Annotated in this window: 44 protein-coding genes, 1 tRNA gene and 2 pseudogenes (1 of these 47 running past the window's edge); 28 read left to right on the forward strand and 19 right to left on the reverse strand. The window is 46.8% G+C overall.

What is annotated here, in order from left to right; translation table 11 throughout:
* Positions 1-324, forward strand: partial view of a 3-oxoacyl-ACP reductase gene (locus tag QMA35_RS02665; RefSeq protein WP_281645586.1) — the end only. 1098 nt of this gene lie to the left of the window's left edge; 324 of the gene's 1422 nt are visible here — the last part of the coding sequence; the start codon falls outside the window, past its left edge; the stop codon is at positions 322-324.
* A 70-nt stretch (positions 325-394) separates the two neighbouring features.
* On the opposite strand, the gene QMA35_RS02670 is transcribed toward QMA35_RS02665, so the two are convergent.
* Positions 395-1429, reverse strand: a complete 1035-nt coding sequence (locus tag QMA35_RS02670; RefSeq protein ID WP_281645587.1) for an AraC family transcriptional regulator — start codon at positions 1427-1429, stop codon at positions 395-397.
* A 231-nt stretch (positions 1430-1660) separates the two neighbouring features.
* Here QMA35_RS02670 and QMA35_RS02675 point away from each other — a divergent pair, with 231 nt between their 5' ends.
* Both QMA35_RS02675 and tadA read left to right on the forward strand, forming a co-directional pair.
* Entirely contained in the window at positions 1661-2503 is an 843-nt protein-coding gene (locus QMA35_RS02675; protein WP_281645588.1) for a MaoC/PaaZ C-terminal domain-containing protein, read from the forward strand.
* Between the two features lie 57 nt (positions 2504-2560).
* Positions 2561-3055: a tRNA adenosine(34) deaminase TadA gene (gene tadA / locus QMA35_RS02680; RefSeq protein ID WP_281645589.1), complete on the forward strand. Its 495-nt coding sequence runs from the start codon at positions 2561-2563 to the stop codon at positions 3053-3055.
* Here the strand turns inward: tadA and QMA35_RS02685 are convergent.
* Entirely contained in the window at positions 3052-3984 is a 933-nt protein-coding gene (locus QMA35_RS02685; protein ID WP_281645590.1) for a transglycosylase SLT domain-containing protein, read from the reverse strand. The two genes, tadA and QMA35_RS02685, sit on opposite strands and share 4 nt — an antisense overlap.
* A 192-nt stretch (positions 3985-4176) precedes the next feature.
* On the opposite strand from QMA35_RS02685, the gene purL reads away from it, so the two are divergent.
* The 6 genes from purL (at position 4177) to QMA35_RS02715 (ending at position 12086) form a co-directional block, all read left to right on the forward strand.
* Positions 4177-8097, forward strand: a complete 3921-nt coding sequence (gene purL / locus QMA35_RS02690; RefSeq protein WP_281645591.1) for a phosphoribosylformylglycinamidine synthase — start codon at positions 4177-4179, stop codon at positions 8095-8097.
* 366 nt (positions 8098-8463) lie between these two features.
* Complete coding sequence (locus tag QMA35_RS02695; protein WP_281645592.1) at positions 8464-8937, forward strand: glycine zipper 2TM domain-containing protein; 474 nt, start codon at positions 8464-8466, stop codon at positions 8935-8937.
* Between the two features lie 253 nt (positions 8938-9190).
* A complete protein-coding gene (locus QMA35_RS02700) occupies positions 9191-9511 on the forward strand; it encodes a hypothetical protein (RefSeq protein WP_281645593.1) in 321 nt (106 codons plus the stop codon).
* Between the two features lie 20 nt (positions 9512-9531).
* Positions 9532-10365, forward strand: coding sequence for a sulfurtransferase (locus QMA35_RS02705; protein ID WP_281645594.1), 834 nt, complete (start codon positions 9532-9534; stop codon positions 10363-10365).
* Positions 10366-10436: 71 nt separating this feature from the next.
* Positions 10437-11474, forward strand: a complete 1038-nt coding sequence (locus tag QMA35_RS02710) for a hypothetical protein (RefSeq protein WP_281645595.1) — start codon at positions 10437-10439, stop codon at positions 11472-11474.
* A gap of 123 nt (positions 11475-11597) precedes the next feature.
* Positions 11598-12086: a YbjN domain-containing protein gene (locus tag QMA35_RS02715; RefSeq protein ID WP_281645596.1), complete on the forward strand. Its 489-nt coding sequence runs from the start codon at positions 11598-11600 to the stop codon at positions 12084-12086.
* On the opposite strand, the gene QMA35_RS02720 is transcribed toward QMA35_RS02715, so the two are convergent.
* Positions 12075-12338 (reverse strand): ACT domain-containing protein, encoded by a 264-nt coding sequence (locus QMA35_RS02720; RefSeq protein WP_281645597.1) that lies wholly within the window; start codon positions 12336-12338, stop codon positions 12075-12077. The genes QMA35_RS02715 and QMA35_RS02720 overlap by 12 nt on opposite strands.
* A gap of 442 nt (positions 12339-12780) precedes the next feature.
* Here QMA35_RS02720 and QMA35_RS02725 point away from each other — a divergent pair, with 442 nt between their 5' ends.
* Together QMA35_RS02725 and QMA35_RS02730 are read left to right on the forward strand one after the other, a co-directional pair.
* Positions 12781-14142: a 3-deoxy-7-phosphoheptulonate synthase class II gene (locus QMA35_RS02725; RefSeq protein ID WP_281645598.1), complete on the forward strand. Its 1362-nt coding sequence runs from the start codon at positions 12781-12783 to the stop codon at positions 14140-14142.
* Between the two features lie 140 nt (positions 14143-14282).
* Positions 14283-14359: transfer RNA gene (locus tag QMA35_RS02730), tRNA-Pro, on the forward strand.
* 35 nt (positions 14360-14394) lie between these two features.
* Here the strand turns inward: QMA35_RS02730 and QMA35_RS02735 are convergent.
* Positions 14395-15267: a hypothetical protein gene (locus QMA35_RS02735; protein ID WP_281645599.1), complete on the reverse strand. Its 873-nt coding sequence runs from the start codon at positions 15265-15267 to the stop codon at positions 14395-14397.
* A 257-nt stretch (positions 15268-15524) separates the two neighbouring features.
* On the opposite strand from QMA35_RS02735, the gene QMA35_RS02740 reads away from it, so the two are divergent.
* Together QMA35_RS02740 and QMA35_RS02745 are read left to right on the forward strand one after the other, a co-directional pair.
* A complete protein-coding gene (locus tag QMA35_RS02740; RefSeq protein WP_281645600.1) occupies positions 15525-16025 on the forward strand; it encodes an NYN domain-containing protein in 501 nt (166 codons plus the stop codon).
* Between the two features lie 101 nt (positions 16026-16126).
* Positions 16127-16744, forward strand: a complete 618-nt coding sequence (locus tag QMA35_RS02745) for a hypothetical protein (protein WP_281645601.1) — start codon at positions 16127-16129, stop codon at positions 16742-16744.
* Between the two features lie 71 nt (positions 16745-16815).
* On the opposite strand, the gene QMA35_RS02750 is transcribed toward QMA35_RS02745, so the two are convergent.
* From QMA35_RS02750 to QMA35_RS02765, 4 genes and pseudogenes are all read right to left on the reverse strand, one after another.
* A complete protein-coding gene (locus QMA35_RS02750; RefSeq protein ID WP_348650923.1) occupies positions 16816-16938 on the reverse strand; it encodes a hypothetical protein in 123 nt (40 codons plus the stop codon).
* The gene (locus QMA35_RS02755; RefSeq protein ID WP_281645602.1) at positions 16935-17075 is read right to left on the reverse strand and encodes a hypothetical protein; all 141 of its coding nucleotides are present in this window, start codon (positions 17073-17075) and stop codon (positions 16935-16937) included. Before QMA35_RS02755 ends, QMA35_RS02750 begins: the two co-directional genes overlap by 4 nt.
* A gap of 48 nt (positions 17076-17123) precedes the next feature.
* A pseudogene (locus tag QMA35_RS02760) lies at positions 17124-17234 on the reverse strand (hypothetical protein); the annotation flags it as partial.
* Positions 17235-17268: 34 nt separating this feature from the next.
* A complete protein-coding gene (locus QMA35_RS02765; RefSeq protein WP_281645603.1) occupies positions 17269-17430 on the reverse strand; it encodes a hypothetical protein in 162 nt (53 codons plus the stop codon).
* On the opposite strand from QMA35_RS02765, the gene QMA35_RS02770 reads away from it, so the two are divergent.
* A complete protein-coding gene (locus tag QMA35_RS02770; RefSeq protein ID WP_281645604.1) occupies positions 17429-17590 on the forward strand; it encodes a hypothetical protein in 162 nt (53 codons plus the stop codon). The two genes, QMA35_RS02765 and QMA35_RS02770, sit on opposite strands and share 2 nt — an antisense overlap.
* A gap of 94 nt (positions 17591-17684) precedes the next feature.
* Here QMA35_RS02770 and QMA35_RS02775 read toward each other — a convergent pair whose 3' ends face one another.
* The 5 genes from QMA35_RS02775 to QMA35_RS02795 form a co-directional block, all read right to left on the reverse strand.
* Positions 17685-18632 (reverse strand): biotin-dependent carboxyltransferase family protein, encoded by a 948-nt coding sequence (locus QMA35_RS02775; protein WP_281645605.1) that lies wholly within the window; start codon positions 18630-18632, stop codon positions 17685-17687.
* A complete protein-coding gene (gene pxpB, locus QMA35_RS02780) occupies positions 18633-19331 on the reverse strand; it encodes a 5-oxoprolinase subunit PxpB (RefSeq protein WP_281645606.1) in 699 nt (232 codons plus the stop codon).
* Positions 19328-20080 (reverse strand): 5-oxoprolinase subunit PxpA, encoded by a 753-nt coding sequence (locus QMA35_RS02785; RefSeq protein WP_281645607.1) that lies wholly within the window; start codon positions 20078-20080, stop codon positions 19328-19330. Before QMA35_RS02785 ends, pxpB begins: the two co-directional genes overlap by 4 nt.
* Before the next feature lie 112 nt (positions 20081-20192).
* Complete coding sequence (locus tag QMA35_RS02790) at positions 20193-21110, reverse strand: tetratricopeptide repeat protein (RefSeq protein WP_281645608.1); 918 nt, start codon at positions 21108-21110, stop codon at positions 20193-20195.
* Between the two features lie 241 nt (positions 21111-21351).
* The gene (locus tag QMA35_RS02795) at positions 21352-21555 is read right to left on the reverse strand and encodes a hypothetical protein (RefSeq protein ID WP_281645609.1); all 204 of its coding nucleotides are present in this window, start codon (positions 21553-21555) and stop codon (positions 21352-21354) included.
* A 448-nt stretch (positions 21556-22003) separates the two neighbouring features.
* On the opposite strand from QMA35_RS02795, the gene QMA35_RS02800 reads away from it, so the two are divergent.
* Together QMA35_RS02800 and QMA35_RS02805 are read left to right on the forward strand one after the other, a co-directional pair.
* The gene (locus QMA35_RS02800) at positions 22004-23170 is read left to right on the forward strand and encodes a DsbA family protein (RefSeq protein ID WP_281645610.1); all 1167 of its coding nucleotides are present in this window, start codon (positions 22004-22006) and stop codon (positions 23168-23170) included.
* An 86-nt stretch (positions 23171-23256) separates the two neighbouring features.
* Entirely contained in the window at positions 23257-23838 is a 582-nt protein-coding gene (locus QMA35_RS02805) for a lysophospholipid acyltransferase family protein (protein WP_281645611.1), read from the forward strand.
* Between the two features lie 49 nt (positions 23839-23887).
* On the opposite strand, the gene QMA35_RS02810 is transcribed toward QMA35_RS02805, so the two are convergent.
* The gene (locus QMA35_RS02810) at positions 23888-24451 is read right to left on the reverse strand and encodes a peptidylprolyl isomerase (RefSeq protein ID WP_348650924.1); all 564 of its coding nucleotides are present in this window, start codon (positions 24449-24451) and stop codon (positions 23888-23890) included.
* Between the two features lie 71 nt (positions 24452-24522).
* The gene (locus tag QMA35_RS02815) at positions 24523-25419 is read right to left on the reverse strand and encodes a S1-like domain-containing RNA-binding protein (protein ID WP_281645612.1); all 897 of its coding nucleotides are present in this window, start codon (positions 25417-25419) and stop codon (positions 24523-24525) included.
* A 57-nt stretch (positions 25420-25476) separates the two neighbouring features.
* Between QMA35_RS02815 and QMA35_RS02820 the strand changes: the two genes are divergently transcribed.
* The 8 genes from QMA35_RS02820 (at position 25477) to QMA35_RS02860 (ending at position 32710) form a co-directional block, all read left to right on the forward strand.
* The gene (locus QMA35_RS02820; protein ID WP_281645613.1) at positions 25477-25821 is read left to right on the forward strand and encodes a hypothetical protein; all 345 of its coding nucleotides are present in this window, start codon (positions 25477-25479) and stop codon (positions 25819-25821) included.
* Positions 25822-26033: 212 nt separating this feature from the next.
* Positions 26034-26330, forward strand: coding sequence for a hypothetical protein (locus QMA35_RS02825; RefSeq protein ID WP_281645614.1), 297 nt, complete (start codon positions 26034-26036; stop codon positions 26328-26330).
* 107 nt (positions 26331-26437) lie between these two features.
* On the forward strand, positions 26438-26905 hold the full coding sequence (locus tag QMA35_RS02830; RefSeq protein WP_281645615.1) for a GspH/FimT family pseudopilin: 468 nt from the start codon (positions 26438-26440) through the stop codon (positions 26903-26905).
* Positions 26906-26907: 2 nt separating this feature from the next.
* Entirely contained in the window at positions 26908-27303 is a 396-nt protein-coding gene (pilV, locus tag QMA35_RS02835; RefSeq protein ID WP_281645616.1) for a type IV pilus modification protein PilV, read from the forward strand.
* Complete coding sequence (locus QMA35_RS02840) at positions 27300-28148, forward strand: prepilin-type N-terminal cleavage/methylation domain-containing protein (protein ID WP_281645617.1); 849 nt, start codon at positions 27300-27302, stop codon at positions 28146-28148. The genes pilV and QMA35_RS02840 overlap by 4 nt, the downstream gene beginning before the upstream one ends.
* Positions 28087-28623, forward strand: a complete 537-nt coding sequence (locus tag QMA35_RS02845) for a PilX N-terminal domain-containing pilus assembly protein (protein ID WP_281645618.1) — start codon at positions 28087-28089, stop codon at positions 28621-28623. Before QMA35_RS02840 ends, QMA35_RS02845 begins: the two co-directional genes overlap by 62 nt.
* Positions 28624-28637: 14 nt before the next feature.
* Positions 28638-32285 carry a PilC/PilY family type IV pilus protein gene (locus QMA35_RS02850; RefSeq protein WP_281645619.1) on the forward strand — a complete coding sequence of 1216 codons (3648 nt, stop codon included), beginning with the start codon at positions 28638-28640 and terminating at the stop codon, positions 32283-32285.
* Positions 32285-32710, forward strand: coding sequence for a type IV pilin protein (locus QMA35_RS02860; RefSeq protein WP_348650925.1), 426 nt, complete (start codon positions 32285-32287; stop codon positions 32708-32710). The genes QMA35_RS02850 and QMA35_RS02860 overlap by 1 nt, the downstream gene beginning before the upstream one ends.
* A 19-nt stretch (positions 32711-32729) precedes the next feature.
* On the opposite strand, the gene nhaC is transcribed toward QMA35_RS02860, so the two are convergent.
* Positions 32730-34178 carry a Na+/H+ antiporter NhaC gene (gene nhaC / locus QMA35_RS02865; protein WP_281645620.1) on the reverse strand — a complete coding sequence of 483 codons (1449 nt, stop codon included), beginning with the start codon at positions 34176-34178 and terminating at the stop codon, positions 32730-32732.
* Positions 34179-34388: 210 nt separating this feature from the next.
* The gene (locus QMA35_RS02870; protein WP_281645621.1) at positions 34389-35306 is read right to left on the reverse strand and encodes a glutaminase; all 918 of its coding nucleotides are present in this window, start codon (positions 35304-35306) and stop codon (positions 34389-34391) included.
* Positions 35307-36621: 1315 nt separating this feature from the next.
* Here QMA35_RS02870 and QMA35_RS02875 point away from each other — a divergent pair.
* Together QMA35_RS02875 and QMA35_RS02880 are read left to right on the forward strand one after the other, a co-directional pair.
* On the forward strand, positions 36622-38820 hold the full coding sequence (locus tag QMA35_RS02875; protein WP_281645622.1) for a hypothetical protein: 2199 nt from the start codon (positions 36622-36624) through the stop codon (positions 38818-38820).
* Positions 38817-41726 carry a hypothetical protein gene (locus QMA35_RS02880; RefSeq protein ID WP_281645623.1) on the forward strand — a complete coding sequence of 970 codons (2910 nt, stop codon included), beginning with the start codon at positions 38817-38819 and terminating at the stop codon, positions 41724-41726. The genes QMA35_RS02875 and QMA35_RS02880 overlap by 4 nt, the downstream gene beginning before the upstream one ends.
* A gap of 359 nt (positions 41727-42085) precedes the next feature.
* Here QMA35_RS02880 and QMA35_RS02885 read toward each other — a convergent pair whose 3' ends face one another.
* Positions 42086-42433: a hypothetical protein gene (locus tag QMA35_RS02885; RefSeq protein WP_281645624.1), complete on the reverse strand. Its 348-nt coding sequence runs from the start codon at positions 42431-42433 to the stop codon at positions 42086-42088.
* Between the two features lie 118 nt (positions 42434-42551).
* On the opposite strand from QMA35_RS02885, the pseudogene QMA35_RS02890 reads away from it, so the two are divergent.
* Positions 42552-42680: pseudogene (locus QMA35_RS02890) on the forward strand (IS1 family transposase); the annotation flags it as partial.
* Between the two features lie 140 nt (positions 42681-42820).
* Positions 42821-43972 carry a hypothetical protein gene (locus tag QMA35_RS02895; RefSeq protein ID WP_281645625.1) on the forward strand — a complete coding sequence of 384 codons (1152 nt, stop codon included), beginning with the start codon at positions 42821-42823 and terminating at the stop codon, positions 43970-43972.
* Here QMA35_RS02895 and QMA35_RS02900 read toward each other — a convergent pair.
* A partial coding sequence (locus QMA35_RS02900) for a transposase (RefSeq protein WP_281645626.1) occupies positions 43901-44371 on the reverse strand: 471 nt, incomplete at its 5' end. The two genes, QMA35_RS02895 and QMA35_RS02900, sit on opposite strands and share 72 nt — an antisense overlap.

Consider the following 44371-nt stretch of genomic DNA (forward strand, 5'->3'; position numbering starts at 1 on the left):
ATGAGCGGTATTGCCGGTAACTTTGGCCAGACCAACTATGCCGTTTCCAAAGCTGGTGTGATTGGTTATGTGCAGGCTATGGCTGCACCTCTGGCTGAAAAGAAAATCACTATTAATGCGGTTGCTCCTGGGTTTATTGAAACTCAGATGACAGCTGCGATTCCTCTGATGACCCGTGAAGTTGGCCGTCGGATGAACTCTTTGTCTCAGGGGGGGCAGCCTCAGGATGTGGCAGAAGCTATTGCTTTCTTTGCTAGTCCAGCTTCCACGGGTGTGAATGGCAATGTGATTCGTGTTTGTGGACAGTCTCTGCTCGGCGCTTAATTACCGGGGTGGTGACGTTCAAAAATAAACCCGGCAATTGCCGGGTTTATTTTTTATAGGGAATGAATTATCAAACTGTACTGAGCTGACGGCCCGTATGTTTTTTACTTTTCCGATATTCGATAGGGGTCATATCTGTCCAGCGTTTAAACGCTCGGTAGAACGTGCTGGGCTCGGAAAAGCCTGTTAGATAAACAATCTCATCAATGGATTCTTCTGTTCTGGATAGCAGTTGTTTTGCCAAATTGCAGCGGTAGTTTGCCAGTAAATGGTTAAAGCTGGTGCCGGCATCGGCCAAGCGGCTACGCAAAGAGCGTGCAGTCATATCCAGGCGTTCCGATACGTTTTCCAGACTGACTTCCCCGGAGTCCAGTAATTCGCCAATAATACGGTTAACGTCAACAATAATATCCTGCTTTTCCAGACGGGCAATCTGTTCCAATGCAACCTGTTCGTGCGCTTTCATCAGCTCAGGTTCAGCGTGCTGGGATGGGAAGTGCAGAATATTAATACTGAATTCAATAGTGTTTTGTTCGCCGTTAAAAATAACCGGGCAGCCAAAAACTTCTGAGTATTCGTTGTTGTCACCTTCTGCACCAGCATGGGTTACAGTCACCGATAGAGGCTTAAAGCTGTCCTGAGTCAGATGACTGAAGAAGCGTATAGCACCCAGTAAAATAGCATCGGTCAGATGGCGCATATCCTGACGATTTTCGCTAGTGGAGCCAATGCTGAAAATACAACTGCCTCCTTCGCGTTCAACTTTGGCGGTGACAGCATCGCTTAACAGACGTTGATAGTTCAGAGCCCGGTTTAAACCTTCTTCAAAGGTAGGGCTGCTGAGAAATAAATACTCGATAACCTGTCCCCGGAAAACAGGAATGTTTTGTCCGAGGTGGAGGCCAATATGCTTGTCGCCGGTTACATCTTCACAGGCTTGCCAGAAGATGGTCTGGGCATCGTGTGGAGTACGTACCTGTGGATCTTCAATATGACGGCGGGTGATACCGCAGCGCTCGTAAATAGCACTGGCATCGATTCCGGCATTAATAAAGCCCTGATGAGCCATTTTTACCAGAATGCCTGCATCTCTCAGCTCGCTCATAAATCACAGCCCTACTGGAGTTGTTCTTTTTGATGGGAATATCTGCAGAAGCAGTAGTGCCCGTTATTATTTTCTCCCGAGGGGCTATCTTAGAGGTGATTGACTCTGGTGACAATGTAATAAATGTTTTCTGTCACTGACGATTGGTCGCTCTGTCGGTTGTCCTTTCTGCCAATGGTTGCCAGAAAGCGCGGAGTAACATGCTGCGGATGAAATAAAAGGATGCCCGAAATGCAAACTCTGGTTCTTCAAAATTTACCATCCATGTTGTCTTTGTATAGCAAAGCTGCTGTTAAGAAAGGCCATTCTGGAGCTTTGCCAAAGTTGACAATTGCTGTCCCTGGCATTCGTGCGGAAAAGGCTGTGGCTAAAAAGTATGACCGCATTTGTCATTTTCCAGAGAGTCGTTTTTTGGCGCCAACTTATCTGCACGTGTTGTCCTTCCCTCTACACATGCGTTTGATGACTGACCCGACAATGCCTCTAAAGCCAATGGGGCTTGTGCATGTGCGGAATAAAATTAAGCAGTTTCGTCAGGTTGAGCAGGGTGAGCTCCTTTATATTGAATGTTCGGTTGGAGAGTCCCGGGAGGTCGATGCTGGTCTTGAATTTGATATCCTGACTCGTATCGAAGCATCCGGTGAGCTGGTGTATGAAGGTTTAAGCACTAACCTGAGTCGCCGCCCTTCAAAATCTTCTGGTGATAAAAAGAAACGTCAGCCGCCTGAACCTTTTGATATCATCCAAACCTGGTCATTACCTGCTGGGCTTGGTCGTAGCTATGGTGCTGTTTCCGGAGACCGTAACCCAATTCACCTCTGGCCAACAACCGCTAAACTGTTTGGCTTCAAGCGTCATATTGCCCATGGTATGTGGTCAAAGGCTCGTGTTTTGGCAGCACTGTCAGATCAAATTGGCAACCAGTCATTTGAAATCGATGTGACTTTTAAAACCCCAGTCTTTCTACCTGCCAAGGTGGAATTCAGTTACACGCAGGAAGAGGCCCAAACCTCTTTCCTTATGCGTTCTACTTCTGGTAAGCCTCATCTTGAAGGCAAGCTGACTCTGCTCTAATCCCACCTTAAAATATCTGAACCTGTATAATGCCCTGATTTGATTTCAGGACGCATTATGCAGGAACAGGACATTCGCTGGATGCAGGAAGCATTGGCACTAGCCCGGCTGGGTTCGGCTGTCGGTGAAGTTCCCGTTGGGGCTGTGGTTGTTCATCAGGGCGATATCATTGGACGGGGTTACAACAGTCCTATCGGTCGCAGCGATCCTTGTGCCCATGCTGAGATTCTTGCTTTACGGGATGCTGCCCAGACTATTGGCAACTACCGGCTGGTGGATTGTGACCTCTATGTCACCCTCGAACCCTGCAGTATGTGTGCAGGCGCGTTGGTGCATAGTCGTATTCGTCGTTTGGTTTTTGGTGCCTCCGAACCCAAAGCTGGTGTGATTTCCAGCCGGGAAAGTATGTTAAGCAAAGATTTTCTCAATCATGTTGTGGAAGTGTCGGAAGGGGTTCTGGCAGAAGAGTGCTCGGTTATGTTGTCGGAATTTTTCCGCAAGCGGCGCAAGTTAAAGAAGACTGCTCGGCACGCATTGAAAAACAACTCTTAGATCGTAGATGGTGTTGCCTGACTGTTGTTGGCAATCGTAGTTGTTCGCCTGGGAGCTTTGTTAGGGGCGTGGGTGGTTAAAATATGGCGATAGTAACGCTGTATATTTCCAACGTATTGAACAGATTCTGTACCGCGCGCATAACCAAAACGCGTCTGGCTATGCCATTTAGGATCTTCCAGCTTCAGAAGGTATTCGCTCAGGTGAGCCCAGTCGTCAGGATTTCCTCCTTTGTTTCTGGTGAGTGTTCTTGCGTCGTACAGATGGCCAATCCCCACATTGTAAGCAGCCAATGCTTGCCAGGTGCGATCCGGTTCCTGAAGGGTTTCTGGTAAGCGGCTCTTTAATGATTCCAGATAGCGAACGCCGCCACGAACACTCTGTTCGGCATCCAGGCGATTACGAATCCCCATCTCTTTGGCTGTTGGTAGAGTCAGCATCATCATGCCCCGTACACCCGTCGGTGACTTTGCCTTGGGGTGCCAGTGGGATTCCTGGTAACTGATGGCTGCCACAAGGTGCCAGTCTATCCGGTGTTCACTGGCAACTTTGCGAAATAAATCGTAGTAACGAGGTAAGCGGCGGTGCATGTGGCTTTCCAGGCTGGCAACTTCGCCCGCAGTCAGCTCTGTAGAAGATGTTTCCGCAGAAATGTCGGCTGAGGCATAGCTCGTCGATGAGGCATAGTTTGTCGATGAGGCAAGAAAGTATTCCCATTCCAGCAGGGTCAGATGTAAGGCGTTCTTTCTGGCAACTGGAAAATTTGAGGGAGTATTGGTTTTGCTTCCAGCGCTTAAGCCATACAAGTCACTCTGCTGAGTCAGAACAACGGTTATGGCAAACGCTAGCAGAGTGAACAGACCGACCCTGATTGCTGCAGGTCGTGACCTTTGTTCTGTAGCAATTATTTCCGCAGCAGTACTTCCCATGCCTTTACCCGTAAAGATTCGTTACCTTGTTTGACACGAAATGGCAGTTATAGTTGCTCATACTTATGTCCGGGTTGAAAAGTAGTGAGAATGTGGTTTGAGGCAGGGGTTTATGCTGGAGAGACTGCCATGATCCCTGTATTATACGCGCTGCTCGCAAAACTGACCTGAATTTCAAGGATCATGCCTCTGATGGAGATTTTACGCGGCAGTCCCGCTCTCTCCCTGTTCCGTGCGACCAGGCTGTTGAACACCCTAAAACAGCAAGTCCCGGCCATTAGTAATGTGTATGCAGAGTTTCTGCATTTTTCTGACCTGCATGACCCCAAATCCTCTGGAAAAGAGTGGACCAGTGAACACCAGAGGGTGTTGGGCCAGCTGCTGGAGTATGGCCCCCGCAGAGTGCGGCGGGAACCAGAAGGCCAGTTATTTCTGGTTACGCCTCGCCCTGGCACCATTTCACCCTGGTCCAGTAAGGCGACAGATATAGCCAAAAACTGCGGTTTAACGGCCATTCATCGTCTGGAACGGGGCATAGCCTATACCATCGACAGCACATCGCCACTCACCCAGAATGATGTGACTAAAGTCGAAGCCCTGCTCCATGACCGTATGACAGAAGTTGTGTTTTCCAACCCGGAAGAGGCTGCACAGTTGTTTCTGGATGCTGAACCTGCTCCGCTTACCCGGATTTCGGTTCTCGACGAAGGTCGCAGCGCTCTTGAAGAAGCGAATCAGAACCTTGGCCTGGCTCTTGCCGAAGATGAAATCGATTATCTTCTAGAAAGCTTCCGTAAACTGGAGCGTGACCCCAGTGATGTGGAGTTGATGATGTTTGCCCAGGCAAACTCAGAACACTGCCGCCACAAGATTTTTAATGCGTCCTGGGATATCGATGGTGAAGCTCAGGAAAAATCCTTATTTGCCATGATTCGCAACACTTATCAGATGAACTCTGAGGGTGTGTTGTCTGCTTACAAAGATAACGCTTCGGTTATTAAAGGCTGGAAGGGGGGGCGCTTCTTCCCGGATGCCGGAAGCCGCAGTTACGGTTACACCGAGGAAGATATCCATATCCTCATGAAGGTGGAAACCCACAATCACCCCACTGCTATTGCCCCATGGCCCGGCGCATCTACCGGTTCAGGTGGTGAAATTCGAGATGAAGGCGCAACAGGGCGTGGCGGTAAACCAAAGGCTGGCCTGACAGGTTTCTCCGTATCTAACCTGAAAATTCCTGGATTTACCCAACCTTGGGAACACGATTACGGCAAGCCGGATCGTATTGTTTCAGCCCTCGATATTATGATTGAAGGCCCGTTGGGTGGTGCTGGTTTTAACAATGAATTTGGCCGTCCTGCTCTTTGCGGTTACTTCCGTACTTTTGAAGAAGAAGCCAATGGCCCTGCCGGACGTGAAGTTCGGGGCTATCACAAACCCATTATGATTGCTGGTGGTTTGGGTAATATTCGAGAGCAGCATATTGAGAAAGGCGAGTATCCTGCAGGCAGCCAGCTGATTGTTCTCGGCGGCCCCGCTATGCAAATTGGTCTGGGTGGTGGTGCAGCGTCTTCCATGACTTCCAGCACCGGCCAGGAAGATCTGGATTTTGCCTCCGTTCAGCGTGAAAACCCTGAGATGGAGCGTCGTTGCCAGGAGGTTATTGACCAATGCTGGCAGCTGGGGGAGAAGAACCCCATGCTGTTTATCCACGATGTGGGGGCTGGTGGTCTTTCCAATGCTCTTCCTGAACTGATCAGCGATGGTGGCCGTGGTGGGCAATTTGAGCTGCGCAAGATTCTGAATGATGAACCGGGTATGAGTCCGTTGGCGCTCTGGTGTAATGAATCTCAGGAACGTTATGTTCTGGCTGTTGCACCTGAAAACTTGTCTACTTTTGAGGCTATCTGCGAGCGGGAGCGATGCCCTTATGCAGTTGTTGGGGAGGCAACCGAAGAGCCTCATTTGCTGGTGAATGACGAGCACTTTGATAATCAGCCCGTTGATATGTCGTTGGATGTTCTTCTGGGTAAGCCTCCACGTATGCATCGGAGTGTTGAGCGAAAGAACTTTGAAGCTTCTGGGTTTGATACGTCAGGGTTGGATCTGGCAGAAGCCGCCGAGCGGGTTCTGAAACTGCCCACTGTAGCCAGCAAGAGCTTCCTGATCACTATTGGTGACCGTACGATTACCGGTCAGGTTGTCCGGGATCAGATGGTTGGCCCTTGGCAGGTTCCAGTTGCAGATTGTGCTGTTACCACTAGTGGATTTAATTCCACAACCGGTGAAGCTATGTCCATGGGGGAGCGAACACCGGTGGCTCTGCTTGATGCGCCAGCGTCCGGCCGGATGGCGGTTGGTGAAGCCCTGACAAATATTGCATCTACGCGGATTAACAAACTGTCAGAGGTACGCCTGTCTGCTAACTGGATGGCTGCAGCTGGTCATCCCGGTGAAGATGAACGTTTGTATGACACTGTAAAAGCTGTCGGTATGGAGTTGTGTCCTGAGCTGGAAATTACCATTCCAGTGGGTAAGGACTCTATGTCTATGCGAACAACCTGGCAGGATAACGGTGAGAGCAAATCAGTGACCGCACCGTTGTCACTGGTCATTTCAGCTTTTGCACCAGTTTCTGATGTTCGCCAGTGTGTGACTCCGGAGTTACGCACAGATAAAGGCGCAACAGATTTACTGTTGATCGACCTTGGTCGAGGCAAGAATCGCCTGGGTGGATCTGCACTGGCACAGGTATATCGCGAAATTGGTTCAGATCCAGCCGACCTCGATGAGCCTCAGGATATGAAGGCATTCTTCCAGGGAATTCAACAGCTTCTGAGTGAAGATAAAATTCTGGCTTACCACGACCGCTCCGATGGAGGCTTGTTCACCACTCTGATGGAGATGGCTTTTGCCGGGCATACCGGTATTCAAGTGGCTCTGGATAAACTGGCTGACAGTAAGGAAAAACTGGTTTCTGCACTGTTCAGTGAGGAATTGGGTGCTGTTATCCAGGTTCGCAAGCAGGACAAGGGTGCAGTGAAAGATTGTTTGGCCAGCTTTGGTTTATCGGGTTGCGTGCACACAGTCGGTGAGCTGGCATCTGAACAAAAGGTTTCTTTCACATTCAAAGGAAAATCTGTCCTCTCTGGTAACCGTATCCGTTACCAACGGATGTGGGCGGAGACCAGTTATCAAATGCAGGCGCTCCGTGATAATGCAGAGTGTGCTCAGCATGAGTTTGATAACCTGCTGGATGACAAAGACCCTGGCCTCCATGTCTCAGTATCCTGGGATATTAACAAGGATATTGCTGCTCCTTATATCGCCACAGGTGTTCGCCCGAAGGTGGCCGTCTTGAGGGAGCAAGGCGTTAACGGTCATGTGGAAATGGCCGCTGCCTTTGATCGTGCCGGCTTCGATGCCGTTGATGTTCACATGAGTGATCTGATCAGCGGCAACCGAAACCTTAAGGAATTTCGCGGGCTGGTCGCCTGTGGTGGCTTCTCATACGGCGATGTTCTTGGTGCCGGTGGTGGCTGGGCTAAGTCTGTGTTGTTCCACGAACGGGTTCGTGGTGATTTTGCCGGGTTCTTTGACCGTCGGGATACATTTACTCTTGGGGTGTGTAATGGTTGTCAGATGCTGTCTACTCTCCATGAGCTAATCCCGGGTGCAGAATGTTGGCCACGGTTTGTTCGTAATCGTTCCGAGCAATTCGAAGCCCGTGTGGCCATGGTAGAAGTGCAAAAGAGTTCTTCCATCTTCTTGCAAGGAATGGAAAGGGCGCGTTTGCCGATTGCTATTGCTCATGGGGAAGGTCAGGCTGAGTTCTCTGTAGATTCTGATCGTGCGGTATTAGCTGAAGCCGGGCAGGTGGCGTTGCGCTATGTGGACAACCACGGCAAGACTACCGAGCGTTATCCATTTAATCCGAATGGTTCGGCGGACGGTATTACTGGCTTAACCAGCAAGGATGGCCGGGTAACTATTATGATGCCTCACCCTGAACGGGTGTTCCGTTCTGTGCAGAACTCTTGGCATCCTGATGCTTGGCAGGAAGATGCCCCCTGGATGCGTATGTTCCGTAATGCCAGAGTCTGGGTAGATTAACCTTCCAGAAGCCACAAAAAACCGAAGCCTCAGGCTTCGGTTTTTTGTGGGGTATGAAATCAGACGCTGAATAACAACATCCACACCGACAGGGCAAGGATGAACAGGGAGAAGGCGAGCAGTAAGGCTTCTCCTTTGCTTAAAGAATCATCCATGAGTACTTCTTCCAGATAAAGCTGACAAGTTGGTCAGGTGGGGATTTTACGCATATTTGTTGTTGAAACAATGCCGTTTTGTCTGCAAGTGTAGGGTTTTCAGGAAATTTTACCGTGAAGTTATGCCTGTTTGTCATCACGGAATTGAACCTACACTGAGAGAAGAGCGTCCAAGGTGGGACGTTGGTTTATTTCGATATGGAGGTTCTTTATGAAGTTGTCCCGATTATTTTCTTTGATGGCTGCAGGAACCCTGACTCTTCTTCTCGGAGGGTGCCTGGCAGATCTGACTGGCAGTAATTATGACCGGGGAGAAGCCCGTACCGTACAGGCCGTTCAGTTTGGCGAAATTGTTGATATCGAAACCGTTAAGGTCGATGGTACTAAGTCTGGTGTAGGCGCTGTTGCTGGTGCTGCAACAGGAGGTTTGGCTGGATCAACAATTGGCGGTGGTAAGGGTAAAAGCTTGGCAGCGATTGCTGGTGCTGTTGCTGGTGGTGTTTTTGGCAACTACGCCGAGCGTAAAGTGACGGAAGGTAATGGTTTGAATCTTACTGTTAAGTTGGATAACGGCAGCTTTATTTCAATTGTTCAGCAGGTGGAGCAGGGCAATAGCTTTCGGGTTGGAGATCGAGTGAAAGTCTACAGTCATGGACGCACCAGCCGAGTTGTTCGCAGCAATTAAATTTCAGGTGTCAGGATAGGTTCTATTGATCTAAGGTTGTCGAGCCCAGCATTCACGAGCGAGCACTGCTGGAATGCTTGTTGCCTTTCAAGGGGCTGTAACGACGCTGAAAAAACGTGATCTTACGTCAAAAGAACCTGGAAATCGGCTCTGGAACCTCCTTCCTCTCTTTTAATATCTTCTCTGTTCTTGCTGCTGCTATAAGACAGGCTTTAAACTGCCATTTCTGGTGACTTAGAGGTTGGAGTAATTCGTGAACAGGGAAACTCAACTGGCGATTGGCATTGTTGCAGGGGTAATTATTCTTGCGGCAGGTGGTTTCTGGTTTATGTCAGATAAGAGTGAAGAACTTGCAGAGACTCCTCTCCCAGCATTTGAGGAGCCACCAGTGCCGGCCTATCAGGAATACAGTGACGATGATAAGAAGATTTTTGATTCTGATGAGATGGCGGGGGATATGACCCGTATTATTGTTAAGGATTCTGCATTAGCTGATGATATTGATGTTGGTCAGGTTCTTACTGGTAAAGTTATTATTGATGATCAGGTGGTACAGCAACCTGCTGACCAATAACTTTGCTCCTTGAGGTGAATATGTCTGTGTTGATTAATGCGGCAATGCTGGCTGAATGGAGCAACAAGCCGGAACTTGTTGTCTTTGATGTCCGCTACAGCCTTCAGGATTCAGAAGCAGGGCTGCGAATGTACGAGCAGGGGCATGTTCCCGGTGCGCAATACGCTAGCATTTGTAAAGACCTCTCCGGAGAAATTATTCCCGGTAAAACCGGTCGGCACCCCCTGCCAGACAGTGAAACATTTGTTGGCCGCATGCAGCAATGGGGTCTGAATCAAAACAGTTGTGTAGTACTTTACGATGATGGCAGCCATTTTATGGTGCCTCGTATGTGGTGGATGCTCTCTGTCTGGTTTGGTCTTTCTGATATTTATATTCTTCATGGCGGTATTCGAGCCTGGGAGAATGCCGGCTATTCCCTGAGCACAGATATTCCAGCTGTTAGGGCGACGGATTTCTCTCCAGAAGCTAATAATGATGTTCTTGTTCAGATTGATGACATTCTTCCTTTTGTTGAAGAGGGCGGCGTATTAGCTGATGCTCGTGCCTTGGAACGTTTTGTCGGAGATGTAGAACCGCTGGATAGCATTGCCGGTCATATTCCCGGAGCTGTTTGCCAACCTTATTCCGAAACCGTAGGTAGTAACGGTTATTTCCTTGAGTCGGAGGCGCTCAAGGGGCTGTTTTCTGCGTGGCGGGGGCGGGATGTTGTTTGCTACTGTGGTTCAGGAGTCTCCGCCTGTCAGAATATTCTGGCAATGACTTTAGCGGGAATGCCGCAGCCTCGTTTGTACGCTGGTTCATGGAGTGAGTGGATTGCTGATGCCTCACGACCGGTAGCAACCAAGTCATAACGGTCAATGGCTGTTGCCAGATAACTCATAATAATAACAATAAAAACAGGCCATCATGGCAGAGGCCCCCTGTGGTAATCATCTCCAAGTTCATACAGCTCTATAAGGCTGCTTTTGTGTTCTCGGCGCTACTGGTTCTGGCTGGTTGCGCAAATCAGACTGTTCCCGAGCATATCGGTCGTACACCAGCCATGCTTTGGCAAACCCATATTCAGGATGGGTTGTCTGGCCCAGTGCAGGAAACCATGACTACGGGAACAATGACTATTGCCAGCCTGGATGGTGACCGTTCTCTTCTTCCTTCCGAAGTTCACCGCTACAGTCCTGAAGGTATTCGTACACTTTTCTCTCAAAAGGGCTCACAGGGTGAACAGATTAAGAAGACTGTCTTAAAGGGTTCTGTTCCAATCAGAAAAGCTGAGTGGAAAAATGGTACGCAAATGCTCAAACAGTCCTTTCGTTATAGCCCCGATGGCGATCTGACAGCCATTGAACCACCTGTGGTAGAAGATGCCAGCGGCGCCTGGATTGGCCCCGGAAGCCTTAGCTACGCCACAGGTACGGCACTGGATGGCAGGCAGGCTGACTTTTTTTATGGTGGTGATTTTCGGATGATTCCTGGCAGTCGGCGCCAGGCTGGCAGCCCCTGTTGGTCGGTAGGGTATCTGGACAATAAAGTATTGTTGAAAGCATGCGACGATTCTCGTATGCGGGTGCAGATATTTGATACAGCGAATCGACTGATTGAACAGCGTGAAATTGAAGGTGTACCGAAAACTTTATCAGATAAAACCCTGCTTGAGAGCGAACTTGTCTGGGGGGAGTGGTGGCAGAGAAATACAAACGGGAGGGTAAGCGTCTACACCCGAAAAGAGGGCGAGGAGTCAATCAGTACAGTTTATAGTTATCAGAATGGGGAACTATTAAAAGAGCGGAAAGAGAAATCTGTTAATGGTCGTATAGAAGAAGTTACCGAAAAACAATTTTCCGATTATCAGTTGGATGATCATGGCAATTGGACTGAGCGAAAGGTGAAAGTTCTGAGTGGCAAGACTTCCCTATCTCTTAAGCGTCAGGAAGAGTGGAAACGACGTTTAAGCTATTACTGACAGGCAATATTGCCGGTTCACCCTATAGCGATAATATCGTATAAGTGTGCTGATCCTACTATCGCTATTAATAGCTGTTTCCAGTAAAGTTCCGATTTTGCTGCTTTTTCGAGATTTCCTGCTATGCACGATTTGCTGATACCGGATGTTGCCTTGCTTGAGACATGGTTGACGGAAACCGGCTATGAATCTTATATCTGCGATCAGTGCAGCGGCCTGCATGTTTCCGCATTGCAGAGCATGGATGGAATACTCGACAGTCGTCTGTTTATTGAGCCGTGGGGCATTATGTTTACCACAGAACTGGATATTCGTAATGCGGCGGTGCTGGCTGTATCTGCTGATCTTATGCGGCTAAATATGTCTTACCCCGCTCTTAAGCTGTTCCTCAATACGCCTGATGATGCTTCGCCCATGCTGGTGGCCTCGGCATCCATCCTCACTACTCAGGGAATGACTGTTCCTCAGTTTAACGAGTACTTCGCTGTCACCCTGGAAACTGTGCGCCAACTGCTGCAGGATTGTCAGCAGTCGCAATATCTGTTCCAGGGAGAGGATGAGCGGATGATGTTTCCTGAGCCTGAAGACGGTGTGAAGCCATCACTGCATTGATGGCCTGCGCTCAGGGCTTTTCCGGCAAGGTGTCAGTGAGCGAATATCGCTCTCCTGCAACAGAGAAATAATCAGGGTGTTCTGGCTGTCTCCACCAGAAACATGCAGATCAATGTTGTACTGGTTGCGCTTTGTGCACAGGGACGCAGTAAAGTTATCGACGTCAAACCCGCCGCTGCGACTGTTGTTCAGAACCCGTTCAAGACATCCGGGAGTATTGGAAGCGATCAGCTTAAGCCGGTACTGGTTCATTGGTACATCTCCTGCCTGAAATTCCATTAAGTCGTTGTTAAACCGTATATAAAAAAGCCCCCGGACCTTTCGGTGCGGGGGCTTTTTTGGTTTCTGTTTTCTTTAGACTGCAACCAACCCCCGGCGAATGATCATAATAATCATACCGGACATACCTTTTTTACCGTTTAGGCTAGAGGTGTGGGTGGAAAGGGTCATTGCTTTAGAAACCTGCAATATGTTCGATTTCAGTGAATAGTATGCCGCAATCAGGGATTTCACAAGAGTAATAGGTATTTTGTTAGGTATTTTAACTGAACTTGTTAGTTATAAACCCATGCTGCCTTTACTGATTGTTATCAAATGGTAAGGTAACGTCACGTCACTACACTTCTCTACAGTAGTTAAGAAACTGCAGTTGTTGACTGTGGCAGAATTTTTATATTTGCGGGAGTATTTGCCAATGTCCCTGTGGACACCTGATAGCTGGAAAAAACATACAGCTCTGCAGATGCCTGAGTACCCTGATGCGGCAAAGTTGCAGCAAGTGGAAGAACGTTTAAGTCAGCAGCCACCGCTAGTGTTTGCCGGTGAGGTTCGGGCGCTGACTGACCACTTGGCCAGTGTTTCTGAAGGAAAATCTTTTTTGCTCCAGGGTGGAGACTGTGCTGAGAGCTTTGCCGAGTTTAGTGCGGTAAATATTCGAGACACCTTTAAAGTTCTTATGCAGATGGCGGTAGTGCTCACTTTCGGAGCCGGCTGCCCAATCGTGAAAGTGGGTCGTCTGGCGGGACAGTTTGCCAAGCCCCGTTCAAAGCCCACCGAAACCCGTGATGGCGTTGAATTGCCCACTTATCGCGGTGACATCGTTAACAGTAATGAATTTACCGAATCTGCCCGTATCCCCGACCCTGAACGCATGATGGCGGTTTATCATCAGGCGGCGTCTACCCTGAACCTTCTCAGAGCGTTTGCCCAAGGGGGGCTGGCTTCACTTGAGCAGGTTCATGCCTGGAATCTGGATTTCATCAATGCCACCCCAGAAGCTGTGCACTACCAGCAAATGGCTGAGCGTATTGATGAAACCCTGGCCTTTATGCGTGCCTGTGGTATTACCGGAGAAAACAGCGCCGCTATTCGGGAAACCAGTTTCTACACCTCCCATGAAGCTTTGCTTCTACCTTATGAACAGGCCTTGACCCGTAAAGACAGCTTGACGGGAAATTGGTACGACTGCTCAGCCCATATGCTTTGGATTGGTGATCGTACTCGTCAGCCGGAGGGTGCCCACGTGGAGTTTATGCGTGGCATTAACAACCCTGTTGGCATTAAGGCTGGCCCAAGCCTGCCTCCTGATGAGCTTATTCGCTTGCTTGACCTGATTAATCCGGAAAACAAAGCCGGTCGCACCACTGTCATTGTGCGTATGGGGGCGGATCAGGTTGAAAATGGCCTGCCAGCCCTGATTCGGGCTGTTGAGAAAGAAGGGCGCAAGGTGGTGTGGAGCTGTGATCCCATGCACGGGAATACTATTACTGCCGGTGACTACAAGACCCGTGATGTAAGTTCTGTCCTAAAAGAAGTACGCCAATTCTTCTCCGTGCATCGTGCAGAAGGAACATACGCAGGTGGTGTTCACTTTGAGATGACTGGCCAGAACGTGACCGAATGCATTGGTGGCGCCCATCGGGTGACAGAAGAGACTCTGAAGGATCGTTATCGTACCCATTGTGACCCTCGGATGAATGCTAACCAGTCTCTGGAAATGGCGTTCCTGATTGCAGACACCCTGAAAGAGTGCCGTAAAGACTTGCGGGGTGAGTGATGCCGGGTTAGGTTGCCTGTGACGTTGTCCGGGCAACCTGTACCAGAGAACGGCTGGGTTCGGTCTTCTTTTTCCTCTGCAAATTTGGTAGTTGCTACCTTGAAAAACACAGAACTGATTTGTAATATCCACACCAGTGTCGGCGAGTAGCGCAGTCTGGTAGCGCACATCATTCGGGTTGATGGGGTCGGAGGTTCAAATCCTCTTTCGCCGACCAGATTGAAACCGCGATTATCTTTTTCTTTTACAGAGTCAAGACATCGCTGCTTTTCTGCAGTTTACCCAGCCGCATTTCTTTTTGAATTCGCCTTCTTTCTTCTGTATTAGTTTCTTAGCCCTGATACTTGCTTTGTTAAATTCCTCTTTGGTTAAGAGGGTTATACTAAAAAATAGTGTTTCGCTTTTTCTCATTTCTTTTATCTGATTCGACAGGCGTTGTTGAAATATCTTGTGCCTTTTAAAAGCTTCCTTTGAATTTTTGCATATGAGGCAGTCTGTTTCTATTGCTAAAACAGCTGCTGTTGGCAACGATAGACCGCTTTGGAGAGCTATGTTGATTAACACATCAGTTGCCAGCACCTTTGGTGCGTAGATATAAGTTTCCGCAGGTGGTGATTTTTTATGTGGAGTGCGATATAGGTGGTGTGTATAGAGGTGATCAGGCTCCGGATAATCAATATCAATCATAAGGACCGAGTCCTGAAAGCGCCGTGCTGCATCTATAGCAACCTTCTTTGAATGGGTATAAACAATTTCCGATTCGTTATTGCCTGGAAAAAAAGCTTTCAAGTTTTCTGGTGTTGTATTGACAAATGTTGGCCAGACATACAGCTGGTTATTATGCTCATGCCAGACAACAGCAACATCCACCGAGGAGCCGTCTAAAAGGGGAAATCTCATAACCGGGGAGGCGTTTGTACCTTTAAGGTTTTCAATATCGACACCGTATAGAAAACTGCGAGACTCAGGGTCTGGATAAACACCGGCTTTCATAAGGTATCTGAGGGGGAGTTCTTTTGGTGTTTTGGTCTGGTCTGGGTCGTCGGCGGAAAGCGAGCCGCTTAACAAGCCGAGAGCGAAACCTGCAAGACTTAATGCAAGGCAATATCTGGCGTTGAACTTCATAGCCCCAATCTCCAGAACGAATCTATAAAAGAGGAGTCTTATAGTCCATATTAAAGGGACTCAAGGATAGCCGTTACAAAAATCTACTTAAGCTATGTCAACAGAAATAATCTGGAGGTTACTGGTTGAGTGGAGTCGAAAAATGCCAAATGTTCACTTTTAATTCTTCAGATCAGCTATTCATTTAGGTAACAATGCGGGATAGAACTCTTGGAAGATAGTCTCTTATCGCTGAACAGAACAGGTAATGGCTCGGAATGACAAATCCAGTTAATGGGGAAGAGCGAGTTATTCTGCTGGTGGATGTACAGAATATTTATTACACCACCCGTCAGATTCACCGCTGTAATTTTGATTTTAATGCCTTCTGGGCCAAAGCTACTGCCGGTCGCAAAGTGGTGAAAGCGATTGCGTATGCCATCGATCGTGGTGATGAAAAGCAGCGCCAGTTTCAGAATATTCTCCGAGCCATCGGTTTTGAGGTGAAGCTGAAACCGTATATTCAGCGTTCCGATGGCTCCGCAAAAGGTGATTGGGATGTGGGTATCACGATTGATGCTATGGAGTATGCCGACAAGGTAGATACTGTGGTACTGGCTTCCGGCGATGGGGATTTTGATCTTCTGGCTGCCCGTTTGCGGGAAAAGTTTTGGGTGCATGTTGATGTGTATGGGGTCAGAGAGCTTACTGCCACGTCTTTAATGTGTGCCGCTACGCGGTTTATTCCTATAGAAGGCGATCTTCTGCTCAACCGGTAATAGCTGGATTGTAGTGGAGTCCAGTCCAGTCCAGTCCAGTGGTTGGGATTCTGTTCAACTTCTATAGTGGGGGCTTGCAATTCACCCTTGAGGTGGTCGTTGTGAGACTCCCCCACACTGTTTCTCCTCCTTTATTTGCTCTTGGTTTTTTGTCGACTATCGCAATGGCAGAGTATGTAGATTGCTACGGCAGTTTAACGGATCAACTCTGTTTTCGTGTCTGCGAGCACTCTGTCTGGAAGTTGGCAGATAAAAGCCTGAAGATTCATTCCGGCGTGATTTACGAGAGCAATGAAAGCTCTTTTCTGGCTGAGGATCACAATTCTCTCGGCCCAAAAGTTACCGTGACACTCCAGAATAAGTCTTCCGGTGAAACTTGCTCGATGATACTCCAGAAACACAGTCGCTTCTGGCCAAAGTTATCCAAACCTGTATCTGTTATCGATAACACCTGCAGCCAATATGGCGCGAAAAGTGAGGCGACACTGGATATCTGTTTAACCGCTTCATTGATGTTCCTGTTCTCGGAAGTTGAGCGTTTTGATACTCGCACTGATGGTCGCGGTTTGTGCCTGCGGGATGGTTTTTATGTGCCGGGCTTTGAGGATGGAACCGGTTCAGGAATTGTGACCTTTAATCCAGAAGATGGGCAGTGTCCTGATCCTGAAGAGGAAAAGGTGAAAACCATTGATATGCACAGAAGCCGGGAGGCGCTTTAACTCGCACCCTTCTGGCTGCATAGATCAGAAGGGCGCTATTGGATTAAAGGTTTTAAAATAAGGTGGTGTTATCAGGTACCGATAACACCACCATCGGCCAGAGTGGCACCGGAGCGATCTCCAGCAAGCAGGAACATTTCCCAGTTAAAAGTTGTTGCTGTTGGATCGGCATCCGCTTCATTGAAACGAATTATCTGCCCGTGACGGTTATCTTCCCGGGAGTTGGCAGTGTTGGTTGGCTTTTACCACGGTGTTTGTTGTTGGTCAGGGTCACAAATACTTCACGGGTTGTAGGATGAACGGCCATCCACCCTGACCGAATCAGTGGCATCCACTCACCTTTGCCATTTTCATGGAAGGCCGCTGTATAGAGAGTACCGTTATCAAGGAGCTCTGAATTGGCAGCCTTATTATTTGGTTGGTAAGGCTTGTCGGCGACAAACTTGTAAACATATTCGCCACGGGTGCCATCGCCAAAGCAGCAGCTCAGACGGCTTTCGTCGTCTAAGGAGGGAGTGGCTTATTCACGTAACCGCCATTGGCCATGCTTTCAGCGCCACCCGAAGGGCAATGCTGAGTTCGATGCCTAATTGAGAACGCCCCCTAACGTTGGAGACATCCAGCCCGCCGGTTTCAGAAGAGCCATCAATATTTTTGTCAGCATTCATGGCAATGCGGAATGCCATGGTTATTCCTCGGGAGTGTCTTTACCAGCCTTGGGGCAGAGGTGGTGCAACGGGATATCAGGTTGCCAGTGCGTTTCTTATGAATCCTGCAACTTTCAAGCGCAAGTTAAAAAAACACCGCACCAGTTTTCAGGTTTTGCAGGATGATGCCCGAAAATGAATGGTCGCTTATCTATTTACCTATAAAGGCTTTGGTTATGAGCCGGTGGCGAAATATTTGAACTATCGGGGTCTCAATAACTTCCGCCGTTCGTTCAAGCGCTGGACCGGCATGGCGCCTCGGTTTTTTTTGCAAAATAACGCTCAAACCTGATCCACTCTTTGGTTGCTTGCTCTCTGGTGACAGATTCAAAGTTGAGGTCGGTGCCTGCTCTGCACTGAGCCAGTAAGCTAATAGACCTCCGAGTCAGGCAGCCGATCTTCGGGTAGCCACCGATGGTTTGCCGATCACGCATCAGAATAACTGGCTGGCCACTCGCTGGTATTTGTATAGCACCACAGGCTATGCCTTCTGATGGCTGATCCGGGATCGAGTGATTCAGTCGCGGCCCTTCAAGTTGACACCCCATACGGTTTGATTGCTTGGAAACTGTGAAAGTTTGGTTGAAGAATTTCGCTCTTAAATCGTGAGAAAACAAAGAGTTCTGATAGCACTCAATTGCAGTAAGGGGCTGTATGCGGGTGTAATCAGGAATAAACCGGAAAGGTGTCATTAGGCCAATGTCTGACTGGTAGCAATGTTCTGCCCGGACTTCCAGAGTTTCTCCATCCTCCAGTTTTTTGCCAATGTTGTTGCGCATAACTGTGGAGCAACTTCCAAGTTGTGCTTTCGCCATAAAGCCAGCAATGACTGCCAGGTAGGCATAATTTCCTGACCGGGCAGCCTGAAAAGTCAGTCTGTCGTTGGGTTGAAGTTGATGGGTCGACCAGTTGTGAATGGGAGTGCCATTAATCTCTGCAGACATATCTGCCCCAGTAATGGCGATGGTCATTTGGGTTTCGGCAATAAACTCTGCCATTCCGAGAGCAATTTCCAGCACGGGTGCATTAACTGGGTTCTGGAGAAGGTGGTTCGCCCATCGGCTGGCATGTTCATCGGCAGCCCCTCCCTGACTCAGACCATGATGTCCAACCCCATAGCGGCCAGTATCTTGAATCAGGCTTTGGAATCCTGCTTTTATAATTTTCAGACCGTGCGCCATTTACTGATTTTCCTGCTGGATTTGACCATCCATTGCCAGAAATTCACTTTTTGATATCGGGTGAAAACGAACTTTGTCGCCTACCTGAAAAGGTGTCATTGGCTCTTTATCTGGATCAAATAATGACAGAGGGCAGTTGCCAATAATCTGCCAGCCTCCGGGGGAATCCTGCGGATAAACGGCTGTTTGTAATCCCGCAATACCAACACTGCCCCGTGAAACCTTGGCTTTTGGGTGATCGTGACGTGGAAGCTCAATTCGGGAATCGACACTGCCCAGAAATGCAAAACCGGGAGCAAAGCCAATGGCGCAAACTCGGTATTCTTTATTGCTATGGATGGAGATGAACTCTTCCACAGAAAGATGACTGTGTTGGGCTGCAGCTTTCAAATCTGGAGCTACATCGGAGTGATACCAGGTTGGCAGTTCAATCAACTTTCCAACGCTGTAGTCCGGTTCTGTATCAAGAGTGTCTGCAATAGCTCTTATGTCTTTCGACAAGGTCGGCAAGTCGATTCGCAATATATCAAACTGGATAAAAATAGAGGTGTAAGAAGGGATGACCTCTATGAGTTTATCGCCAAGTTCATTTTTCAGTTGCTGGCTGATAACGCCTATAAAAACAGAAAGTTCGGCTTGAATGGAGTCAGCAAAATAAATGATCAGAGTGTTTTCCGATACCGCTTCAATACGGATCATAACTGCAGACTTTTCTTTATGGCGTGTATAACAGCAACCGCTTCAGGGTTGTCACCATGAACACAGAGAGTGTCGGCTTGAAGAGGGAGTAACTCTCCCTGAATGGTTGTAACTGATCCTTGTTGTACAATCTGCTGAGCCTGCTTGCAGATAGCTTCCGGATTATGGTGAACTGCTCCCTTCTGAGTGCGTGGCACGAGTTGACCTGAGTTGTTATAAACGCGATCTGCAAAAGCTTCCTGGATCACTTTTACATTATGCTGTTCTGCCAGTTTTAAATAGTGGCTATTATTGGCCGTTGCCTGAATAACAAGAGCAGGTGCTTCAGGAAGAAAAGCACAGCACTGAAGTAGAGCAAGAAACACGTCTTCTTTAGCCATCATGTCGTGATAAAGAGCACCATGGGGTTTGATGTAGCTTATACCGGTTTTGGCCTGAGCACAGAGAGCATTGAGTGCTCCTGCCTGATAAAGAGTCAGGCGAATAATTTGTTCCGGGGAATGAGGTATAGCCCGGCGACCAAATCCTTCTTTATCGGCATATCCAGGATGAGCACCTATCTGAACATTGTGCTCAACCGCCAGTGCCACTGTTCTGGCCATGGTGTCCGGATCAGATGCATGGAAACCGCAGGCAATATTGGCCATATCAATCACAGGCATAACCAGCTCATCACTGCCCATAACCCATGGCCCAAAGCTTTCGCCCATATCGCAGTTCAGCAGGAGTGTCTTGGCGGGAGTCGTCACAATATTCCCTAACAGAATTGGAAAGTAATTATGGAAGGATTTTGTGGGATTGGCAGAAAATGAGCAAGAGCCACCCTGAAGTGACTCTTAGCGTATGAAGTAGAGCTTGTGATTAAACGCCGTGACTGCGGTGCTGGCGCTGAATGGTATCGATAATCGCTTTGGCGCTGTCTTGAGCTTCACGGAACTCTTCTTTAGAAAGCTGGGCTGTTATTTTGTGCAGGGGCTCCATAGCCGCTGAAAAACCACCGGCCAGTGCAACTGTCAGCCAAGCGGCAGATTGTTGCAGGTCCTGATTGTCTTCACTGTAGCGGGCATGAAGAACACCCAACAGGAACTGGGCTTGAGGATTGCCCTGGAAGGCAGCCTGACGTGACCAGTCCATGGCCATATTGGGGTCAACTTCTGTGCCCAGACCTTTGGCATAAGAAAGGCCAAGAATCAGCTGGGATTTAATGTGGCCCTGCTCACCGGCTTTGGTGAACCATGTAAGGGCTTCTTTGGAGCTTGGTTCTACCAGATCACCGCCAGAACGGTACATTTGGCCCATCAGGTATTGGGATTCTGCTAAACCGTTGTCGGCTGCAGTGCGGGTCCATTTCAGTGCGGTTTTGTAGTCCTGCTCCACCCCTTCGCCATGGGCATACATCAGGGCCAGGTTGTGCTGGGCGTGGATATGATCCTGTTCAGCGGCTTTCTTATACCATTTCACCGCGGCGGGGTTATTTTCCGCTGTGCCTTGTCCCATATCTAACATGACTGCGAGATTGTATTGGGAGTCAGCGTGGCCATCTGTGGCCGCCTGACGGAACCAGTCCAGAGCCTTGGTCTCGTTTTTCCTTGTTCCCAGCCCCTGACTGTTCATCTGACCCATAAGCCATGCCGCTTCAGTATTGCCATCTTTGGCAGCAGAACGGCACTGGATAAGGGCGTCCGTGTGGGAATTACTTTCAAACAGCGATAAACATTGCTGGTTGCCAGCTAAAGCCACGCTGGAACTGGTGAGGAGGGCAAGAATCAAGTACTTCATGGTCTACTTCCTTGTGAACGAGAGAACTCTCAGATAAGTAAGACCTTCGGCCGTTATGAAGTCTGCTGAATGATTTTTACAGGGCAAAATGAACTGGAAGTCAGCTTTGCTGGTTCATTGTGTAAAAATGGTTGTGTTGCTGAAGGCTGAGGTCAAAAAACGGGCAGCTAAAAAGCAGTAATCAGTGAGGGTTATAGAAGACTAGGCCGCAAACGAGTTACGGCTTAGTTGTTAAATCAGCTCAGGCATTGCGAACACGATGAGACGAGAGTTTGCGCTTTTTACCCGGCGGGGCTTCTGGTTTTTTCATAATTTGCTCTCTGGGGAGTACTTTATAAATCTTTCGAAAGTACTCAGCTTCAACCCGCACAGGGTCAAGGCTTGGAAGTTTAACTCCAATACGCTGGAGATAAGCGATCATATGACTGATTTTTGGCTTGCTCATAACTGCTCCGAAAGCAGTAGTCCATTACCGAAGCTACATGCCTGCCACTGCTTCAACACGAAGTGAAGATGATTCACTGCAAGTGGCGGGAGTAGACTATTCCCTTTGTGAGCTGTTTTTTTTGACGGGTAGCAACAAAGCCTTCACTCAAAACAGCAATTACATAAAGCATGCGCTGTGCCAATTTTTCTGCAGCCTCAAGGAGGTACCTCTAAATGCAGGAAGGCAGCGCTGTTTTATGAGTTGGGGAGTATCGAACGCTTCTGTTACCAAGCTGTGACAGACGGATGACAAGGTTGTTATTGGTGTGGCTGTAACTTCACAAATGCTACTTTCCGGAACATAAAGGTGACTTTTTATCTCTGGGTAACAGATTAGAGTGTCTTCGGCCACAGATATTGCCGACTATGTCTGGCATTATCAGGAAAAATAAAAACAGGACATGACTGTGTTTCAACTGCGCAAACATATCCAGCCTTATGGCGCATCTTTGTTGTCATCAACAGGGTTTAATAACATTCTTCACACGCTCTATGGTATGCCGCGAACCATGAAAAGAGCGATACCTGTCGTAGAGGTCTTCCTCGATCGAAGTGACCCGTATAGTCAACTTGTTGCACAGGTTCTTTCAGGCCTGCAGCAGCGGTTCAACATTACCCTGAAAATCTGGGAAGTGAACCAGCAAAAAACTGAAATGTTTCCTGAGCTTGAGCTTTGGGATCAGAATGCGGTTAAAGATGCAAAGGCATTAGCGAAATTGTATGGCCTTGAATCCCCTTCGCCCACCCAGATTCCTGAGATCGACACCAGCATCAGTGAAGGTGAAAAGCGAAGAAGTCAGCTTGGGCACTATCTGGCCGCGATGCTCTGGTTTGAAGGTGAGTGGTTCTGGGGGATTGATCGGTTAGATCATCTTGAGCGCAGGTTGCTGGCTGTTGGGTGTCAGAAGAATCCGGCCGAAACAGTGCGTTTCAATCTAACAACGTCTAGAGGTTATAAAGGTTCAGCCAGCGATGTAGTGAATCCTGATCAAACGCTGGTGTTTTATTTCTCTATGAGAAGCCCTTATTCCTATCTTGCCCTTGTGCGAGTGATCGCGCTTACGGATCACTATCAGGTGCCTTTGGATATTCGACCTGTGTTACCCATGGTGATGCGTGGTGTACCGGTACCATCTCAAAAGAAGATGTACATCTTCCGTGATACTTGCCGTGAAGCTAGAAAGCTGGGAATTGATTATGGTCGAGTGGCGGACCCATTAGGTGTTGGTGTTGAAAACTGCTATGCGCTTTTTGATTTTGCCCGAAAGTTGGGGAAAGGAACGGAGCTATTGCTCGCTTATGCCAGAGCTGTGAATGCTTCGGGTGTGCACTCAGACACCGAAAGAGGCTTGCAGTTGATTGTTAATAAAGCAGGGTTGGATTGGAATGAGGCCAAACCCTGGTTGCAAAAAGACGACTGGCGACAGTGGGCTGAAGTTCATCGGCAGGAACTTTATCAGGCGGGTCTTTGGGGGGTGCCAAGCTTTACCTATGGTGAAGGGCGTTCCTGCTGGGGCCAGGACAGACTCTGGCTGATAGAACAGTGGTTTTTAGAGTCTGATAAGGGAATGTAAGCCTCTGTTACCAAAAGTCACAATATTTTGCACGATGCGCATTGTACAATGCGCAACTCTCGATTTGCCTAATAAAGAAATAACGAATGAGACGTACGGTTTTTGATACTCCAGTAGTTCACCACTTCTTCCATTTTGTAAGCTGGATTGGATTGAAACTTGCGGGTTGGAAGGTGGAGGGTGGAATTCCTGAAGCCCGTAAATATGTTTTGATTGCCGCCCCTCACACCAGTAATTGGGATTTTCCGGTAACGCTGGCCGTAGCCTTCCGGTTGAATGTGAAACTGTTTTGGATGGGCAAGGAATCTCTGTTCAAAGGGCCTATGGGGCCAATCATGAGATGGTTGGGTGGAATACCTGTGGATCGCAGCCAGAAAACCGGTTTGGTGCAGCAACTGGTTGATGAATACAACCGCTGTAAGGATCTGGTTGTTACCATCCCGCCCGAAGGAACCCGTGGCAAAACAAGAAAATGGAAGAGCGGATTTTACCATGTGGCTCACGGAGCTGGCGTGCCAATCTATATGGGTTTTCTGGATTTTAAACGCAAGGTGGGCGGCATTAATAATGCCTTTGTTCCAACTGGGGATTTTGAGGAAGATCTGAAAAAGATCCAGGATTTCTATAAGGATGTTGTGGGGAAAAACCCACACCAGTTTGCCTCTTAAGAATATTTCTATACCCCTGCCTGCGTGGCAGGGATATAAATGAAACGCGTTACTTCTTCTCAGCAGCTTTCGCTTTCTTTACCGATACGCTTTTAATAATCACGGATTCCTTCGGAACATCTCCGTGCATACCCCGTTGGCCTGTTCTGACATCGGAAATCTTGTCGACAACATCCATACCGGAAATGACTTTACCAAACACGGCATAGCCTGGTTTGGAATTGCTGCCATCCAGAAAGTTGTTGTCTACCAGATTGATAAAGAACTGACTGGTTGCGCTGTCTGGTACATTTGTGCGCGCCATGGCAATGGTTCCGCGACGATTGCTCAAACCGTTAGTCGATTCATTACTGATGGGGTCGCGAGTCGCTTTCTGACTCATATCCTTGTTGAAACCACCGCCCTGAATCATAAAGCCTTTGATCACACGGTGAAAAATCGTGTCGTTGTAAAAACCACTATTGGTGTAATCAAGAAAGTTTTTAACGGTAATGGGCGCTTTTTCCTGATTCAACGCAATTTCAATTTTTCCCATGCTGGTATCCATAACCACCACAGGGTTGGTGGCTGGCACTGGCGCAGCCTGAACAGTGAAGGAAAGCATTGCCGCCATCAGGACGACACCAAAAGTGCGCAGGTAGAGCATAGAGTTCTCCGTGTATTGTACAGTGAGTTTGTAGAAGGCTAGTCAGCTAACCGGATACCATCTTTTTCTATCACAATCTGGCGGCTTTTATAGAGCCCACCAATAGCCATTTTGAAAACCCGTTTGCTGGTTTTGAAGTACTTGCTGATTTCTTCAGGAGTACTTTTGTCATGAATGGGCAGGAAGCCATCATGCTCTTTCAGTTTTTCAATAATCTGGTCGCTGAAATCCCCTGCTGACTTGTAGCTTTTGGGATTCTGCAGGCACAGGTCGATTTTCTGATCTGGACGAACCCGCTTGATATACCCCTTCAGCTTTTGCCCCATGCGTACAGGCTGGTGAATATCGTTATGGAAAATGACCCCTTGATAGTGATTGTTGATGATCGCCATATAACCGATATCGGTACGATCAGTAATCATCAGGGAAACTTCTTCGCCAGAGTCATAGCTGGGAGGGCGACTGTCCAGGTACTTGTCGATCTTGGAGGAAGCAACAATACGCCAGTTACGATCCTCCTGATAGAGATAAACAACATAGTACTGGCCCTGGCGCATACGCACCTTCTGTTCGCTGAAAGGAACCAGCAACTGTTTTGGCAGTCCCCAGTCCAGAAAAGCGCCAACCTGATTCACTTCTTCCGCTTTCAAGCAGGCAAACTCACCAAGTTTGGCCTTGGGTTTGTCGGTTGTTGCAATAACGTCGTCGTTAGAGTCCAGGTAGATAAAAACATCCAGAAGATCTCCGATTTGACTGCCCTTAGGGACGTAGCGCTTTGGCAGAAGAATGTCGACGTACTGTCCACCTTCCAGGTAAACGCCGAACCCTTTTTCCCTGATGATTTTCAGAGTATTCCAGTGGCCGATTTTTACATGAAGGTTTGAAGCATCGGCATTATCACTGCCGGATACTTCGGAGATGGTGTCATTGGTCATGATAAATATATGCAGGGGAAATTTGGTGGCGATTATACCACCAGTTTACGGAGAGAGATGTCTATCCTTCAGAGTTCTTTTCTTTCGCTGGTGGTGATTTTCATGCCCCACGCTCGCTCTGTTCATGGCTCTCCCATGAAACATATTGTTGTAATGAGCTTCAGTGGGGTTGTCGGGTTAACGGCTCTGTTTGTTGTGGATATGCTGGATCTGTTTTTCCTGAGCCCGTTGGGGGGAAAGCACCTGGCAGCGGCTGTTGGCTATGCCGGAACAATGTTGTTTATTACGTCCTCTCTGGGGATTGGGTTCTCTACCGCCGCGGGAGCCCTGATATCCCGGGCGATGGGGTCACGAGATGGAACGTTGGGGCTGGATTGTTGGGGCGGGTTCGACAGGCTTTGAAGGATGCTTACTGGTTTTCTGTCGTTTATGTGCTGATGGGGTGTCTCTGGTGGTGTTTGCACTGCAAAGTTGGTTGGTGAATATCTTTAATCTTTAGGGTAACGCAGAATCATTATTGCGCTTTTTCTGTACTTATCTCTCTTTCTGTTTTGTTTTCAACGGTTGTTTATTTGTTGCCAACGCATCTTTTAATAATTTGGGAAAGGCGACAATTGGCACAATACCCTTTGTCTGGTTGGGATGGAGCTTACGGAGTCTATCTGGGGCAGGCTGCAGGAGGCATTGTTTTTGCCTTGATGGCCATGATCGTTTCATTTTTTATTGTTAGAAAACTTGAACGTAGAACTATTGAAGTTGAGCTTACATGTATTGCGGGAACGACTCCTGATCCGAAGAACCCCCCCTTGCCCTATGCCTTTAACAGCCTTTCTTCTGAATGTACTCAAATGGCTCAAATGGCGGGTGAAGCTGAGCTGGAGGAGCACGTAAAAGATTTTGAAACGCGATAAATACCGCATGTCGGTTTATGTAACCTTTTGTCCATGACTATTTGACAGTGATCGTGCACTTCCGAAGGATTGTTAAAAATAATAAATTACGCTGTTCGAGGGAATGTATGTTAGTGCGTGATTCGGGATTTACGCTCATTGAAATGATAATAGTTATCGCTATTGTCGGGATTATATCTGTGATGGCCTACCCCAGCATGGATGGTTTTATTCAGCGCAATTCTATTAGCAGTCAGACGAATGAATTAATTTCCCTGCTTCAGTATGCGCGTAGTGAAGCTGTGACAAGAAAGGCTGATGTGCAAGTGTGTGCCAGTACCAATGGCACGAGTTGTAGTGCAACCCCTGCAGACATGAGTGCGGGGATAATAGTCTTGCAAGGAGGGAATGTCATTCAGTCAATCACCGGTATTCGTGATGGAATAAATATCGGAGGATCGACAATTACATTTCAAGGGGATGGCTCAATATCTGGCGGAAGCGTTACCTATAGCGTATCCAAATCCGGGTACAGTGGAGCAGGGTCAACTGCCAGCGTTTGCACTAACGCTTTAGGCCAGTCTCGGGGGTGTTAGCAATGACAACTGTTAAAAAAAATGGATTTACATTAATTGAAGTTCTTGTCGCTCTGGTTGTGCTTTCCATCGGAATACTAGGGATGCTTGGAATGCAGGCTTATAGCCTTCAATCCAACCTCAGTGCTGAACACCGCACCCAAGCTTCTATTATAACAATGGATTTGGTTGAGCGTATGCGGAGTGATGCTGCAAATGCAGCAGACTTCTGTGATACAACACATGCAAATTATGTTCAATGGTTAGGTACTCTGAGAGGAGGAGTGCCAACTGCAAATGCTGTGCTTGATTGCACAGTAAATCCTATGACCATTACTGTTACCTGGACAGAGTCTGATAGTGCTACTCAAGTGAATGGAACCTTGCAAAATAGCTTGGCAATGAGTATTGAATTATGAAAAATCAGATGGGTGCTGTGAAAGGCTTTTCTCTGGTTGAGTTGATGGTTGCGATGACTATCGGATTAATTCTAACACTAGGGATCGCCACTCTGTTTGTGGACAGTATGCAGACTCAAACAGTTGTTAATGAAGCCAGTCGTGTACAGGAAGCAGGAAGAATTATCCTGAAACGAATTCAGGATGACGTGAGGAAAGCAGGTTATCGTGGGTGTAATATCGCTGAAGCTGTAGGTACGAGTGTAACCTCTCTGCGCGCTTTAAATGATGGAATTATTATTCCTGGTGAAGCTGATTTTCTTCCAAATGCTGGAGTCGACGCTGCATCCACGTCATTTTCTGTTTCCTATCTTAGGCCTTTTCCAGACGCCAATAGCTTTGGCGTTACTATGGATGATACGGGGCGTACCGTGACGTTATCAGCGGCTGATCAGGTTTTACCTGCGATTACTCAAGGTACACAGATTGTCATAAGTAATTGTTTAACTCAGGAAATAATCAACACGCCTGCTATTAGTGCGGGTTCTACTTCTTTCACTCTGTCGAATGCCGTAATTGGTGATTATCGTGGGGAATCCAATTTATACACGTTAACTTCTCGGACGTATTACGTAGCTGATTCTGGAAGAGGAAATCGCTCGTTGTTTATGCAGACTCTTTCTCTCAATCCATCGAATGCTGAGGAGCTGGTTGAAAATGTGGCTGCAGGCGGTTTCACTCTGGTTAATCAAAATACAACGGTGGATAGTTATTTGATTAGCCTTCAGGTTGCTGGTTCAGCAGATGATGATGCTGTTTCCAGAGCCTTCAGTAGTGTTGCAACACGACGTAATACTGCTCAGTGAATTCAAGCGATTTAAAGGTGACATGATGTTGGTAAATACTGGCCTTCAACAAAAAGGCGTCGCATTAATAATGTCGATTGTGCTTCTTTTAGTGATAACGGTCGTTGCGATTGGCAGTATCCGTTCAACCACAATGCAAGAACGGATGTCCGCTAATTTTCAGGAAGGAATGAGGTTGTTTCAAGGTAGTGAGAATAAGCTGGGCGCAGCTTATGCTGCAGCCTTGATAGCCGCCGAAGCTCAATCTTCACAAGAAAATATCGCCGCTACAACAGCCAGCGGTATAACAAGTAACGGATCGCTGTCACAGCATTCTATATCATTGGCGTTCGGGCACAGTGAGTTTGTTTATCGAAATTATAATACCAATGTGACGTCCTGGATTGATCATGATAGTGATGGTGTTTTAGATGTAGGTGAAAGCAGTTCATCCCATAGTCAGGGTGTTTCTGTATTAGTGCCGTTAATAGATTAGTCAGGGATGTAATTATGAAAAATAAAAACAGGAAGAGAATATGTGTATCAGTATTGTTGGGGCTTGCTTCATTTACTAGCTCTACTCATTCCTTGGCTGACGACACAGATATTTTTTTCCCACCCCCAACAACAATTGGGGATGCTCATCCTAATGTGCTTTTTCTTTTGGATAATTCAGGTTCAATGGACTGGGATTTTAATGGAAGAAGTACAAGTGATTATTTTTTTACTCCACCAACACGAATTGACTCGTTGAAGGGCGCATTTGCAAGAATTATTGATAGTGCAGCGAATATGAATGTTGGATTGAGTCGATTGCATCAAAATAATTCAACCAGTAATAGCTCGCCGAATATCTATTACGATGTGGATGGTATTGACGATATTTTAAGTGCATCTACTGTTCCCGTTGATGGGGGAACATTTGTTAAGCATGTAGGTAGTGCAGCCGATGATGCTAAAAGTACTATTATGGGCACTATTCGTTCTGATAGGGCACATTTGGCTCTTGATAATATAATAACCGGAATGCGTTTCAGAAATATTGATATTCCGGATGGAGCAGTCATTGAATCTGCTTATGTAGATATAACAGCATCAAGTACTGTTTATAGTGCACCAAATTTCAAGGTGGAAATAAAAGCTCATGCTGCTGATGATTCAAATGAATCGCTTGATGGAAATAACCCGATTAATCTTTGGCCTACAGTCGAAGAAAGCGCACTTTGGGAAGTGTCTTCCTCACATGTTTTAGGTACGACTTACCGAAGCCCCGATATTAAAGATGTTATAGCTGATGTTTTGTCCAGGCCTGGTTGGGTGTCAGGTAATGCATTAACGGTTTTATTTAATAAGTTAGATTTAAATCCCAATGATGGTATAGATGAAAGTAACACCCACCGAAACTTGTTCCGATTTTATGCACATGACACAAGTCCTGTGAACAGTGCCAAATTAACAATTAATTACAGTGGAACATCACTGACGACAACCTATAGGGTTCGTGATCAAATTAAAGAATATGTAAATAGTATGGAGGCTAAAGGAGGAACACCAACAGTTGCTCAGATGGTGAGCGCTAAAAATTATTTTTCAGGTTCAAATTCCCCGGCACAGTACAGCTGCCAGAAAAATTATATTTTCCTCCTTTCAGATGGACAACCAGGATATAGCTCAAGTGCAGTCACGGATACTGAAAATATAACAGGTGAAGATTGCTCAAATAGTTATGATTGTGGGCCTTTACTTGCTCGATGGATGGCTAACTCTGATGCAGTGGGTGCCTCTGTTAATGGAGATAACCCTATTAACACTTACACAGTCGGTTTTGGTGCCGATGAAACAGCTAATGCTTTTTTACGGAATGTTGCCTCTGCGGGGGGCGGGCAGTTTCGAGCAGCAGCCAGTGCAGATGAGCTTGTGGATGCATTCGAACGTTTTTATTTAGAGGTCGCTGATACTGATTCTACTTTTGTAGCGCCTGCGGCGACTGTTAACCAGTTTAATCAACTTGAGCACAAGAATGAGATCTACTACGCATTATTTAAGCCAAATGCAAGAACGGACTGGGCGGGAAATGTTAAGCGTTATCAGCTTGCATACGACCACTCTGATGATGAATTCAAAATAGTTGATAATTCCCCTAACCCCATCGAAGCCGTTAACCCTGAAACTGGTTTTTTTGTAAATGCAGCAAGAAGTTTTTGGTTGCCCAGTGGAGTTGCAGCCGATGGTAACACGACCGGCGAAGGGGGGGCTGCAAGGAATTTACCAAATAGCCGAAATGTTTATACTGATTTAGGCGCTGGTGATGGCGTTTTTACATTAACGACTAGTCCTGTTAATACCAGTAATAGCCTGATTACCAACGATATTCTTGGTGTTGCCAGCTCTACAGAAAGAACCAATGTGATTAATTGGGCTCGCGGCCTGGATGAAGATGGAAACAACCGTCGGGCGATTGGTGACCCTCTTCATTCACAGCCAGCGTTGGCAACGTATAACTGTCGCCCTAATAGCGATGGCAATAGGTATGTGGATAATGATCCGGCTAATGGCTGTGTCGATACTGATGATGCTTGGCTTTTCTTTGGCACCAATCAGGGTTATCTTCACGCTGTTTCTACCGCCACAGGTGTTGAGACCTTTTCTTATATTCCCAGTGATCTTCTGGGTAACCTTAATACCTACAGCATTGATCCGGTTGCTAATAATGTACGTCCCTATGGTTTGGATGGCACTCCTACAATATGGCGTAAGGATGAAAATGCTAATGGTGTTATTGAAACGGCAGGGAAAAATGATGATCATGTTTATCTCTATATAGGTATGCGCCGTGGAGGGCGTAATTATTATGCCCTTGATGTGACTAACCCAGGGCTGGTGAGTGATGATGGAATTGTTACAGCTGGTTCTCCTAAATTGTTGTGGAAAATTTCTGGAGGGAGTGGTGATTTTGCAAAGCTTGGACAAACGTGGTCAACGCCAGTAAAAACTAAAATCAGGGTGTCGAGTGGAAGTGGTAACAATACGACAGAATCAGTGAAAGAAGTATTAATCTTTGGTGGAGGTTATGACCCGGATCAGGATGATGCTAATGAAAGAACAGCCGATGACATTGGTAATGCTATTTACATTGTGGATGCCACCGACGGGAGTTTAGTTTGGTCCGCCAGTAATGATGACAACCATAACTTGAATTTGCCAGGCATGGATTACAGCATCCCTGGCGAAATTCAGTTATTGGATTTAAATCAGGATGGGTTTCCTGACCAGCTCTTTGTTGGCGATGTTGGTGGTCAGGTATGGCGGTTGTATTTCAACCATGGGGCGTCAGCGAATAACTTGCTTCAGGGAGCAGGAAGTGGTGGTAATTTAGGGGTTATGGCCCGTTTGTCGACGGCCAACAGTACGGAACATGCGCGTCGTTTTTACAATAAACCATCAGTTGCGCTTATTGATCAAAATGGCAAAGCGTTGTTAACTGTAGCAATTGGCTCCGGGTTTAGAGCAAACCCGATAGATGAAGTAATTACTGATCGATTCTACGTTCTTAAAACTGCACATATTACACAAAGAGATAGCAGTTATACGCCGTTAACGGATAGTGATCTCTACAATATAACAACGAACCCTCTGGATAGTAATTCAGCTTCAGATCAACAAAGAGCTCAGGCTCAAAACAGACTTGATTTGGTTGCTGTTAATTCTGAAGGAGTAAGAACAAACGTCCTCCATGACGGTTTTTATATCAACATGACCCGTGATGGTGAGAAGGTGCTTTCTGATGCCAGTATTTTCGCAGGAATTCTTACTTTTAACAGTTATGAACCAGAGTTGGCCGCTGATTCTTGTAACCCGGTTATAGGGATTAACAGACTCTATTCGGTAGACGTGGCTAATGGTCGAGGGCAGCTTGAAGGGGAAACTAACGCCGAAATTAATAATACAGGTATTGTGAGTGGTGGGACGACCATGATGATTAATACTGATGATCTTGTCATTTTGAACCCACCTTCTGCAGAAGGTGGGAACACAACGCCACCATCAGCCTTTGGCTCCTGTGATAGAGTTCCGGTTGTTATTCATGGACTTAATGTTACCAAGCTGGATTGTGAAGGTTCGGTGAAAAAAACCTACTGGATGGATGAAGAAGTATGATGGGTATTTTTAATCAATCCAATAATGCCGGAACCTGTAGAACATCAGGGTTCACTTTAATTGAACTGATGATTGTGGTTGCCATTATCGGTATTTTGGCAGCCATTGCTTACCCAAGCTATCAGAATTATGTGTTGAGAACCGGTTGTGAAGATGCCAAAGGTGCCTTGATGGTATCGGTAAACTCTCTGGAACGATTTCGGGCTAGAAACAATGGGAGTTATGTTGGGGCGAATGCCGATGGCGCAAGTGTTATTCGGACGAGTAGCCCTGAAACAGGTACGGCTCGTTACAATATTGGGTTTAACGGTAATGTGACAGCTAGCGCGTATACTCTTCGAGCTGTTCCGGTTGATAATACCCTTGATACCATCTCGATAACGCAGGCTGGAATCAGAACAGAGTGGGCGTGTGATCCCGATTAGTTTTGGAAAGACACCACCTTTAATGGGTGGTGTCTTTTGTTAGCAAAGAGTTTGTTGTGAGATGGGAGATTTGCCCATCCTCACTGAATGTTGTTGTCTTCCCCTGCCAGGTTCTGACGCAAGAAACCCCCAGCGCCAACGCAATAGATATCCATGACAGCCACATAAATGGTAGATAGCTCAATGTGCTGACTCCCAGAATTCCCGCCATAAATGTTCCGTTATCACTCCAAGGCACCATGCCCGAGGTGAGTGTGCCACCGAACTCCGTATTACGTGACAGAAGTCGTCGATCGGCACCCAATGCATCGCTGGTCGCTGTCATCAGTTTGGGGGCCAGAATCAGGGAAACATACATGGCACTGCCCAGAAGGTTGCCTAAGAATGCCGTTAGAATTGTGCAGCCAGTAAGGCGGGCTTCATTGGTAACGAACTGCTCCATTTTTCTGGCTAACAGTTTTACGATGCCTACTTTTACCAGCAAACTGCCAAAGCCCAGTCCAAAGGTGATCATGGCTACGGAAGGCATAATAGAAAGCATGCCGCCACGGCTCAGTAAGCTGTCGATAAAGTCGATTCCTGAACTTAATGCCGGAAGCTCCCATATGCTGGTAATGGCCGAAGCAACATCAGAGCCTTGCAGGAAAATGGCGGTGACAATTCCCAGAAAACTGCCAAATGAAATAACCGGAAAAGCGGGTTGGCGAAAGGCCAGTAAAAGCATCACCATTAATGGCGGAAGAAACGCTATTGGGGTTATATAAAAGGTATTATCCAGGGCAGTCATAATCATATTGATATGTTCAAGATTTCCTTGCCCCTGAAAGGAAAGGCTGGCGCAGGTGAACAGGATTGCTGTAATCAGATAAGCACTCAGGCTAATGGGTAGGAGACCTTTTATATGGGCTCTGATTTCAACCCCGGCCATGGATGAAGCCAGCAGAACACTGTCGGAAAGGGGGGAAAGTTTGTCGCCAAAGTAAACACCAGACAACACCGCTCCCGCAGTAAGAGGAGCTGGTATGCCAAGGCCTTCGCCGATGCCCATCATGGCAATACCTGTTGTTCCGGCCGCTCCCCAGGAGGTTCCTGTCGCCAGAGCGGTTAGAGAACAAATGAAAAGAGTTGTGGGCAGAAAGAAACTGGGGTGAATTGTCGCCAGCCCGTAATAAATAATGCCCGGCACAATCCCACCGGCAATCCAGCTGCCGATCATCGCGCCCACGGCAAAAAGAATAAGAAGTGCGGGCATCCCCTCAAAAATACCAAAGGCGGCGGCTTCTTCGAGTTCTCGGTAGCGATACCCCAGTTTCAGGCCAAGAGCGATAACCAGAAACCAGCCAAAAAACAGTGCCAGTAAAACCGGTAAGCCAAACACGGTGGTAAAACTGCAGGCCATTGTCAGAAAGGTACCAAGTACCAGAAAGGACTGTATCAGGGTGGGTAACTGTCGGTTTTTCTTATCCATGGCGTACTCCTGTCCAGTGGATGAGATCCGGGCGGAGCGTTGCTGTGTTGTCGTTATTGCACGCTTTTAAAGAATACCCGGATACGGGGCAGCCATGTGGCTGCGAGGTATCCAGTATTGGAAAAGAAAACCGAATGCGCCACCCCGAAGGGCTGGAATGTCAGCCAGAATGACGCAAGTGTTACTAGTGTGTAACCAAATCAGAAGAGATTAAAAGACCGCGAGGCCGGTTTGTTCCACAAATGTCTTAAGGGCCTGCATACCGGGAAGGGAGTTACCTTTTTTACCTAACTCCGGGCTCCAGACACACAAAGACATCTTTCCGGGAACAATAGCCACAATGCCGCCACCAACGCCACTCTTGCAGGGAAGGCCTACGTGGAAGGCAAATTCGCCCGCTTCATCGTAAGTACCGCAGGTCATCATTAACGTGTTTATGCGACGGGTTTGAAGAGGAGATACCACGGATTTATCTTTAAAGGGGTGGCGACCGTCATCGGCAAGAAAACGGCTGGCTCTTGCCAGATCCAGACAGCTCATATTCAGGGAACAGAGGTAAAAATAAAAATCCAGAACCTGAGCAATAGGATTTTTAATATTGTCAAAACTCTTCAGGTAATAAGCCAGTGCTGCATTCCTCTGGCCATTGTCGTATTCAGAGCGGAATACGCGTTCGTCATACTGAATATCCAGGTTTTTGGAAATGCTACGGATATGATCCAGAAAATCCTGCTTGGGAGAATTCAGGTTGGAAAGCAGGATATCGGCAACCACCAGAGCGCCAGCATTGATAAACGGATTTCTTGGGATGCCGTTTTCATATTCCAGCTGGGACAGGGAATGAAAAGGGTTGCCGGATGGTTCTACCCCAACCCGCTCAAATACTTTTTCGCCAGCGTAGTGCATTGCCAGACTGAGACTGAAAACCTTGGAAATACTCTGGATTGAGAAGGCTTCTTCTGCGTCGCCAACAATAAAGTCACGGCCCTTTGCAGTGCTGATAGCCATGCCAAATTTATTTCCGCACACTTCAGCCAGTGCCGGAATATAGTTGGCCGGTTTGCCCTGGCCAAAGGTGTGAGAAACAGCCTCGGGCAGAGTGCCCAGAATTGTTTCAATCTTTGTCATAAACTTGCTGCCACGGGAGGGTGAAATTTCGGGGCGCAAAGAGTACGTGCATCATCTCCGGCATTCAAGATAGGACAAACAACGTACTATTGTAAAAACAAGCAGTTAGCGAATGATTTTTATTGGATTGCCCCTAATAGGCCGTGCGCTTTACAGAAAAGCGAAGGTTAAACTATATATTTTTTACTCTATGTACGGGACAACTTTCAGCAGGTCGTAAAACCTAAGGCCATCAGCATATGAACCCATATTTTTCAGTGTCCGGCGAAGCTTGTCCAAGCCCAACCTTCTCGGTTTGTTTTTGTGCCGCTTTCCTGAGTTTACACCCAATCAGGTGCGCTGAAGAGCTGGTGAAGAAGACAGCATTCTCGACCCTCAGCTGAGCTGATTGACGTTTATCTGACCTGAGTGTGTTGGCTTACGTCCCTCTCAAATAACCCTGCTGTCAATATCTTTGTACATTCTGATCAGCCCTTCTGTCAGGTGCAGAACCCGACTCGTCGAAGGTTGTCAAAAATGACAATCACCCAATCGGCAGCCTTTCCTGATGATACGTGAAGCAAACACATTCGCTGGGGTTGTCCCGCAACCGACAGAAACCTCTGGTGCGCTGACCCGTGGCTTTACAGATAATCTCTCTCTATCTGAAGATTTTTCATCGACTTCTGTTTTCCAGTCCGGAATACGCCGATCTGTTCGAATGCTGGCAAAGCGGATGCACTCAGAGTCGCAATCGCAATCGCAATCGCAATCGCCAGCTCCAAAACTTAAACGCCAAAAAGTTGCTCTTGGGCTGGGCAGTGTAGAAGTCAGAGGAAGTGAGATACAAGGCACTGATTCTGCAGGGATGGGGATTTTCGGCAAGGCAAAAGAAGCGGGTACTATTGCCTTCGTAAAGGGTGAACGGATTTTGCCAGTCGAAGGCCCACTTGCCGTGAGAGTTGTTCGAGATAATGGCAGGCATATGGAGTGGCTATATGATGGTGGCCGGATTTACGGCATGGATAAAAGCCCAGATGTTATATGGTCCTCTCTTAATTTATCGGTCAATGTTGAAGGAAAACAGAAGTCTGTTGAGGTAGGTATCAGGCCGGAAAATTTGACCATCTACGCCAACGACTCAGTGACTCCGAGGCAGGCCAATATGAAAATCCGGACAATCTATCCTAAAGACCTTGATCAAAAATCGGATGTTCGGTTGAACATGAAAAGTTACCCGATTCGTCTGGAAATGGTGGCCAAGCGTGATATTCAGGATCGTGAAGAGCTGCTCTGGTGTTATCACAATGGGCCAGATAATCAGTCGAGATATGCTATGGACTATGTTGAACCGTTCAACGCAGAGACTGATGCTGAGGCTGTGATACAGATTACCCAGTCGTTGATTGAGAATGCAGAATCAGATATTGAAATCATTGAGGATCAGCAGATGTTTTTTCAGCTTAGGGCGAGGAGCCTGCTGTCAGACGTTGCCGACCCTTGTGAGTTTACTCCTGAAGAATTGAAATTCAGCTGTCATCTGGAAACTTTTTCCGGAGTTGATTCTGTACTGAAAGAAGCAAGTAGCAACTCTTTTGCCCTGAGTGCTTTTCTCAAATGGCGAGCAGAAAAGTTAGGCTGGCGTTTTGGCGAAACTTTTCCTAAAGAACTAAATCGCTTAACTGACGCAGGTGTCTCAACAATAAATGGAAAACCAGCCACTGTTTCGGCACTGATTGATTTTTGTGTCGACAAAAGCATTTTTAATCTTGAGGAAGGTCAAGGGTATTTCCCACTCTATTGGATTTCAGAAAAACTACAGTGTGAGCCTGAAAATTTCACCTACCACTCCCTTCTGCGAAGAAGGCTGTTCCGTGTTATAAGTCGGCCAAATTTCAATGCTGTCACTCTGATTAATGCCTTAATAAGAAACAAAATGCCAAATCCCTTAAAAAGACATAAGCCGGAGTGGGACACCTTGGACCTTATCAATTTTACTGGCTATTTTGGCAACATCATCAGGGGGGGGAAGGCTATTAGCGAGGTTATAGCTGTTTATAAAAATCCGTCGGAGTATAAAATAATCCCTCAGGTTTATTTGCTGGCAAAGTTTCGGGTCGTTGAGGCAATTAAAGCGATTCTGGAAAGAAATCTGCTTCATGGAAGAAAATATGAATTTAAAAGAGTTAGTGACTGTTTAAAAAGAAATGAAATTTACGTTCCAGTCAATCGGGAATTTGTAGAATCGTCACCAGAAAACGTATCAAGTTTTATAAGGGAGCATTTCAGTGCCGATGAAGCTCTTCAAATGCTGCCACATACACAACGTTCTGAAGCTGAGATTCTTCAAAGCATGGAAGTAGATACGGGTGCTAGGGTTGCGTTTGCAACTCAACAGCGAGAGGAAATAAGAAGCACGACTGACCCGGTGGAAAAGAAGAGAAAACTTAAGGCATTTTTGAAAGCCATGGTGACTACCAGCGCCAGCCCAGAGCAAATGCAGAACAGATTGAGAAAAAGCCTGGCAGAGCTTGACATTAATGATGGTGAAGAACAATACACCGCAGACTCTGTAGTTAGCCTGTTTCAAGGGGATGAAGATATTAGTTGGTTGAAAGTCGTTTATCCGATTCGTTTGGCTGAAAATGAAGAGTTGTTGAATAAGCTGGATAATCCTGAAGGTCCTGTAAGAGCCGTCCAAGCAGAGTTAATGAAGCGATTAAGTAAAGATCGAAGCTTGTTGCCTAAAATTATTATTGGGTTCAAAAAAGTATGGCATTCGGATAATAAAAGTTATTTTTGGGAGATGAGTAAAAACTTTAACAATCACTCTATTAATCCTGAAAGTGGTGAGGCCTGGACTCCGGAAGCGGTACGAGCGATCTATACGAAGCATTGCTCTGACCCTGATGTGATCGCTTTTTCAACCTTGAGTGATGACGACTGGTTCTTACAGCGATCCTACGGCAAATGTTCAACAAAAACTTTTGGGGAGTACTTCCTGTCAGGCATAAAAAACGCCGAAAGTGATGTGGATAAGCTGGATTGGGTTCGGAGATACATGCGAACCACCTATAAAAGTGATTCTATCGAGTACCTCTCTGACTTACTGGCCAGACTGAATCATTGTGACGATATACCAGAACTCCCTAAACCCTATGACTCAGGAACTCTGGCCACTCTTTTTAAAGACTACCCTGAAGATTTGGAGCAGTTAAAAGGGCTCTCAACTGATTTTTGGACAGATGATGAGCTAATGAATGAACTCAGAACGAGGGGTGAAAAATCCAGGCAGGCTAAAGCGGAATTGATGCGCCGGGCTGTTACTGATGTTGATCTGAGAATGAAAGTGATCCTTATCAGTCGCACTCTTTCGACAATGAAGGATGCATGCTTCTTTAGCGAAGTAGCAAAGCAGTATAAGAGACATAAGTTCCCACCTCCCGATACAAAGGAATGGAATAAGCAGAGTGCTGAAAGCTTTTATCAAGAAAGCTGTAGCAAATTTCCAGATCTTGTGGCGAGGCGGCAGTGATTTCGTCAACCCCCTCCACGTCTGCTGCGTTGGTTTCTCCGCCAGAAACTAAAGTTCGGCGCTCGACCCGGAAAAATCGCTGGCGATCTGATCTGTCATCGGATTCTCCCAAAGCGAAACGCCAAAGGAGAGAGCCTGCTCTGGGGTGTGTGGAAGTAAGAGGCAGTGAGATAAAAGTGCGAGATGGTGCCGGTCTTGGCGCTTTTGCCAGAGCAAAGGAAGCAGGTGGTATTGCTTTTATAAAAGGCGAAAAAATCCTGTCGGTAGAAGGTTGTCTTGCTTTAAGGATTGAACGCGAGAATAAAAAATATATGGAGTGGTTATACGATAATGGTCGAATACATGGTCTGAGTCAGAGTCCCGATGTCGTATGGTCCTCTGTGAATTTATGGACGACAGTTCAGGGAGGAGAGTGCCGGGTGGAAGTAGGCACCCGACCAGAAAATCTCGCCTTGTTTTCCAATGACTCTGTGACCCGACAAGCGGCCAATATTCATATTAAAACAAACTACGTTCAGGGCATTGACCGACAACACGGTGTCAGGTTTAACCTGAAAGAGTGTCCCATCAGTCAGAGAATGGTCGCTCGGCGTGACATTATTGATGGCCAGGAGCTGCTCTGGTGTTATCACACCGGAACCGATGAACCTTCCCGATACAGTACGTCATTTGTGCAGCCTTTTGATACCGCTGTGGATGGGGAGCAGGCAGAACAGGTTACCAGGGCGCTTATTGAAGATTGTGACTCGATGCGTTCTCATTTTGAATTGATTGAAGACTCCCTGACATTTTTCCATCTCAGGGCAAAAGATCTTGAAAGCAAGTGGTCGGTGCATTGTGAATTCACACCTGAAGAATCGTTTTTTTGCGAGTTAATGGAAAATACTGTAGGAACATCAAAAGTATTAAAGCAAGCTAAAACAAACTCCGTGGCGTTGAGTGCTTATTTGAAAACACGGGCTTTGAAGATGAAAGAAAACTTCTTGTCTTGCTTTCATACTGGCATATTGTCTTCATTGAACGAAGCTTCAATTGAAATGGTAAACGGGCAGCCATTGACCCTGAATTCACTGACGGACTTCTGTATTCATATTAATTTGTTTGACCCCGAGAGTGGGAGCGGCCACTTCCCTCTGCACTGGTTGGCAGATAAGTTGAGAGCAGAGCCTGAAAGCTATATCCATCAATCCTTGCTCCAGAAATATCTACGGAATGAGCTGAGTAAACCCAACTTCGACAGCCATCTCCTGATAAGTCGTTTAGCAAGGTGCCGCATGCCAAATGCACGGAAAAATAACCAGCCAGAATGGACGATATTTGATCTGATTAACCATACTCAATACTTTGGCAATGTTGTTAGAGATGAAAGCGCAGTTGCTGTGGCGATAAACGAGTATAAAACGGCAGGCACCGTTAGCTCCATCAATCTGGTATTTATGCTGGCAAAATGTCGATTTGTAAACGCTATTCTTGCGATTCTCAAAAAGAGGCTTTTAGACAGTGGCAGACACCCTCTCAAGCAAGTCAGTGAAAGTTTTGTAAAAGGCGGTATCTGCATTCCCCTTAATAAGAAATTTGTTGAGGCAACTGAGGAACATTTAGTTGAGTTTATAAGAGAGCGTTACCCTGCAGACGCTCTCCAGATGCTGCCTGTTGATAAGTTAACAGAAAGTGAGCGGCTTGAGGGAATGGCAACGAAACTTGGTGTAAAGATAGCGTTTGGAAAGAATCAGAGAAAAGGAATAATTGAAACTCAGGATCCTGTTGAGAAAAAGTGTAAACTGAAGGCTTATCTGAAAGCGACAATAGACGCCTGTCCTCAGGGGAAAGAGTATCCTTGTTTACTAAAAAAAATAAAGGGGTTGGGAGGAATTGAAGGAATCAATGAGCCTTATACGGCTGAATCCGTTGTTAGCTTGTTCAAAGATGATGAGAACATTGACTGGTTAAAGCCGGTTTACCCGGTTTTGTTAGCGACAGATGATGAACTGCTGAATATGCTGAGGACACAATCAGTAGACACTAAGAATGTGCAAGCGGAACTGACCAAACGGATTGCCGGGAATTTAGATTTATTGCCACAGGTTATTGTGGACAGCAAGGCAGTGAGCACTATGCCTGATAATCAGTTTCGCTACCATTTTAGTCAACGTTTAAATGATCATGGTATCAAGACCAAGGAAGGGCGGTGCTGGACCCCTGAACTTATTAAACAGGTTTATCAGCAAAAATCCTCAGGTGAAACGGTGTTTACAGATTATCAAGAATTAAGTGATGAAGGATGGTTGAAACAGCTCTCTTCAAAAGAAAGAGGCGTACAGAAAAACTTTAAGGATACCTTTTTATTAAAAATCAATCACTGCGAGGAGTCATCGGAAAAGATCCGCTTGATTCAACGGTATTTGCGAATTATCTACCAGGATCGGAAAATGCGATACCCTTCGTGTTTGTTGAGTAAAATCAAAGGATTTGAAATACCTGGCTTTAACCAACCCTATTCAGCGCATACACTTGTGGATTTGTATCAGTCTTCGCCTGACGACCACGATTGGTTGCGGGTGTTATGCCCGAACCAAATGAATGACAATGAGATGTTGCTGGCTGAAATAATGCGAAAAGGCGGCCGGGAAACCCAGGAAGCCAAAACGGAACTGCTATGGCGGGCAACGAATGATCGAGATCTGAGAATGAAGGTAATAGTCATTAGTCGTTATTGGTCTAAAGCCGAGACTGACTCAGTATTTATCAAGGATATGTGTAAAGTGTTTTCAGGGTATCAATATAAGCCTTCAGAAGATCAAACCTGGGAGCATGATGAGTTGTTGGAATTTTATCAGGAAGCTCAGGATAAACATGGTGAACTGGCAGGCCGGTGTGGCAATCAGAATATTCAGCCTGCTGAATAAGTTCAGATTTATTTTAAATAATCATTGATAGGAGAATTGTTCTTAAATAGAGTCCGCGCAACTCTTCTAAAAAACAGTTAACAAAAACACAACAGGGGTTGAACATGTTGATGAATGCTGTACACCCTTTGCTAAGCCCAACCTGAAGAGGCTTTTTGCAGGCCTTCCGTGTTTGTTCAAAAGGAGCTCTCTGGCTTCACCATAATGCCAATGGCCTGTTATCAGACACCACGTGAAAGCGAGAACCAGTATTCCCATAAGTTGGCCCATACGCTCTGGGTGTCATGTGGGTGAACTCAAGATCGAAACCGCGGCTTTTCAAACAACCAAACAACCAAACAAACAACCAAACAACGTCTCTATCGCCCAGCGCCGGTAATCACCGTTTGGTTAAACGCTGTCTCTCGGAAGAAGCGACCGGCAGGAATGCTGCGACCGTAGTTACCGACAACAGATAGATTTTCCCAGATACGGAGTCGACATAAGATGTTCTGCTGATCCAGCCATTCAAACCATTCACGACCTATGAATTTCCGATCAGCCAGCAAGCTGTCTATCTTTTTCGCCGGGGTGAGCACTACACGATAGAGGTTGGTTGAGCGCCCTCTGAGCAAAGCCAGAATAAACTGCGAAAGAAAGAGTACCCGGGCTTGATGCCATGGGAGATGGGCCTTAAGCGCCTTGGCCAGAAAGCTGACTTCTTGCATACGACAGCGGTACAACGACAGCGGTACAACGACAGCGGTACAACTATGGGGGTGAGATACTATAGATTTTACCTGTATGCGGAGTCAGCTTCTCTATGCCCTTCAGTGTCCCGTACATAGCAGTCTGACATTACGTACCAGGTTGAAACGACTTAACCGGAAAAGGATTTTCTGCTCTCGTTCCGAGGAGATCCACAATAAAGTGATCGGTGAGTGTATCGCCCGTGAGCACTATCAACGTATTTAAACCTTTACCATACCTTCGGTGTCCATGCTCGGGCACTTGAAGCGGGGAACTATCCAGCCAGAATGGCTAACATGGCTAAACCAATGGTTAAGGAGAAGCGTCATATAACAACATGAGCTGTTTTTTTGGGGAAGTTTTAAATGATCAGACAACAAGATAGAGGCGCTTGCCATACAAGTCTGCATACTAGTGGCGGCAGGAAACGTTCTCCAACAACTGCAGAAGGTGCCTCCGCCCCCTCTGAGCTCAATATGCCTTTGGTAAAGAAACAGAAGGTAGGTGCCTCAAACACAACTCGGGTAAATGACAGAGCTGTAAGTAGCCACACCCCACAGATATCCGGTGAAACATCGCCCCAGACACTGGCAGCTTTTCTGGATCACAATGCAGCAGATCAAGAGCAATCTCTCACCTTGCGTGTGAAGGTGTGGGAAAGTGCAGAAAAGCTGGAGACTTTACCGACAGAATCCACGCAACTGAATAATGTGTCGTTTCGAACCCTTGTCTCAGAAAAGGGGGTGGTGCTTCCGATAGCAAATAATATACCTGTCGCGTATTTATTCATGCAGCTGCGCCAACAGAATATTCCTTTCAACGATTATCGGTTCATGTATAAGGGAGCTGAGATTGACATCAGAAACTCTATGGCAGAACAGATAACTTCAGTCATAGATCCAGCGGAGGCAGCAACGTGCGTCCTGCTTACAAAAGATACCAAGCCCTCTAATACGTTGCTCAATGCTGTTTTGAGTGGGAGTTTTACTGACGATAAGGGCCAGGTAGTACCTGTTATGCCAGCAGCGTTTCAATCAACAGAGGACATTGAAGGCTTGTTACAGCAACTTTACAGAAGTGCATCTGGTGAAGAAGATACTTCCCCCCTGAATGTTAAGAAATATTTAAAGATAGAATACTGTGTCACAAAGTGCCGTGAGTATCTTGCTTCCCCCGCGGTTAGGAGTCAGATAGGTAATCTGGAATCAGAGAGTAGCTGTAAAGTTGTAGATACCTATCTGGATTGTGTGCTGAGAATTGCTGGCATTTGTAAATGGATGTTCATAAGTAATCAAAGCAAAATCATTGATCAGGCTTTGGCTAATTTAGGGGATTGCTCTCTACCAGAACAAACTGCAGAAGATGATGGCCGTACAGCTCAACTAAAGCTATCCGATAGTTCAGAAACTGAGAGTACGGTCAATCGATCCTGGGTCGAATGGCACTTACTTAAGCTTTTTCGGGTGACCATTCTTCCGGATGTCTGCCCGCAGTTCCTCTCTTTTCCTGAGCATTAAAGCGTAAGGTTTTGGCCTTCGCTTTAAGGCTCTGGGCTCAACTCTTCCTGGGCGGTTGCCAACGATACGCTGCCCCATAAGATGGAGTAGAATGTTCACATCCCTTTCATGACCTGTTGTCATATCCGCTTGGCTCCAGATCAACCATAATTGCAGAGAATGTTTGAAACTGATTTGTCGAGGCAAGATATCCACTAACAGCGCGGCTTGCAGCATAAGTAACCGGATAAGATTGTAGGACAGAAAGTACACCCAGATTTCCTTCTCTATCATCTCCGGCGATTGACAGCTTAATGGTTCCATACCCATGGTCGTTTTTATGTCTCTGAAGTCGACTTCTATCTGCCAGCGTTTTTTGTAAAGCTTTTTTAATTCACCTTTGGGTGCAATTTTCGGGCA

It is taken from the genome of Parendozoicomonas sp. Alg238-R29, from assembly GCF_947331445.1.
Classification (GTDB): domain Bacteria; phylum Pseudomonadota; class Gammaproteobacteria; order Pseudomonadales; family Endozoicomonadaceae; genus Sansalvadorimonas.

What these genes read in the sequence shown, in the direction of transcription:
- QMA35_RS02670 (WP_281645587.1), bottom strand. Translation starts at nt 1,429, where the DNA reads ATGAGCGAGCTGAGAGATGCAGGCATTCTGGTAAAAATGGCTCATCAG.
- QMA35_RS02675 (WP_281645588.1), top strand. Translation starts at nt 1,661, where the DNA reads ATGCAAACTCTGGTTCTTCAAAATTTACCATCCATGTTGTCTTTGTAT.
- tadA (WP_281645589.1), top strand. Translation starts at nt 2,561, where the DNA reads ATGCAGGAACAGGACATTCGCTGGATGCAGGAAGCATTGGCACTAGCC.
- QMA35_RS02685 (WP_281645590.1), bottom strand. Translation starts at nt 3,984, where the DNA reads ATGGGAAGTACTGCTGCGGAAATAATTGCTACAGAACAAAGGTCACGA.
- purL (WP_281645591.1), top strand. Translation starts at nt 4,177, where the DNA reads ATGGAGATTTTACGCGGCAGTCCCGCTCTCTCCCTGTTCCGTGCGACC.
- QMA35_RS02695 (WP_281645592.1), top strand. Translation starts at nt 8,464, where the DNA reads ATGAAGTTGTCCCGATTATTTTCTTTGATGGCTGCAGGAACCCTGACT.
- QMA35_RS02705 (WP_281645594.1), top strand. Translation starts at nt 9,532, where the DNA reads ATGTCTGTGTTGATTAATGCGGCAATGCTGGCTGAATGGAGCAACAAG.
- QMA35_RS02715 (WP_281645596.1), top strand. Translation starts at nt 11,598, where the DNA reads ATGCACGATTTGCTGATACCGGATGTTGCCTTGCTTGAGACATGGTTG.
- QMA35_RS02720 (WP_281645597.1), bottom strand. Translation starts at nt 12,338, where the DNA reads ATGAACCAGTACCGGCTTAAGCTGATCGCTTCCAATACTCCCGGATGT.
- QMA35_RS02725 (WP_281645598.1), top strand. Translation starts at nt 12,781, where the DNA reads ATGTCCCTGTGGACACCTGATAGCTGGAAAAAACATACAGCTCTGCAG.
- QMA35_RS02735 (WP_281645599.1), bottom strand. Translation starts at nt 15,267, where the DNA reads ATGAAGTTCAACGCCAGATATTGCCTTGCATTAAGTCTTGCAGGTTTC.
- QMA35_RS02740 (WP_281645600.1), top strand. Translation starts at nt 15,525, where the DNA reads ATGACAAATCCAGTTAATGGGGAAGAGCGAGTTATTCTGCTGGTGGAT.
- QMA35_RS02755 (WP_281645602.1), bottom strand. Translation starts at nt 17,075, where the DNA reads ATGCCACTGATTCGGTCAGGGTGGATGGCCGTTCATCCTACAACCCGT.
- QMA35_RS02770 (WP_281645604.1), top strand. Translation starts at nt 17,429, where the DNA reads ATGGTTATTCCTCGGGAGTGTCTTTACCAGCCTTGGGGCAGAGGTGGT.
- QMA35_RS02765 (WP_281645603.1), bottom strand. Translation starts at nt 17,430, where the DNA reads ATGGCATTCCGCATTGCCATGAATGCTGACAAAAATATTGATGGCTCT.
- QMA35_RS02775 (WP_281645605.1), bottom strand. Translation starts at nt 18,632, where the DNA reads ATGGCGCACGGTCTGAAAATTATAAAAGCAGGATTCCAAAGCCTGATT.
- pxpB (WP_281645606.1), bottom strand. Translation starts at nt 19,331, where the DNA reads ATGATCCGTATTGAAGCGGTATCGGAAAACACTCTGATCATTTATTTT.
- QMA35_RS02790 (WP_281645608.1), bottom strand. Translation starts at nt 21,110, where the DNA reads ATGAAGTACTTGATTCTTGCCCTCCTCACCAGTTCCAGCGTGGCTTTA.
- QMA35_RS02795 (WP_281645609.1), bottom strand. Translation starts at nt 21,555, where the DNA reads ATGAGCAAGCCAAAAATCAGTCATATGATCGCTTATCTCCAGCGTATT.
- QMA35_RS02805 (WP_281645611.1), top strand. Translation starts at nt 23,257, where the DNA reads ATGAGACGTACGGTTTTTGATACTCCAGTAGTTCACCACTTCTTCCAT.
- QMA35_RS02810 (WP_348650924.1), bottom strand. Translation starts at nt 24,451, where the DNA reads ATGGCGGCAATGCTTTCCTTCACTGTTCAGGCTGCGCCAGTGCCAGCC.
- QMA35_RS02815 (WP_281645612.1), bottom strand. Translation starts at nt 25,419, where the DNA reads ATGACCAATGACACCATCTCCGAAGTATCCGGCAGTGATAATGCCGAT.
- QMA35_RS02820 (WP_281645613.1), top strand. Translation starts at nt 25,477, where the DNA reads ATGTCTATCCTTCAGAGTTCTTTTCTTTCGCTGGTGGTGATTTTCATG.
- QMA35_RS02830 (WP_281645615.1), top strand. Translation starts at nt 26,438, where the DNA reads ATGTTAGTGCGTGATTCGGGATTTACGCTCATTGAAATGATAATAGTT.
- pilV (WP_281645616.1), top strand. Translation starts at nt 26,908, where the DNA reads ATGACAACTGTTAAAAAAAATGGATTTACATTAATTGAAGTTCTTGTC.
- QMA35_RS02840 (WP_281645617.1), top strand. Translation starts at nt 27,300, where the DNA reads ATGAAAAATCAGATGGGTGCTGTGAAAGGCTTTTCTCTGGTTGAGTTG.
- QMA35_RS02845 (WP_281645618.1), top strand. Translation starts at nt 28,087, where the DNA reads ATGATGATGCTGTTTCCAGAGCCTTCAGTAGTGTTGCAACACGACGTA.
- QMA35_RS02850 (WP_281645619.1), top strand. Translation starts at nt 28,638, where the DNA reads ATGAAAAATAAAAACAGGAAGAGAATATGTGTATCAGTATTGTTGGGG.
- QMA35_RS02860 (WP_348650925.1), top strand. Translation starts at nt 32,285, where the DNA reads ATGGGTATTTTTAATCAATCCAATAATGCCGGAACCTGTAGAACATCA.
- nhaC (WP_281645620.1), bottom strand. Translation starts at nt 34,178, where the DNA reads ATGGATAAGAAAAACCGACAGTTACCCACCCTGATACAGTCCTTTCTG.
- QMA35_RS02870 (WP_281645621.1), bottom strand. Translation starts at nt 35,306, where the DNA reads ATGACAAAGATTGAAACAATTCTGGGCACTCTGCCCGAGGCTGTTTCT.
- QMA35_RS02875 (WP_281645622.1), top strand. Translation starts at nt 36,622, where the DNA reads ATGGACTATGTTGAACCGTTCAACGCAGAGACTGATGCTGAGGCTGTG.
- QMA35_RS02885 (WP_281645624.1), bottom strand. Translation starts at nt 42,433, where the DNA reads ATGCAAGAAGTCAGCTTTCTGGCCAAGGCGCTTAAGGCCCATCTCCCA.
- QMA35_RS02895 (WP_281645625.1), top strand. Translation starts at nt 42,821, where the DNA reads ATGATCAGACAACAAGATAGAGGCGCTTGCCATACAAGTCTGCATACT.